52 protein-coding genes (2 of these 52 cut by a window edge) are annotated in these 57,671 nt (G+C 34.4%); 20 read left to right on the forward strand and 32 right to left on the reverse strand.

The genetic code is table 11. The annotated features are described in order from the left end of the window. From KORDIASMS9_RS10610 to KORDIASMS9_RS10630, 4 genes are all read left to right on the forward strand, one after another. Window positions 1–155, forward strand: the 3' portion of a protein-coding gene (locus tag KORDIASMS9_RS10610) for a phosphatase PAP2 family protein (protein WP_114902820.1). The gene continues 409 nt to the left of window position 1, outside the view; only the last 155 of its 564 coding nucleotides appear in the window; its start codon lies beyond the left edge, outside the window; the stop codon is at window positions 153–155. Between the two features lie 37 nt (window positions 156–192). Continuing rightward, on the forward strand, window positions 193–1,707 hold the full coding sequence (locus KORDIASMS9_RS10615; protein WP_114902821.1) for a S8 family serine peptidase: 1,515 nt from the start codon (window positions 193–195) through the stop codon (window positions 1,705–1,707). A gap of 454 nt (window positions 1,708–2,161) precedes the next feature. Continuing rightward, the gene (locus KORDIASMS9_RS10620) at window positions 2,162–2,401 is read left to right on the forward strand and encodes a hypothetical protein (RefSeq protein ID WP_114902822.1); all 240 of its coding nucleotides are present in this window, start codon (window positions 2,162–2,164) and stop codon (window positions 2,399–2,401) included. Between the two features lie 325 nt (window positions 2,402–2,726). Continuing rightward, a complete protein-coding gene (locus tag KORDIASMS9_RS10630) occupies window positions 2,727–3,557 on the forward strand; it encodes a universal stress protein (RefSeq protein WP_114902823.1) in 831 nt (276 codons plus the stop codon). A gap of 70 nt (window positions 3,558–3,627) precedes the next feature. On the opposite strand, the gene KORDIASMS9_RS10635 is transcribed toward KORDIASMS9_RS10630, so the two are convergent. After that, window positions 3,628–4,053, reverse strand: coding sequence for a TerB family tellurite resistance protein (locus KORDIASMS9_RS10635; protein ID WP_114902824.1), 426 nt, complete (start codon window positions 4,051–4,053; stop codon window positions 3,628–3,630). A gap of 164 nt (window positions 4,054–4,217) precedes the next feature. Here KORDIASMS9_RS10635 and KORDIASMS9_RS10640 point away from each other — a divergent pair, with 164 nt between their 5' ends. Then, window positions 4,218–5,279: an adenylate/guanylate cyclase domain-containing protein gene (locus KORDIASMS9_RS10640; protein WP_114902825.1), complete on the forward strand. Its 1,062-nt coding sequence runs from the start codon at window positions 4,218–4,220 to the stop codon at window positions 5,277–5,279. A gap of 15 nt (window positions 5,280–5,294) precedes the next feature. Here KORDIASMS9_RS10640 and KORDIASMS9_RS10645 read toward each other — a convergent pair whose 3' ends face one another. From KORDIASMS9_RS10645 to KORDIASMS9_RS10675, 7 genes are all read right to left on the reverse strand, one after another. Further along, complete coding sequence (locus KORDIASMS9_RS10645; protein WP_114902826.1) at window positions 5,295–5,786, reverse strand: phosphate-starvation-inducible PsiE family protein; 492 nt, start codon at window positions 5,784–5,786, stop codon at window positions 5,295–5,297. Then, window positions 5,773–6,444 (reverse strand): ion channel, encoded by a 672-nt coding sequence (locus KORDIASMS9_RS10650; RefSeq protein WP_114902827.1) that lies wholly within the window; start codon window positions 6,442–6,444, stop codon window positions 5,773–5,775. Before KORDIASMS9_RS10650 ends, KORDIASMS9_RS10645 begins: the two co-directional genes overlap by 14 nt. 27 nt (window positions 6,445–6,471) lie before the next feature. After that, window positions 6,472–7,863, reverse strand: a complete 1,392-nt coding sequence (locus KORDIASMS9_RS10655; RefSeq protein ID WP_114902828.1) for a hypothetical protein — start codon at window positions 7,861–7,863, stop codon at window positions 6,472–6,474. Window positions 7,864–7,887: 24 nt separating this feature from the next. Beyond that, window positions 7,888–11,001: an efflux RND transporter permease subunit gene (locus KORDIASMS9_RS10660; RefSeq protein WP_114902829.1), complete on the reverse strand. Its 3,114-nt coding sequence runs from the start codon at window positions 10,999–11,001 to the stop codon at window positions 7,888–7,890. A gap of 25 nt (window positions 11,002–11,026) precedes the next feature. Further along, a complete protein-coding gene (locus tag KORDIASMS9_RS10665) occupies window positions 11,027–12,121 on the reverse strand; it encodes an efflux RND transporter periplasmic adaptor subunit (RefSeq protein WP_114902830.1) in 1,095 nt (364 codons plus the stop codon). Window positions 12,122–12,130: 9 nt separating this feature from the next. Continuing rightward, window positions 12,131–14,464: a TolC family protein gene (locus tag KORDIASMS9_RS10670; RefSeq protein WP_114902831.1), complete on the reverse strand. Its 2,334-nt coding sequence runs from the start codon at window positions 14,462–14,464 to the stop codon at window positions 12,131–12,133. A gap of 155 nt (window positions 14,465–14,619) precedes the next feature. Then, the gene (locus KORDIASMS9_RS10675) at window positions 14,620–14,811 is read right to left on the reverse strand and encodes a hypothetical protein (RefSeq protein ID WP_205318052.1); all 192 of its coding nucleotides are present in this window, start codon (window positions 14,809–14,811) and stop codon (window positions 14,620–14,622) included. Between the two features lie 126 nt (window positions 14,812–14,937). Between KORDIASMS9_RS10675 and KORDIASMS9_RS23230 the strand changes: the two genes are divergently transcribed. Further along, window positions 14,938–15,327, forward strand: coding sequence for a hypothetical protein (locus KORDIASMS9_RS23230; RefSeq protein WP_162819683.1), 390 nt, complete (start codon window positions 14,938–14,940; stop codon window positions 15,325–15,327). A 286-nt stretch (window positions 15,328–15,613) separates the two neighbouring features. Here KORDIASMS9_RS23230 and KORDIASMS9_RS10680 read toward each other — a convergent pair whose 3' ends face one another. After that, on the reverse strand, window positions 15,614–16,255 hold the full coding sequence (locus tag KORDIASMS9_RS10680) for an O-methyltransferase (protein ID WP_114902832.1): 642 nt from the start codon (window positions 16,253–16,255) through the stop codon (window positions 15,614–15,616). Between the two features lie 194 nt (window positions 16,256–16,449). Here KORDIASMS9_RS10680 and kynU point away from each other — a divergent pair, with 194 nt between their 5' ends. Together kynU and KORDIASMS9_RS10690 are read left to right on the forward strand one after the other, a co-directional pair. After that, complete coding sequence (kynU, locus tag KORDIASMS9_RS10685; protein ID WP_114902833.1) at window positions 16,450–17,709, forward strand: kynureninase; 1,260 nt, start codon at window positions 16,450–16,452, stop codon at window positions 17,707–17,709. A 1-nt stretch (window position 17,710) separates the two neighbouring features. Continuing rightward, complete coding sequence (locus tag KORDIASMS9_RS10690; RefSeq protein ID WP_114902834.1) at window positions 17,711–19,114, forward strand: NAD(P)/FAD-dependent oxidoreductase; 1,404 nt, start codon at window positions 17,711–17,713, stop codon at window positions 19,112–19,114. Between the two features lie 3 nt (window positions 19,115–19,117). On the opposite strand, the gene KORDIASMS9_RS10695 is transcribed toward KORDIASMS9_RS10690, so the two are convergent. From KORDIASMS9_RS10695 to KORDIASMS9_RS10760, 14 genes are all read right to left on the reverse strand, one after another. After that, window positions 19,118–20,059, reverse strand: a complete 942-nt coding sequence (locus KORDIASMS9_RS10695) for a hypothetical protein (protein WP_162819878.1) — start codon at window positions 20,057–20,059, stop codon at window positions 19,118–19,120. A gap of 3 nt (window positions 20,060–20,062) precedes the next feature. After that, window positions 20,063–20,947, reverse strand: coding sequence for a DUF6175 family protein (locus tag KORDIASMS9_RS10700; protein WP_114902836.1), 885 nt, complete (start codon window positions 20,945–20,947; stop codon window positions 20,063–20,065). A 13-nt stretch (window positions 20,948–20,960) separates the two neighbouring features. After that, window positions 20,961–21,422: a hypothetical protein gene (locus KORDIASMS9_RS10705; protein WP_162819879.1), complete on the reverse strand. Its 462-nt coding sequence runs from the start codon at window positions 21,420–21,422 to the stop codon at window positions 20,961–20,963. A gap of 4 nt (window positions 21,423–21,426) precedes the next feature. Further along, entirely contained in the window at window positions 21,427–22,281 is an 855-nt protein-coding gene (locus KORDIASMS9_RS10710) for a CsgG/HfaB family protein (RefSeq protein WP_114902838.1), read from the reverse strand. Window positions 22,282–22,494: 213 nt separating this feature from the next. Further along, window positions 22,495–22,965 carry a carboxypeptidase-like regulatory domain-containing protein gene (locus KORDIASMS9_RS10715; RefSeq protein WP_114902839.1) on the reverse strand — a complete coding sequence of 157 codons (471 nt, stop codon included), beginning with the start codon at window positions 22,963–22,965 and terminating at the stop codon, window positions 22,495–22,497. Window positions 22,966–23,000: 35 nt separating this feature from the next. Further along, window positions 23,001–23,528 (reverse strand): YgcG family protein, encoded by a 528-nt coding sequence (locus KORDIASMS9_RS10720; RefSeq protein WP_114902840.1) that lies wholly within the window; start codon window positions 23,526–23,528, stop codon window positions 23,001–23,003. A gap of 128 nt (window positions 23,529–23,656) precedes the next feature. Continuing rightward, window positions 23,657–24,187 (reverse strand): YgcG family protein, encoded by a 531-nt coding sequence (locus KORDIASMS9_RS10725; protein ID WP_162819880.1) that lies wholly within the window; start codon window positions 24,185–24,187, stop codon window positions 23,657–23,659. Window positions 24,188–24,223: 36 nt separating this feature from the next. Further along, on the reverse strand, window positions 24,224–24,706 hold the full coding sequence (locus KORDIASMS9_RS10730) for a thioredoxin family protein (RefSeq protein WP_114902842.1): 483 nt from the start codon (window positions 24,704–24,706) through the stop codon (window positions 24,224–24,226). A gap of 38 nt (window positions 24,707–24,744) precedes the next feature. Beyond that, on the reverse strand, window positions 24,745–25,266 hold the full coding sequence (locus KORDIASMS9_RS10735; protein ID WP_114902843.1) for a hypothetical protein: 522 nt from the start codon (window positions 25,264–25,266) through the stop codon (window positions 24,745–24,747). A 262-nt stretch (window positions 25,267–25,528) separates the two neighbouring features. Next, window positions 25,529–26,416, reverse strand: a complete 888-nt coding sequence (locus tag KORDIASMS9_RS10740) for a dienelactone hydrolase family protein (RefSeq protein WP_114902844.1) — start codon at window positions 26,414–26,416, stop codon at window positions 25,529–25,531. Window positions 26,417–27,057: 641 nt separating this feature from the next. Continuing rightward, window positions 27,058–30,285: a C2 family cysteine protease gene (locus tag KORDIASMS9_RS10745; RefSeq protein ID WP_114902845.1), complete on the reverse strand. Its 3,228-nt coding sequence runs from the start codon at window positions 30,283–30,285 to the stop codon at window positions 27,058–27,060. Between the two features lie 17 nt (window positions 30,286–30,302). Continuing rightward, a complete protein-coding gene (locus KORDIASMS9_RS10750; RefSeq protein WP_114902846.1) occupies window positions 30,303–33,326 on the reverse strand; it encodes a tubulin-like doman-containing protein in 3,024 nt (1,007 codons plus the stop codon). Between the two features lie 16 nt (window positions 33,327–33,342). Further along, window positions 33,343–34,149: a hypothetical protein gene (locus tag KORDIASMS9_RS10755; RefSeq protein WP_114902847.1), complete on the reverse strand. Its 807-nt coding sequence runs from the start codon at window positions 34,147–34,149 to the stop codon at window positions 33,343–33,345. A 10-nt stretch (window positions 34,150–34,159) separates the two neighbouring features. Further along, entirely contained in the window at window positions 34,160–35,209 is a 1,050-nt protein-coding gene (locus tag KORDIASMS9_RS10760; protein WP_114902848.1) for a vWA domain-containing protein, read from the reverse strand. Window positions 35,210–35,387: 178 nt separating this feature from the next. On the opposite strand from KORDIASMS9_RS10760, the gene KORDIASMS9_RS10765 reads away from it, so the two are divergent. From KORDIASMS9_RS10765 to KORDIASMS9_RS10805, 9 genes are all read left to right on the forward strand, one after another. Beyond that, window positions 35,388–35,909, forward strand: coding sequence for a DUF1697 domain-containing protein (locus KORDIASMS9_RS10765; RefSeq protein ID WP_114902849.1), 522 nt, complete (start codon window positions 35,388–35,390; stop codon window positions 35,907–35,909). Window positions 35,910–36,133: 224 nt separating this feature from the next. Then, a complete protein-coding gene (locus tag KORDIASMS9_RS10770) occupies window positions 36,134–36,535 on the forward strand; it encodes a RidA family protein (RefSeq protein WP_205318053.1) in 402 nt (133 codons plus the stop codon). 15 nt (window positions 36,536–36,550) lie between these two features. Then, on the forward strand, window positions 36,551–37,996 hold the full coding sequence (locus KORDIASMS9_RS10775) for an aldehyde dehydrogenase (RefSeq protein ID WP_114902851.1): 1,446 nt from the start codon (window positions 36,551–36,553) through the stop codon (window positions 37,994–37,996). Between the two features lie 151 nt (window positions 37,997–38,147). Further along, window positions 38,148–38,471, forward strand: a complete 324-nt coding sequence (locus KORDIASMS9_RS10780) for a GIY-YIG nuclease family protein (RefSeq protein WP_114902852.1) — start codon at window positions 38,148–38,150, stop codon at window positions 38,469–38,471. Window positions 38,472–38,546: 75 nt separating this feature from the next. Continuing rightward, the gene (locus tag KORDIASMS9_RS10785) at window positions 38,547–39,335 is read left to right on the forward strand and encodes an SDR family oxidoreductase (protein ID WP_114902853.1); all 789 of its coding nucleotides are present in this window, start codon (window positions 38,547–38,549) and stop codon (window positions 39,333–39,335) included. Between the two features lie 24 nt (window positions 39,336–39,359). Then, a complete protein-coding gene (locus KORDIASMS9_RS10790; RefSeq protein ID WP_162819881.1) occupies window positions 39,360–39,827 on the forward strand; it encodes a hypothetical protein in 468 nt (155 codons plus the stop codon). Window positions 39,828–39,993: 166 nt separating this feature from the next. Continuing rightward, on the forward strand, window positions 39,994–40,578 hold the full coding sequence (locus tag KORDIASMS9_RS10795; RefSeq protein WP_114902855.1) for a hypothetical protein: 585 nt from the start codon (window positions 39,994–39,996) through the stop codon (window positions 40,576–40,578). A 170-nt stretch (window positions 40,579–40,748) separates the two neighbouring features. Then, complete coding sequence (locus KORDIASMS9_RS10800; protein WP_114902856.1) at window positions 40,749–41,834, forward strand: amidohydrolase family protein; 1,086 nt, start codon at window positions 40,749–40,751, stop codon at window positions 41,832–41,834. A 174-nt stretch (window positions 41,835–42,008) separates the two neighbouring features. After that, window positions 42,009–43,415, forward strand: coding sequence for a hypothetical protein (locus KORDIASMS9_RS10805; RefSeq protein ID WP_114902857.1), 1,407 nt, complete (start codon window positions 42,009–42,011; stop codon window positions 43,413–43,415). A gap of 175 nt (window positions 43,416–43,590) precedes the next feature. Here KORDIASMS9_RS10805 and KORDIASMS9_RS10810 read toward each other — a convergent pair whose 3' ends face one another. Beyond that, window positions 43,591–45,531 (reverse strand): T9SS type A sorting domain-containing protein, encoded by a 1,941-nt coding sequence (locus KORDIASMS9_RS10810; protein ID WP_114902858.1) that lies wholly within the window; start codon window positions 45,529–45,531, stop codon window positions 43,591–43,593. Window positions 45,532–45,647: 116 nt separating this feature from the next. On the opposite strand from KORDIASMS9_RS10810, the gene KORDIASMS9_RS10815 reads away from it, so the two are divergent. Next, window positions 45,648–46,454, forward strand: a complete 807-nt coding sequence (locus KORDIASMS9_RS10815; RefSeq protein ID WP_114902859.1) for a bifunctional 2-polyprenyl-6-hydroxyphenol methylase/3-demethylubiquinol 3-O-methyltransferase UbiG — start codon at window positions 45,648–45,650, stop codon at window positions 46,452–46,454. 30 nt (window positions 46,455–46,484) lie between these two features. On the opposite strand, the gene KORDIASMS9_RS10820 is transcribed toward KORDIASMS9_RS10815, so the two are convergent. Then, window positions 46,485–47,264: a zinc ribbon domain-containing protein gene (locus KORDIASMS9_RS10820; RefSeq protein WP_114902860.1), complete on the reverse strand. Its 780-nt coding sequence runs from the start codon at window positions 47,262–47,264 to the stop codon at window positions 46,485–46,487. A 2-nt stretch (window positions 47,265–47,266) separates the two neighbouring features. After that, on the reverse strand, window positions 47,267–48,361 hold the full coding sequence (locus KORDIASMS9_RS10825; RefSeq protein ID WP_114902861.1) for a Nif3-like dinuclear metal center hexameric protein: 1,095 nt from the start codon (window positions 48,359–48,361) through the stop codon (window positions 47,267–47,269). A gap of 172 nt (window positions 48,362–48,533) precedes the next feature. Here KORDIASMS9_RS10825 and KORDIASMS9_RS10830 point away from each other — a divergent pair, with 172 nt between their 5' ends. Next, on the forward strand, window positions 48,534–48,962 hold the full coding sequence (locus KORDIASMS9_RS10830) for a hypothetical protein (RefSeq protein ID WP_114902862.1): 429 nt from the start codon (window positions 48,534–48,536) through the stop codon (window positions 48,960–48,962). A gap of 43 nt (window positions 48,963–49,005) precedes the next feature. On the opposite strand, the gene KORDIASMS9_RS10835 is transcribed toward KORDIASMS9_RS10830, so the two are convergent. The 3 genes from KORDIASMS9_RS10835 to KORDIASMS9_RS10845 are packed head-to-tail and all read right to left on the reverse strand — an operon-like array spanning window position 49,006 to window position 52,259. After that, window positions 49,006–49,464, reverse strand: a complete 459-nt coding sequence (locus tag KORDIASMS9_RS10835; RefSeq protein ID WP_114902863.1) for a hypothetical protein — start codon at window positions 49,462–49,464, stop codon at window positions 49,006–49,008. Window positions 49,465–49,474: 10 nt separating this feature from the next. Next, window positions 49,475–51,088, reverse strand: coding sequence for a glycoside hydrolase family 30 beta sandwich domain-containing protein (locus KORDIASMS9_RS10840; protein ID WP_162819882.1), 1,614 nt, complete (start codon window positions 51,086–51,088; stop codon window positions 49,475–49,477). Window positions 51,089–51,143: 55 nt separating this feature from the next. Further along, on the reverse strand, window positions 51,144–52,259 hold the full coding sequence (locus KORDIASMS9_RS10845) for a hypothetical protein (protein WP_240321174.1): 1,116 nt from the start codon (window positions 52,257–52,259) through the stop codon (window positions 51,144–51,146). A gap of 214 nt (window positions 52,260–52,473) precedes the next feature. On the opposite strand from KORDIASMS9_RS10845, the gene lpxK reads away from it, so the two are divergent. Further along, entirely contained in the window at window positions 52,474–53,487 is a 1,014-nt protein-coding gene (lpxK, locus tag KORDIASMS9_RS10850; protein WP_114902865.1) for a tetraacyldisaccharide 4'-kinase, read from the forward strand. A gap of 123 nt (window positions 53,488–53,610) precedes the next feature. On the opposite strand, the gene KORDIASMS9_RS10855 is transcribed toward lpxK, so the two are convergent. The 3 genes from KORDIASMS9_RS10855 to KORDIASMS9_RS10865 form a co-directional block, all read right to left on the reverse strand. Continuing rightward, window positions 53,611–56,454: a CHAT domain-containing protein gene (locus tag KORDIASMS9_RS10855; RefSeq protein WP_114902866.1), complete on the reverse strand. Its 2,844-nt coding sequence runs from the start codon at window positions 56,452–56,454 to the stop codon at window positions 53,611–53,613. Window positions 56,455–56,497: 43 nt separating this feature from the next. Further along, a complete protein-coding gene (locus tag KORDIASMS9_RS10860; RefSeq protein ID WP_114902867.1) occupies window positions 56,498–57,091 on the reverse strand; it encodes a hypothetical protein in 594 nt (197 codons plus the stop codon). A 63-nt stretch (window positions 57,092–57,154) separates the two neighbouring features. Next, window positions 57,155–57,671 carry the final stretch of a hypothetical protein gene (locus KORDIASMS9_RS10865; protein WP_114902868.1) on the reverse strand. The gene runs 893 nt beyond the window's last position, so the window shows 517 of its 1,410 coding nt (coding positions 894–1,410); the start codon falls outside the window, past its right edge; its stop codon occupies window positions 57,155–57,157.

Genomic DNA, 57,671 nt, shown 5'->3' on the forward strand with positions numbered 1-57,671 from the left:
TGGTCATTTGGCCTTTGCTGTTCATGTACAGCCGCCTCTATTTCGGAGTTCATTATCCGTCCGATATCTTCACAGGAATGCTTATTGGAATTTTGATTGGAATTGCATTTCATCGAATTTGCAATGCACGCATAGTAAAATTACGAATTTATTAATATATTCGTTAAAATTTTAACCAATCAACAATATTACATGAAAAATCTTAACCTAAGACTAGCCGTGTTAGTGGTTGCTTTTGGCGTAATTTCTTGTTCAAATGACACCGCATTTGAAACTGTAGAAGAAGAAAGCAACATTGAAAACTTACAAGCGAAGCCATTAACTCCAGCACAAATCAACACCAAAATCAACGAAACTGTTTCCAACCGAGAACAATTTGAGTGGACAAAAATGGACGCACACACCATATGGAGTGCCACCGTTCACGGTGATCAAATCTTAACCATTGGATATGGAAATGATGACAACGATTTTAACAAAAATGATTCCAATGCAGCAGGTATTAAAAACCAACTCATTCAGCGAATTGCAACCATAGATGGCAATGGACAAAAGAAAACGAGCGATTTTTTAATCGACGATGACGATCAACTCAACATCATTGATGTTAAAATAGAAAATTTAGCAACCGTAGTAGATTTACTCTCACAAAAAGGAATTCGATACATTGAACCTACAGGATATCGCTACTTAGATCATGAAGCAACTGCAAAATCTGGAGCAGGTTGCGGATACGAATCAGCAACACTCAATGCTGCCGATTACACAACCATAGCCCCAGGAGCCAAAGTACCTTGGACGTTTTACGAGCATAACATTCCATCAGCTTGGAATTACAGTACAGGAGCTGGCGTAGGAATCGGAGTTATTGATACAGGATTAACTCCAAACAACTCTTTAATGAACGGAAACTTCAATGATGGATATTCTTCAGGAAGATATGTTCAAAAATTTGGAACGTTTGTAGATTCTTGGTGGCCTTGGTCAAGCAGGACAGATGGTCCAAATGACAAATGTGGACATGGAACAAGTATGACGGCAGTAGCAACTGCGCCTAGAAATAACAATGGAATGCCAGTAGGAGTTGCATATAATTCAAATTTAATTAGTTATCGTGGAACAAAAAATGTACTTTTAGACGGTTATCACGAGCAAAAAGGGGTTGCAAATGCATTAACAGCACTTGGAAACAGAAGCGATGTAAAAGTAATTTCAATGTCTATCGGGCATATCATTTCTGTTGGAAGAATCAAAGATGCCGTGCGATATGCAAACAATAGAGGAAAATTAATCTTTGCTGCTGGTGGTACTTCCACAAGTTTCACTAACTTTGTAGGAGTGATATTTCCAGCATGGATGGATGAAACGGTAGCTGTAACAGGTGTAACAGATGCAAATTACTATGAAGAGTGTGACATTTGCCACAAAGGAAGCAAAATTGATTTCACCGTAGTTATGCAGCGTGATGGCAAAGGAAGTAGAACAACGCCAGTACTAAGTTACTATAATGGACAAACGGATTATGTTGGTGGTTCATCAGTAGCAACGGCAACAACAGCAGGAATTGCAGCGCTTGTATGGTCAAGACATCCTAGCTGGTCAAAAACACAGGTATTAAACAGATTGAAACAGTCTGCAGATCTATATCCAAACAGAAGTTCTCAGTACGGATATGGAAATATAAACGCATTGCAAGCAGTTCAATAGAACAGTTGGCATATTTAGTTTAGTAAATAGGGAGAAACTCTCGTCGTCATGGCGAGAGTTTTTTTATTACAAAAGATTCTTTAAAATCTTTTGGTTTGTTTGGTATTTTAAATTGAAAAAGATTTCTTTTAACAGCTAACAGCTAACAGCTAACAGTTAACAGTTAACAGTTAACAGCTAACAGCTAACAGCTAACAGCTAACAGCTAACAGCTAACAGCTAAACAGCTAACAGCTAAACAGTTAACAGTTGGTTAAATTTTTCGTATTTGATTTTCAGATAGTTACAAAATAAGGAGTCCAAAAAAGGGTCAATTTCTATGCTTTTCGGTACTCGGAAACGGTACTCTTTTGACACCTTAAAATTACTAAATTTTTGACTGATTTTAGCTGTTTATCTATCGCTGAAAAAGTATCAGTTTTCTCATGTAATTACAATAAAAATACACGAAAAAATGGTACGTAAAGAACAAACAAAAAGAAAATCAATTGTAGACAAATTAGATTTGGCTTTGATTCCTAAATCAACCAAACCACTCATTGATACAAAAAAAGTATTAAAGCACACTGTAGCTAAAGTAGCACTATGTGGTGTGGCAATTTATGGAATACTCAAAGTGTCAAAATACTTTGTCAGTGCTTATGCAGAACTTATTCGAGCATCAAAGAACTTGAGTGATGCACATAAATATTGAATAAAACGAAAGCTTTTACTTTTCAGATTGCCTTTTAGCAATTTTAAGTTGTTTTATCATAATATCTATCACTAGGATTTGATTTTCTTGAAAGCGCTCCCAAAGGATATCCAAAGAGCCAATCACGTTTGCTAAATGTGGTTGGCTTTCTTTTGTAAGCGTATTGTATGATGGATTCTCTTTTTTTCTTTCGATGTCCTAATATTTTATAATCAAATTGGTATTATTATAATCACATAGATATTTTAGCAACTGACAATTAATTTATGTAAATTTCGTTCTTAATAGAATTTACTAAACAAAAACTCAAATTACCAACTACATTATGAAGAAGATTATCCTTCCTGTTGATTTCTCAAAGCATTCAGAATATGCTTTAGAAACAGCTGCCGCACTTGCTAAAAAGCACAATTCTCAATTGATTGTTATGAATATGTTAGAGTTGTCAGAATCGATCATTTCTAACTCAAGTTCTGATAGACAAAATGAAATGCTATTCAATTTAGCATTAGCGAATAAAGAATTTGAATCGTTTTTAGATAAAGAGTATTTAGAAGGTTTAGATGTGGTGCCAATGATTAAGCATCATAAAGTACTGAAAGAAGTAGATGCGGTTGCAAAATCTGAAAATGCAGATTTAATCATCATGGGATCCCGTGGACACAGTAATCACGACGGAATTTTTACAGGATCGAATACAGAAAAAGTGGTTCGTTTTAGTGAAACTCCAGTATTAGTAGTTAAAGGAAAAAACACAGACATTAATTTTGATAATGTTGTGCTGGCTACTGATTTTTCAGAAGAAAGCATTCCTGCATTTCAAAAAGCTACTAACTTATTAGGAGAATTGGCAAGCAATGTCTCGTTATTACATGTAAATGTACCTAGCAATAAATTTAAAAGTACAGCCGAACTTGAAGAAAAAGCGGCAGACTTTTTTGCGAAAGCGAACGCAGAAAGCTGGAAAAATAAAGTGAAGTATGTGGCTGATTATACCGTAGAAGATGGAATCTTAAATCATTCTAAAAGGTCAGGAGCAAAAGCAATTGCCATGACAACACACGGACGTAAAGGATTGAGTCATTTCTTTGGTGGAAGTGTGACAGAAGATTTGGCAAATCATGCAAAATTGCCTGTACTGACCGTTAAAATGTAATTTATATATATATCATAAAAAAGACCTAACGAATTTCGTTAGGTCTTTTTTATTTACAATCGTAAGATTGTTAGGAATTCATGTTTTTGATCGCTTCTTTGTAAGATGCTAAATCCGTTCCATCTTTAAATAAAGTTAGCGATTTAGCAACAATATATTGTACATTACTTGGGTTGAATCCCATGGCTTTTGCCATACGCTCTAGCCACATTGATTGGTGTTTTCCTTCAATATCTTTATCCTCGTAGATGACTTGTACAACTTTATAAAAATTCTCTAAACGTTCAGTATACGTATACGGAGCTTCAATAGCTTGTTTCATATAGTTATCACTAATCGTTTTATATTCTGCATCAGAAATTCCAAGTTTAGTGGCTAAGTATTTCAAAAAAACTTTTTCATCTTCAGTAGTATCTCCATCTCTAAAAGTAATCTTCATTATCGCCGAAAAAGCATCATGATATTGACTGCGTGAATGGTCATTTTGTGAACTCATAAACTATAATTTAAGTATTATTCAATAATAATGAATACAAGATAATTAATAAACCGCTACAATCATAATTATTGTAACATAATAATCGTTAATTTGAAACAAAAGAAGTGTACTGATTTAGGTATAAATTACTATCTTATTTTCCTGAAAATGAAAACCATTTTATGAAACTGAATTACAAATATTCAAGTGTTTTAAAAAGTTATATAATCGGATGGTTTGTGGCAAGTATTATTTGGCTTTTGGTGTCTAACACCAATAAAGGAAAAATTACCTTTATAGAAACTACCTACGCTAATGAATTGATTATTTTCGTGGTAACATGGTTGTTACAAGCATTTGTATATGGTTTTTTACAAGTATTAATTAATAAATTTGTAAAGAATAGAGTACCATTTTTCAAACTGCAAATCTACTCTTTGTTACTGCAATTGATCACCGCCATTTTTATCGTTATTAGTGTTTTTGTCATTTTTAAAAGTGCAAACATCCTAGAAGAAGGCACAGATATCCTTACTTTTTTAAATGATTTAGATGGACTTTGGGTTGTTTTTCTATTTGCTTTGATTGTCAATTTTACCATAAATACTGTCGATTATATTGACTTGGTTTTGGGAAAGGGAAATCTTTTAAAAATGATTAAAGGAACGTTTTACGCACCGCGCGAAGATGAAAAAATATTTATGTTCTTAGATTTGAGAAGTTCTACTACCTACGCAGAGAAATTAGGTCATGTATTGTATAGTAAACTGATTCAAGATTGTTTTGATGATTTGGCAGTTGTGAATGAATATGAAGCTGAAATTTACCAATATGTAGGAGATGAATCGGTGTTAACTTGGTCTCCCAAAGATGGTTTGAAAAACAACAATTGCATTCGTGCTTTTTTCGCGTTTAAAGATGGCATACATAAACGAGCATCGTACTATATGAATACGTACGGCGTATTGCCCGAATTTAAAGCAGGACTCAATACAGGCGTTGTCATGGTGGCAGAAGTTGGAAAGTTAAAACGTGAAATTGCGTATCACGGAGATACCATCAATACCGCAGCAAGGTTGGAAGGTGAATGCAATCGGTTGAAAGCCGAAATGGTGATTTCTGAACATCTAAAAAATGCGCTCACATTAGATTCAGATTTTAGCGCGCAGTTTGAAGACGAAATTATTTTGAAAGGAAAAAATGTTGCTTTAAAAGTGTATTCTGTAGAGCGGATTAACTTGTAACTGTAAAAAATTAGTTTAGTCTTTTAAACTCTCCGTACGTTTCTCTAATTGATTCGCTGCATTTTTATCCGTACGCATTACTTTTTTGATCAAGTAATAACCGCCAGCTAATACGATAATTAAAGAACTAATTCCGAAAAGGGTTAGCGGTTTCATGTGTGCGATGTCTAAATCGATTACATGTCTAGAAACTCCAATCAGCGCGACTAACAATACGATTTCGACATGCACTACGTCTTCCTTTAAATACATTTTAATGGTGTGCAGTAATTCAATTCCAATTAAAACAGATAAGAAACCACCAAATACTTGATGCAAATGCGTCATGATGTTGTTGTCTTTTGAGAATGAATTTTGAATACCGTCAATAATACCACCAAATAGCATTCCTAAGAATACAATTGCGGTATAAACAACAACTAACAGTAAAGAGAATAGTAATATAATGATGATCCATTTTTCAATAGATTCAACTACGTTTAATATTTTTCTATCAATTTTTTTCATTTGTTTGTGCTAATTGATTAATATATTTTCCAACAATAATAGAGGTAATAATTACGAGGTAAATTTGTCCCATTAAGCCAATTAAAATCGTTGCTTTTCTTGCAATGGCAGTTACAGGAACAATGTCTCCATATCCAATGGTTAACAAGGTAATATAGCTAAAATACATTAATTGTTCTAGCAATGTGTCGCCATGAGAAGCATCTAAGATTCCTTTGAATGAATTCGGATCAATCATTTGTATGGAAATAAAGATAAAAAAACCTATCAATCCCAAAGAAATATAGCCGCTTATTAATCCTAGAATTACGTTTTTATTAACAATACTCGCTTCCCACACTTGTTTTATAATTTGAATGGTCACAATGGTGTAAAATGAGAAATACGTCCCCATTTTTATATATCTAAAAAAACGTTGTTCAGCCTCTAGGTTGAATATGAAATTTAAAAGCATTATTATAAAGAGTCCAAAAAATATCCAAACGAGTTGTATGTTTTTTGAAATCACTAAAATACCAGCAAGTAAATTAGTAATAAAAAAAAGTGACATGATAATATCTTCCAACGTTCCAGACGGAATTAAAAGCGAGCCAAAAAGTATGGTTATTTGACTGATAAAGAAAATACTAAAACGATGTGGATATAATTTTTCTAACATTACTTTTTATGCATTGAAAGTTACGTATTAGTTGAATAATGGAATTTCTACACCTAAAATAAATCGCCATCGACTTAATTTAAGAGTAGTTATTTCAGAATTAGTTCCAGTATTTATAGGTTCGGTTGGAAAATTTATCGGTTGGTTAAAGTCTGTACTTGTACGTGAATAGGTTGTTCCCAATAAAAAGCGTCCCCATTTTATATTTGCATCTACTCCAAACCCAAAATGCCAATAATCCGATTCGTAATTGATTTCTCCTCCGTTTTGATTGACAACATCAAAAAAGTTCGCACTTTCTACATAAGCGGAATAATCTGATGAGAAACTTAGAAAACCTGTAAATACAGGAGAAATATAAATTTCGGCGCCAGCTCCAAAGTTAATGACTGATTTTAATTTTTCTCTAAAATCTAAGCTTGAACTGCTTGTATTTGAAATGATATTGTCAGGAATAGCGATACGTTTATAAGCGTTTAGTCCGTCATACCATTCTGTATTTATGTGTATTTTACTTTTCCCTATTGGAATTCCTGCACCAACAGAAACGCCTAATGCCGTTCTTCGTTTGTTGTTTACATTTCTAAGTTCAGTAACATTGAAAAAATCATCTGGAGCGCCTAAACCTGCTAAAAATTCTTCTGCTCTGAATTTTGCACTATCATAAATGTTTATGTGTGGTATATGTACGGTTGCACCTAATTCTAATCCTTCTGTTTTGTAGGAAGCTCCAATTTTAAAGAATAGTCCGTATGTTTCCTGTTCGTAGTTAAAATCACTGTTATACGTTACAACTTCATCTGAAGCACTTTCGCCTGCATATAATGATTTTCCTGCTCCATTCATTTCATACACAGATAAAAACATAGAGGCACCAATACTAAATTTGGAAGAAATTTTCCGTGACCACGAAAAGCCAAACCATTCTTCCGAAATAACATCTTCTAAATTTATGCTCCCAATAAAGCGTTCTGCTCCTGGAATATTTATTTGATCACCATCTAAAACACCTGTATTGAATGCTAGTTCGTTATCAACACGATGTCTTGATAAAAAAGAATATGCGAATTTATCTTTAGGCAAAAATTTCAATGTTAAAGTCCCAGCAATCATTGTAGGAACCGCTCCAATACGTTGATTTGACACATTGTTTCCTGCTCCAAATGCATTGGTAAGATTTGTACTGCTAACTTCATAGGCTTTACCACTTACCGAAAACGCTGGTTTTTCAATTAGAGATAATCTTGATGGATTGTAATATACAAGTCCTAAATCATCAACACTACCCGTAACGTTTCCGTTGAGAAGAATAGAACGACTTCCAAAATTTTCAATGCGGTAATTTCCTTGTGAAAACGCTGAATTGGTTATTCCTAAAAAAATACAGATTCCCAAAAAAGTAGTTGCTATTTTGTGCATACAGAACTAATTTAGTTGTAATATTTAGTCTAATAGAGCTTCATTAAACTCATAATCTTTGTAATTTACCTTATACATTACACTGTAAAAGGCAGGAATAAATAGTAACGTAATTACCGTACCGAATAACAATCCAATCATGATGGTTACTGCCATTGGTTCCCACATTTCTCCTCCGCCAAGATATAATGGCACTAAACCTAATACCGTGGTGAATGTAGCTAACAATATAGGTCTGAAACGTTGCAAACACGCTGCAATGATAGCATCTTGCGGTTTTCGCTTGAGTTCGGCTTCTTCTATTTCAATTCGGTCTACCAGTACAATTGCGTTATTTATGACAATTCCCGCTAAGGAAATGACACCTAAAAACGCCATAAACCCGAAAGGAACGCCAAACAATAACAATCCTAAAACCATTCCAATAACTCCAAGTGGAATGGTACAAACAATCATAATCATTTTACGGAACGAGTTGAACTGAATGATTAATAACATAACAATGATAAACGCTGATAATGGTAAGTATTTTGCTACCGCGCCCATATTTTCTGCGGAGTTTTTGGCGTCTCCGCCTAATTCGTATGTATATCCTTTTCCCCAAGTTCCTTTTTGTTCTTCCAACCAAGGTATAATGTTATTTGTGATTTCGGAAGCATTTCCGTCTGCGGATAATTCACTCGAAATTACAATAGTTCTAGTTAGGTTTAAACGCTTAATTTTTGAGTATTGCCATTCAGGAACAATAGAAGCAACTTGTAGTAAAGGCACACTTTTCCCTGAATTTTGAGCATAGATATTGAGTGTCTCTAATGAGGATAGCGATTGTTGCGAACTTTTGGTGCTTTTCATGACAATCGGAATAGATTTGTCACCTTCTCTATATTCTCCCGCTTGAAAACCATCTAAAACCGTTTGTAAAGACGTGGCAATGTCTTGATTGGTTACACCAGCCGTTTGTGCTTTATTTTGATCAATGTCAATGACAAATTTCTTTCCTTTTGGTCCCCAATCATCCTTAATATTTTTGGTTCCAGAAATACTAAATAATTTTGTTTTTAGCGATTCTGCAATGCTTGCCAGTTTATCAGGATTGCCTCCAGAAACTTCAATTTCTATTGGCGTTCCACTTCCTCCAGCACCGAGTAAACCAACTTTGATATCAGCATTTGGGAAATTTTCAAAACTATATGCATCCAACTTTTCTACCATTTCATTATTGACTAAGAAAGAAGACGTATTTATTAAAATATGTGCATAATTTGAGTTGGCTTCATCTGCATTGTAACCAAGATCATACGAAGATGGACCTTCACCAATATACGCTGCCCAATCTACAATTCCGTCAGATTTGGTATTGCTTACTTTTAATTCTTTCGTCATAAAATCTTCCAAAGCCAATACCACTGCGGTTGTACTTTCTATTTTGGTATTTTCTGGTAGATTGATATCTATCGTAATCATATTTCGATCACTATCAGGAAAGAATACAAAACTTAAAAACCCAAATCCATAAATAGACAGGAAGAATAAGAACACAATAATGACTAGTACTGACTTTTTCCATGCCAAGGCAAGTAAAATTAAATCTTTGTACTTTCTTTTTAGTCCGTTGATTAATTTGTCTAAGAAACTTTCTTTATCGCCAACTTCTTTTGGTTTTACTTTTAAGAAGAACACACAAAATAAGGTTATAATACTCAGCGCGATGATCCAAGAAGATAAAAGTGCAATGGTAATTACGACAAATATTGGTCCCATAATGTCTCCCATAACTGATTCTGCCATAAAGAATGCTAAGAAGGCTGCGGAAGTGGTTAGTGTGGATATCAATAGCGGTGTAAACAATTCTCCACAAGAATCAATTGCAGCTTTTTTAACAGGAATGCCCACTTCCATTTTTACCATGATAGACTCGGCGACGACAATGGCATTATCAACCATCATTCCAAGTGCCATGATTAATGCTGCCAATGAAATTTGATTTAATCCTACATCAATCAACCCCATTACCATTATAGTTGTAATGGTTACAATAGGAATTAAACTGGCAATGACCAATCCTGTTCGTATTCCTAAAAAGAATAGCATAACGGCTAGTACAATTCCTATTGCTTGTAAAAGGTTACCAATAAAGTCACTAATTTTCACATCTATATATTGGTCGATAGAGGAGACGCGTGATAATTCTAATCCGATAGGAAGTTTGTCGCGCCATTCGGCTAAAACAACATCCAATTCTTCTCCTAGTTTGATAATATTTGCCCCATCTTTTAACGAAACATGTAATGAAATCGCATCTTTTCCGTTGATACGAACTTTTTGTGTTGAAGGACTTATATAGCCTTTTCTAACGTTTGTAATGTCTTTTAAATTGACAACTTGACCGTTTTCCCCAACTGGAATCAACATTTCTTTGATAGCTTCTAAATCGTTGAAATTTCCAGTAGGTTCTAGGATGATGCTTTCTGCTTCAACATTTATAGTTCCTCCAGAACTTAAAATATTTGTACTTGCAATAATATTTTGCAATCTGTTAGAAGTAAGTCCATACGATTTTAATTTTGTGTTTTCAAATTCTATAAAAATCCGTTCATCTTGCACTCCATTGAGTTCTACTTTTGCGGCATCTTCTAACTTGATGAGGTCGTCTCTTATATCATCTGCATATTCTTTCATTTCTGTATATTCAAAGCCATCAGAACTTAATGCGACTGCAATTCCAAATACTTCTCCAATTCCGTCATCTTTTAGTTGCGGTTGTACATTATTTGGTAATCCTTGTACGGTACTTAATTTACGACGCAATCGGTCCCAAACGGCTTGTAATTCTTCAGGAGCAACTTCCATTTTGAGTTCAACTTGTACTACAGAAAGTCCTGTGCGCGATGTACTTTTTACTTCTTTTAGTTCGGGTAATTCTTGTGCAATTTTTTCTATTTTATCACTCACCAATTCCTCAACACGTTCTGGACTTGCTCCAGGAAATGAGCAAACTATAGAAGCAACTCTAATGGTATATGGAGGCATACTGTCTCTTGAGAGAGAAGCGTAAAAAATAGCACCCATCACCATGATAACAGCTAGGATACTTAAAACTACTCGGTTTCGATTTATTGAAAATTCAGTAAGATTCATCTGTATAGGTTGATTAGGGTTGCTATTATTGTTTTAATCTTACTTCTTGTCCGTCTAATAAGGTTTGTAAACCCGCTGTGGCTATTTTGTCGCCAGCTGTCAATCCATTTTTTATGATAAATCCGTCTGCGGTAAGTTCGCCTAACTCTACATGCTGCTTTTTTATGGTTCCTTTGGTATCATCTTTACTTTGAATTAAGAAAACAAATCGCCCTTTTCCATCTTCACCAACGGCTTTTACAGGAATGATGATTGAATTACTTTTTTGTCTAGAGGAATCTGTAAAATCAAAGGTCACTTTCGCAGCCATACCTGCTTTTATTTCAGCTATAGGCTTGTCAATAAAAACAACAGTATTGTAGGTTGAAGATTCTTCATTTATTGTTGGAGAAAGTTCCGTTACAGTTCCATCAAATATATGCCCTTCGATTGCAGGAAACTCTAATTTTGTTTTCATATCGAGTTTTACACGATTGACGATATTTTCAGGAAGACCTACTTCAATTTTTATTTCTTTTCCAGCATTTAAAACGGCAAACACATGTCCAGATGAAACGCGTTCTCCAACACCTCCGTCAGTATTGGCTATGATACCATCTTTAGGAGCTTTTATAATACCATAACTTAATTGAGTAGCTTGAATGTTTTTACTTTGTTTTGCATTTTCAAATTGATCTAGCGCAGTTTGATATGAGTTTCTAGCTTGCTCATAATCACTTAGTGAGTTGCTTCCTTTTTCATATAAAGACTTCACACGGTTTAGGTTTGATTTCGCTGTATTCATCGAAGATTGTGCGCTTTTCATTGCAGATACACTTTGCTGATATGCTAAATTGGCTTCAACATTGTCAAGCTTTGCAATAATAGCACCTTTTTTAACTTTGGCTCCTTTCCAGTGATTTACTTTGGTAATAACTCCATTACTTCTAAAACTCAAATTAATGGCATCACCAGCTTTAGCCTTCCCACTAAAGGTTCTTATTTTTTGTGTGCTTATATCGCCAACAGTTATATATTTAACGGGTTTTAAAACCACTTTTTTTTCTTCTTTTTTTTCTTCACACGATGTAAAGAAAAATAATGTGATGATTGTAATTAGGGTAAACTTTAAAAACTTCATAATTCCTTGTTAGTTTTTGCTCAATATATATTGATTAATTCTTTGTATAAATTCTTGATTCTCTGATTCTGTGTGTACTAAGAAAAAATATCCAATAGCACGTTCTAATTGCATCGCAGTTAGTAGATAATTATAATTAGCAGTCGCTCTAGCTAGTTTTGCTTGCAGATAATTATTTTGCGCATCAATAAGTTGTATAACTGGAATTGCACCTTCTTTGTACGAATTTTGAAAAAGTGCTAAGCTTTCTTTCGCATTATCTTCAGAAACTTTTGATATTTCAATATTTGCAATTTGACCTACCAAATCAATGACGATGTCCGTTACATTTTTTTCGATATTTAATTCAATGTTTTCCTTTTCAAAGCCCAATTGTTCTTCTTGAATTTTAGCAGTTTGACGATTGATGTTTCGTTGATTCTGATTAAATATAGGCAATGAAACATTTAAACCAACATTATATGTACCATCTGGTGCTGTTGGAAATCCCGTAGGAACTGTAGTGCCTTTTCCTGATTGAGAAATGGCTAAGCTATATTGTCCTTGCAGTGCTACTGTAGGAATAAAACGACCTGTATCATTTAACTTGTACGTACGTTTAGTAACGTTTAAATTATAGTTTATATTTTTTAATTCGGGAGCATTCTTTTTAGCTTCTACTACCAAAAACTCAATCAATGCAGGTTGTAATTTAGGATTGTCCAGCACTTCCAACAAATCTTTATATCGGTAGTTTTCAAAAATGCCAGTAGAAAGTTCAGCATCTTGGATATCAATTTCGGTATTGATGGGAACATTCATCAATTGATTAATTGTATTAAAGCTTTGACGAAGTTGGTTAGAAGCATCAATTAGGTTTTGTGTATTTTGTGCAAGTTGACTTCTGAAGCGTAATACATCAGATTTTCCAGAAGCTCCAGCTTCAAAATTTTGTTCTGCAATTTCTAAATTACGTTTTGTGAGTTGTAAATTTTGATTTTGAACTGCAGCATTTGTTTTTAAAATTAATGCATTAAAGTAGGCAACAGAAGCATTTAATAAAGCATCTAATTCTGTTGCGTTGTATGTAGCTTGCTGTGCTTTTACTAATTCTTTTTGAATATCAATATTAGCGGTAGCACTTTCAGAATATACTAATTGTTCTAATACAACATTTCCAGAGGTTGAAAATTCTGGATTGGTTCCATTGGAAATTTCAGCAACTCTTGGATCTAAATATAGACCATTTACACTAGCAGTTACATTTGGAAGATATCCACTTTTGGCTGTTTTTACGTCTTGTTCGGTAAGTTCTATTCCTTTTTTACTAGAAGAAAGACTTAGATTTTTATCGATAACACCATTCATTATATTTAAAATTGATAATGAGTTTGCATTCTCTCTTTGCATCATATCTCCAATAAAATCAGCAGAAGCTAACATACTATACCGAATAGGGAAATCGATTTGTTTTGCGGTATTATAGTTGATAGATAATTTGTTTTTATATTCTAACAGTAGTGGTAACTCGGAAGCATTTGTGCCATTACTAATTTCTTCAATATTCAATGCAATACGTCTAAAAAATAAATCAATATTTGTTTCAGGTTGATTGGTTGCTAGAATGCCCAATTCAACATCACGAACTCTATTTTCTGAGAAAGAAGGTAGTTTTTTTGCGTTGATTTGATCGGCTAATTTTTTAAATTCGGCATCACTAAATTGAAATCCGCCAGCAATATATACAGCGTCAATTCCTTCTAAATCCGAAGCTTTAAAACCGTTTTTAGATAACGGAATTAAGCGATATTGTTTGTTTTTTGAAGCAAAATAAGGATCAAACAGTTCTTTCAGTGGTAAAATACCGATTAAATATTCGTCAATAGCAATTCCGATATTTTTATAATCATATAAGGTTTCAAACGTATCTAAATCTTTTTTATAAGACAAAGGCGCAATGATATAGGTAATATTGTTAATTCCAGAAGTTTTTTGATTTTCTTTTAAATCGATGAAATCTGAATTTATTGCGCCAAAAACAATAACAGGCTTTGGGTAGCTTTTTTGCTTACTCAATACAATGTTGTCAAATACACCAAAAGATAAGATGATATCTGCATCACTAGCCACCAATTGTTGATAATTTGATGTTGCAGTTTCTAAATTGTAATTGTTTTGAAGTACATCTTTAAAAATTACAGTTTTGCTTTGTCCAAGCACAGCTCTAATTTCTGTTTTCAATTGTTTTAAAAGTGGTTGTACTTCGGGTGAGTCAGTATCAGTTAACAAACCAATTGTAAGTGTTTGACAAAAAATAAGTTGACTGACAAGAAGTAAGAATAATAGAGAGGTTATTTTTTTCATTTACGCAATGATTTATTTATGTAAAGATTAAAATTTATACGCTAAAAAAAAACTTATTCATTAAAAAACAGATATTGTTTAAGCATTTAATAAAAAGATTAAAAAATTTATTGAGTATACAACTACTTTCTCACTATTCAGGTTACTTAGTGAGTTTATATTTCATTTTGTTTTATCGCAATTTGAAGCTGTTTTATCATTATTTCTATCATAGGAATTTGATTTTCTTTAAAACGCTTCCAAAGTATATCCAAAGAGTCAATTACGTTTGCTAATTGTGGTTGACTTTCCTTTGTTGGTGTGTCGTAAAATGGATTCTCTTTTCTCCCTTCGATAGGCAAAACCATTTTTTTCTGCTTTTTGGTGGTATCTTTTGTAAGTATGGAACTATCTAAATTGATAATATCACGAACACGTAACCCTTCGGCAAACTACATATTGTAGATCAATGCCTGTGTTCGTATTTTGGTTTCATGAAAAAGACCAAGACCCAACAGCGTATGTTTGCTTTGGTAGCAAAGCTATATTCAGAAGATATTAATAAGAAAGATTTCTGCGAGCGTGAATCTCTGAATTATCATACATTTTCATATTGGGTAAGACGCTATCGCAGTTTTCATGGGCTTGTTAAAGGCACATCGACTTCCACAGATGATACTGCATCCCAAAATAAGTTCATTCCGATAAATATTGAAAACTTCTTTGGATGGTTTAATGCCGCGACTTCACTACTAGAACCACTATATGATGTGCTGACTAAAGAGCTATTACAAAGTAACTATCTATCATCCACTTTGAAAGGAGATGCAGAACGGGCTATCTTCGCACGCAACAGATACAGTCTTGAAAAAGCACTATATTGACGAGCGAATCGTAGACAAAGCTATCAAAGAATTAGATTTATTTGAAGATTAAAAAAATAGTAAAACGGTACTCTTTGGCGGTACTCTTATAAAAATCAAGAAAATAGAATTTTAAGAAAATAAGTGTAAGCACCTATAAATAGGGCGTTTGAAAATAAATCTATCGAAAATCAATAAACTAACTAACAGCTAATTATAAATGTTGAATTTTAAATTGATAATAACCGACAACTGACAACAATCGAAAATAAAAAATGTAAAATGAAAAGTATTTAAGACCCAACACCTACAAAACCCTACTAATCGTTAGTCCATCTCGTATTGGTAACAACACAGTTTCTACGCGTGCATCTTCTTTTAAAAGTGCATTATAGGCTAATAAAGCTTTTGTAGAAATATCATGGTTCTGTAAAGGCTCAATCACTTTACCGCTCCACAACACATTGTCAGACAAAATCACACCACCTGAATTCATCTTGTCAATAATCGCGTGAAAATAGGCTGGATAATTCGGCTTGTCTGCATCAATAAAAACCAAATCGAACGTAGTTTCTAAGGCTGGAATAATCTCTAAAGCATCTCCTGTATACTGATGAATTCGGTCACCAAAAGCAGAAGCATCAAAATATTTGCGTTGAAAATCGTGCAACTCTTCGTTGATGTCAATTGTGTGCAATTCGCCATCAGCGTTCATACCTTCTGCCAAACACAATGCGGAATATCCTGTATACGTTCCAATCTCCAAAATGGTTTTTGGTGCGATTAATTTAGACAGCATACTCAACACTCTTCCTTGATAATGTCCGCTCAACATACGCGGTTGCAATACTTTTTGATAGGTTTCGCGTGTCAAGGCTTTCAATAAATCAGGTTCGTTTTCAGAATGTGCAACTACATATTCGTCTAAAGCTTCGGAAATAAAATGCATGAGGTTTGATTTTTCACAAAAATATTGATTAAAAAAGAATTCCAACAAAAAGTAAATTACAAAATGCAATAGCTTAATTAAAATTAAATGGATTATTTTCATAGAAGATTTCTGCTATTTAATATTGATTTAGCTATATATATCTTTTTATTACCAAAATGGAATACGTATTTTTGAGGAAAATAGCATCTAACATGTTTCAAAACACACTGGCGTTTGCTCAAGCGCAAGACGCAAAAGATCCTCTAAAAAGCTACCGTACAAAATTTCACATTCCCAAAGATGCTGACGGAAATGAATGGTTGTATTTCTGTGGAAATTCACTTGGATTGCAACCCAAAGTAACACAAGAATACATTCAGCAAGAGCTGAACGATTGGGCAAATTTAGGTGTGGAAGGACATTTTGATGCAAAAAATCCGTGGATGCCCTACCATGAATTTCTCACCGAAAACATGGCGAAAATAGTAGGAGCAAAGCCCATTGAAGTCGTGATCATGAACACGCTTACGACAAATCTACACTTATTGATGGTTTCGTTCTATCAACCGACAAAAACAAAATATAAAATTGTCATCGAAAGTGATGCGTTTCCTTCTGATCGGTATGCGGTAGAATCACAATTAAAATTTCACGGATTCGATCCAAAAGAAGGATTGCTCGAATGGACGCCACGCGAAGGCGAAGAATTGCTCCGTATGGAAGATTTGGAAACGATGCTAGAAGAAGAAGGTGATGAAATTGCATTGTTGATGATTGGCGGTGTGAATTATTACACCGGACAATATTTTGATATTAAAAAAATAGCGGAACTCGGTCATGCCAAAGGCGCGATGGTTGGCATTGATTTGGCGCATGGTGCAGGAAACATTCAACCGAATTTGCACGATTCTAATGTAGATTTTGCCGCTTGGTGTACGTATAAATATTTGAATTCGGGCCCTGGAAGTTTGGCAGGATTGTTTGTGCATGAAAAGCATGCACATGATAAGGAACTCCATCGTTTTGCAGGTTGGTGGGGACACGATAAGGAAACGCGTTTTAATATGCGTTATGACTTTAATCCGATTCCTGGTGCGGAAAGTTGGCAATTGAGCAATCCGCCCATATTGTCAATGGCAGCAGTGAAAGCGTCTCTTGATATGTTCAATGAAGTTGGAATGGACGCTTTGCGCGAAAAATCTAAACAATTAACAGCCTATTTTGAATACTTAATCAATGAGGTTGAAACCGATCGCATCAAAATAATTACACCTTCCAACCCTGAAGAAAGAGGTTGCCAATTGTCGATTCAAGTCAAAAATGCAGACAAATCATTACACCAAAAATTGTTGGACAAACACATCATTTCCGATTGGCGCGAACCCGACGTAATTCGCTGTGCGCCAGTGCCGTTATACAACTCTTATGAAGATGTATTCAAAATGGTGAACGAACTTAAAAAATGCTTGTAAGATGGAAAAGAAAGAAAATATATTGATTGTTGGCGCAGGTTTGTGCGGTTCTTTACTAGCGTTGCGCTTAGGACAACGCGGCTATAAAGTAACGGTCATGGAAAGTCGTCCCGATTTACGAAAAGTAGATATTTCTGCGGGAAGATCGATTAACTTAGCCTTTTCTGATCGTGGAATCAGAGCCATGAATATGGTGGGAATTGCCGATAAAGTGATGCCGTTATGCATTCCAATGCATGGACGATTGGTGCATGATGTGGAAGGAAATACTTTTATGTCAAACTACTCCGGACGCAGCGATGAATACATCAATTCCATTTCACGTGGCGACTTGAACGCGTTGTTACTCACAGAGGCAGAAGAACATGAAGCCGTAGAGATCACCTTCAATAAAAAATGTACGAAAATAGATATTGAGGAAAATAGTGCAAGTTTCTACTGTTACGAAACCGAGAAAGAATTTGAGGTACAAGCCGATGTCATAATCGGAACGGATGGCGCAGGTTCTATTTTGCGCAAAAGTTATTACCTGGAGCGTAAATTTTTATTTAGCTACTCGCAGAATTACCTCAATCACGGTTACAAAGAATTGAGTATTCCACCAACGAAAACAGGCGGATTTCGCACCGAAAAAAATGCGTTGCATATATGGCCACGCGGCGATTATATGATTATTGCCTTGCCGAATTTGGACGGAAGTTTTACGGTCACTTTATTTTTATCGTATGATGAAGGCGAATATAATTTCAACAATTTAACAACAGAAGCACGTGTACAAGAATTCTTTGAAGCGAAATTTCCAGATTTAGTTCCGTTGATTCCGGAGTTGACCAAAGAATACTTTGAAAATCCGACAGCACCATTAGGAACGGTAAAATGTTCGCCGTGGTCGTATAAAAACAACACCTTGTTAATGGGCGATGCAGCACATGCGATTGTTCCGTTTTATGGACAAGGAATGAATGCTTCGTTTGAAGATGTTGTGGTGCTAAATGAAGTGTTAGATCAGCATGAAGGCGATTGGGAAGCGGTTTTCAAAGCATACGAAAAAACACGTAAAAAAGATACGGATGCTATTGCCGATTTAGCGATTGATAATTATTACGAAATGCGCGATCATGTGGCAAATCCGATCTTTATGGAAAAGCGCAAGTTGGAAATGGATTTGGAAAAAAACTTCCCAGAGCAGTATTTCTCTAAATATTCGATGGTTACGTTCAATGAAGACATTCCATATAGCAAAGCCATGGAAATCGGTCGCGCACAAGACAAAGCGTTGTTAAACATGATTGCCGATGATGAAATTGATACCACAGAAGATTTACACGAAATTCTCAAAAAAGTTCAGCAAGAAACCAACGAAATTTTAGAGGAAGATAGTGTAGCGAAGACGATGCGGCATTAAGTACTAAAACAGACTTTTATAAGTCACAGTTTTTGGTCTTGAATTAAAGTATGCTTTTGCAATATCTGAAATTGCTTGAATTCTATATTTCTTTAAATTGTAATTGTCTTGATACATTTTTAACATCAAATTCCATTCTTTTTGCTCTTCTTTATCAACCTTGCTCGCAGCTTTTGTAATTAAATTTTCAGCTTCTTTAGCACAGGGAGAACTAGGATCAACGTAACGAAGTGTGCTCAAAGCTGCACTATAATCGTTATTGGCGAGTTTGGTTTTAGCAATGAGAATATTTTCTTTACACAATTGCTTTTGGTAGGCATTGTATGCTTCCACAGATTTTTGCTGAACACTAGCATAGCATTTTTTAGCCTCTTTGGGAATAGTTGATAAAACCGCGATGGCTTGTCGGTATTGTTTCATTTGAATATACTTGTCGGCATCTTTTACAAGTTGATCACAGTTGTTTTCATAATATGTTAAAATCTTCTCTTTACCAGCGTTTATAAATGCTTTTAGTTTAGGGTCTGATGTTGAGATTTGAGAAATAGCATTGTTTAGTGCTTTTTGTTTGGAAGTGCCACTGCCTTTCAGCGATTTTGAATATGAAGCATACACTTTTTTCGTGCTATATTGTTGTATAAACAGACTAAATTCAACTTCAATGGCTACGAGCGTTCGCATTCCCGTTACGGTAGATTCGTCATAAACTTCAAACTTAGGATAGATTAAAAATTCATTGGAATAGCCGTTCCCTGAAATTCCGTTTTTTGTAACAATATGTTGAATTTTCGTTTCAATTTTAGATACCGTTTTTTGCGATAAATGCTCTGAATTATCGGGTAAGATTACCGATAAAGAAATTGAATTTAAGTCAGCATCTGTATTTTGTGAGAATGCATTGTTATACGTTATAAACAAGATGCATAGTATTATTTTTTTTATCATAACTTATTGAATTATAATGTTAATTTCGGCAGCACTTCTTTTCCCTTGTTTTACTGCCAAACCAAGTTTGTTTTTGATAAACTTTCGCAACTTGCTAGAAACCTTTGTTGCTCTATAATTTCTTCCAGTTTTAGGATCTTTTAGTGGAATTCGAAAATCGTCAACAATCAAAGAGAGTTCTGTCATTCCTTGAATATGAAAGTTATTATTATGAGCATTTTCATCTAACCAGTCTTCTAAAAGATCGGAAAGTAAATCAGCATCGTCACCTATTTCAGAATCCATGTTGTATTCAGAATCTTCATGAAATCCAATATTAATACGAACAGAGCGACCGTTTTCTACAATTTGCCCAAACTTATCATTCATGGTATTTAAAAATTCTTCCACACAACTTTCTACAGCTTTTTGCGATAATTTGGCAATATCATCTGTGTAAAACTTTCCTGACTCTCCTGTTTTAGTGACCAATGATTGTGCGGTGTACGAATCTTTTCCTTCCATGATGAGTTTCACGGAGTTTCCACCTGACGACTTTTGCACAAACACTTCTACTTCCACAATAATATCTGCGGTAGACAGTCGAATCATTCGAGATTTTAAATCATTTTTTTCATCCGATTTTACAGCGGTTTCATTCAACGCTTGTTTTAATTTTTGGGTAAAGTCATACGTAGTAAAACCACGATTGTCAAACGCTTCTTTTACTTTTGCAATGGCAATTCGTTTGTTGAAATCATCTTCTAAAATGGTGCGAATATCTTGTCCTTCTTTTACCCAAGGAATCACCATAATTGACGGTTGTACTTGTGTCACTTTCGTTTGTGCATAGGCTTCTAAATTGATTCCAATGAAAGTTAAGAGCACTATTAAAATATATTTTTTCATAATGGTTGATACGTTAGAGTCCAAATTTTCTAATGATGTTGTTGTCTTCGAGGTCTTTTTTTAGTGACATAAGATTGATTTTAATATCTGTCGTTCCGGTGAAGACTTTCTCTCTCTTTTTGTATGGTGAACTTATATAAGAACTCATCACAAAAGATCGATAACGTCCTTTAAAGAAAGCCTCAAAATACGCTTTGTGTTTTGAGGTAATGGAAGCTTCATTTGAACCAATTAAAGGTTTTTCCACACTTGTGTTTGGAATTCCTCTGAAAAAAATAATTTCAAATACTTTTCGTTCAGAGTCGCCAATGGCTTCATTTTCTGTGTTTCCATAGCCTAAACTTCTTAGTGCTATAGTTTTGTGTTTTTGTTCATTAAGTACAGTCAACTCTGCGGTTAACGGAGTGTATAATTTTTCACCGCAACTCACTGTAAATAGTACAGTAATTGCTACAAGCATGATTCTTTTGTTCATAGGATTAATTTTTTGAGTAGCATTCAATTTTTGCGCCCGCGTTAAATCTTTCTAAAATGACATTGCCACCTTTAATGACTTTTGCCTCTGAAATTTCATCACCTTCCACATTCGTGATTCTCACAGTACCAATCTCTTTTTTTCTGATAATTTCTTTTCCATTCACGTTCATTGAAACGAGTTCAACAACTTTGAATGCTTGCTTTTCTTTAGCACCATTCATATTTCCTGTATTTAGCAATAACGTTTTAGCTTTGCTGGAAGTAGCTTTGGTAATTTCTATAATTTGAGTAGTCACGGGGAAATTTTCCGCAACAAACTTATCAATCGCTTTTTGTGTTCCTTTTAAAGAATTAAAAAAAGCTTTTTCGGGAGTTTTCGTATCATACGTACTTACTACATTTCCAAGAAACGTTTGTTTGGGTTGAATCATTTCACTGGCAATCACTTTTCCTGTTGCGATATCAATAACCTCTAACGAAAAAGAGATATTACATTTATATGAAAAAGATTCTTTGGAGGTTCTTTTTGTAATGCTCACTTGACTGATGTTTCCCGTTACAATTTGCTCTGCTCCTTCAAAAGCACTTTCAGAAGTCACTTTACCATCAATAAATTCTTCTTTCTTCTGAAACTCTCGCTCGTCTAAGAGTTTTCTATAATTAGCTCGATCTACAATTTTAAAGCGATTGGTGTTCTTAATAGCTGCTTTTACTTTATCTTCAATTGCTTTGATATATTTAGCAGAGATTTCTACATCACTAGCAGCTTCAAATGTGGAGATGGCGACTGTCTTTTTTTGTGCCAAAGCCGTAGTTGTGATGAACAATATCAGTAGAAAAAGGGTTTTTTTTTTCATGGAATCGTGTTTTTTCGAGTTGATTATTATAGTTCAACTGCAAACATAAAACGATCTATAAAGCTTTCTTTGTGGGTTTCCGTAAATGAGGTACTTTTTTATTTTTTAATTAGAAATACCGTATAAGTAGTGATGAAGAATACAGTCAGTATTGATAAGGTCAAATAACAACCAACGAAATTTATAGGAGAATAATATGGCGAAGTTGAAGCATTAATTCGTTTTTCGAACGAGTTCTTTTGTGTCTTGATGATTGATAATGATAAACTCTTCCTCATCAATTCCGAGTCCTAGTTGTGCGGATAGGTTTAGGATTTCTCCTGTTCCTAATTGGAGATTCTCTATTGTAACAATATTATAGCCAATAAAACTTATTTGAAATTGATACGTTGCTGTTGGCACTGAAAGGTTGTATGCTCCATCCAAATCGGTGGTTATTCCTAGAACTTCTTTTGTTTCTGTATTAGTTAATGTAATATTAGTAAATGGTAAGATGTCTTCTTGTTGAAACGGTTCATCACTATATATAGATTCTCCATAAATTTTTCCAGAAATGGTTGCGACTGTTGTATCAGCAAAAACTAGGTTTTTACTGATATCAAGGATGCTTTGACTTTTTGTTTGGAGATGTGCAGGGACTGCTGCTAAGGCGCAAGCTATATTCTTGCTTTTGCAATTAATCATTAAAAATAAAATGCTACAGTAAAAAAATAGTTGTCTCACGACTCTTTCAATTCTTTAATAATCTCTTGAATTCCTTTTTCAAAACCTGTGTAGAAATCATTTTTCTTGAATTCAGGCACAATCACTTGGTTGATGATTTCTAACGCTTCTTCATCCGTGAGTTTGTGCATCACACCTATACCGTTTTGAATCCATATACGGCGATCTTTCATGTACAACGCAATTAAAACACCATTATCTTTATCTCCTTGTCCAATGCTCCAATGATTTGCTAAGTCTAACGAATATTCTACCAAGCCTGAATAATCTTGAATTGAGGTTAAGGTCACAATTACAATTTCGTCACCAGTTTTTACTTTATGTTTTTGTATTAAATCGAGTAAATTCGCTTCTTGCGTTTCAGAAAGAATGTTGTCATAATCATTAATAGTTCCTACAAGCATGGGAAAATCAACTTTAGCAGCGTGTTTGCCAATAAATGACTTAGAGTGCATTTTATGCGTGGCTTCGCAGCTAAAACAAAGCACCATCAGCAGGGCAAGCAGTAGGCTTTTGTAGTTCATAGTGGGCTATTATAATCAATTGGGTATCTGCAAGATAAGAAAATCAACAGTACATCGTTAATATTAACATGCTAAAAAAGTAACTTTTCGATGAAATGAACGGTTTGGATTCTTTTTTTTGAAGAAATTTAGTCGTTCTCTACTTTGTTCACTTCCTTAATAATAGCTTCAATACCTCTGTACACACCTTTAAAATAGTCATTTCTTTTAAACTCAGGAATGATTTTCGATTGTATGATATAGCTGGTTTCAGCATCTGTCAGTTTATCAACGAGACCATCACCATTTTGAATCCAAAGTTTTCTTCCTGGTTTGTGAATTGCGATCAAGACCCCATTGTTTTTATCTTTTTGTCCAACGCCCCAATAATTTGCCAAGTCTAACGAATACTTTTCAATATTATCGTATGCTTTCAAATCATTAATCGTTACTACAGCAATTTGATTGGTGGTTGCCGCCTCATGAATTTTGACCAATTTACGCAACTTAGTTTCTTCATCTTCTGAAAAAATACTATCAAAATCATTGATAAAGCCTACAGGTTTTGGGAAAACGGAACTTGTATAGGTTGTATCAGCATATGGAAACGATTCCTTTTGTTGGTTACATGAAATTCCAAGCAATAAGAGACAACAGATAAGAAGATATTTATAGTTCATGAGAAGATATTTACGAGTACATTTAGTCATACAAAATTATAATATTGCTTCTAACGCAGCTTTTATGAGGTTTGTATAAATTCTTTTGGTGTTTTTTCCGCGGTAGCCAGAAACTCGTCCAATAACATTTCCTAAATCGTCTAATAGGATGACTGTGGGAAATCCTTTTGCGTTGTATTTCTTGCGAAGCATCATATAATCATCAATATAGTCTTTTCGAAGGATTTTTTCATTTCGCGGAAAATCCAGTTCTACCAACACAAACTTTTCTGCAAGTTTGATAAAGGCACTTTTAGAAAAATAATTTTTTTCCAATTCAATACATGCGCCACACCAATCAGAACCTGTGAAAAACAGCAACATGGGCTTTTCGAGTTCTGTACTTACTTTTTTTGCTTTTTGATAATCCAAATACCAACGCAAGTTATGGCTATCAGTTTTTACATGTTTTCCTTCTTTTTGCGCATGCAAATTACACAGTAGAAACACAGAAAAAACAAGTGTAGTAAAAAATTTCATGGTGTTGGTTTTAATGTGGATGGTAAGATAAGCATATTTTACACAATATACTTTTCAAAAACAGTAGTTCCTTTAGAGTCATCTGTCGTGTAGGAAATCCATTGAAAATTACAGTTGGTACATTTTAGCAACATAGGATTGTAATATCCATCATACAGCACTTTTATTTTCTGTAGGTGCTTGACAATAGGTTTTTTATCATATCTGTTTCTAAGTTCGCAATCGCAAATAGACGTAGATTTTTTCTGAATTTCTTCAAATTCTAAATCTAAAATAATAGCATACAAACGTGGTCTAATATGCTTGCTGTTGATGATGCTGTGCAAGCTACTTTCAATAGGAAGTTCTTCAAAATGCTTTGAATACATTCGAACTATTGCCGTTGTTATTGCGAAATCGACGCCATTCAATTCATGTTCTTCATTAATCATTTGGTCAAACTCCATAAATAACAAATTCCAATCACTCAATTGTTCTCGAATAGGAAGTGTGTTAAACGTTTCCCAGTTAAAATTGAGTATAACGTTTAAATAGTTTACAAGTTTTTCCTGAAAGTTCATTTGTGTAATTTTTAGTAAAAAATAAAGATTTCAACGCTGGAATTTTCTTCACAACTTGCCGTATGGCAAATACCTGTGTAGATTTTTCTCTTAATGTCAATTCAGCGGAAGTCTTCTCAATACGAGCAATGATAGTGTCAATTTCAGTATCTGAATACATTCGATCTAAAACAGAAAAACCGTTTTGCTGAAATGAATGGATGCAATTTCTATGTAAAGTCAATACAATTAAGTTTTTTTACGCTCATAAAAATAAACAATATCACATCAATTTCTCCTTAAAAAAATCAATAGTACGTTTCCACGCCAAAGTTGCCGCTTTTTTATCATAACGTGGTGTGGTATTATTATGAAAACCATGATTTACATTTGGGTAAAAATGTGCTTCGTAGTCAATATCGTTGGCTTTTAATACGTTTTCAAAAGCTTCCCAACCTGCGTTGACGCGTGTATCTAATTCCGCATATTGCAATAACAAAGGTGCTTTGATTTTTGCAGCATCTTCGTCGCTTGGTTGTCTTCCGTAAAAAGGAACTGCGGCTTTTAAGTTGCTTAATCGTACTGCCATCATGTTGGAAATCCAGCCGCCAAAGCAGAAGCCAACCACGCCGACATTGCCATCACATTGCGGGTGATTTTTTACGTACTCAAATGCAGCAATAAAATCTTCCAGCATTTCGTTGCGATCGCGTTTGCGTTGCATGGTTCTTCCATCATCATCGTTGCCAGGATAACCGCCGAGTGGCGATAATGCGTCGGGTGCCAGACTGATAAAGCCTTCCAATGCTGTTCTTCGTCCAACATCCTCGATATATGGATTCAATCCGCGATTTTCATGCACCACAACCACGCCCGGAATTTTTGTTTTGGTATCTTTTGGTATAGAAAGCAAACCTTTAATATCGCCGCCGCCTTTGGGAGATTTGTACGTAATATACTCCGATTCTAACTTCGGATCGTCTTCTGCAACTTCTGCGGTAGTTCGGTAATTGGGCGACATAAAACTTAGCAACGCACCAACTGTGACGCTTCCTGCGGCATACAAGGAAAGTCGCTCCACAAACTGTCTGCGTCCAATCTTATTATGTGCATAATCGTCGTATAAATCAAATACTTCTTGTTTGATATCTTCCTTTTTAAGCTCGCTCATGAGGTTTATTTTTGGTTGATCTAAAGTTACGGAAACAAAAAGATACTTACAGTACGCGCAAAGGTCTTTTTGAGAAAATCGCAATAAAAATATCAATTTTTCTCATTTTGTTGAAAAATTCGCAATAAAAAGCCGTTGGAAACCTTCCCGCAGCAATGCAACAGGCTTTCCAACGCGTTTGAAACGTCCCTGCAGCGCTGCGAGAAGCTTTCCAACACATTCGAAACGTTCCTGCAGACGTGCAACAAGCTTTCCCCCGTTGGGGATTCGTTCCTGCAGATGTGCGAGAAGCTTTCCCCGTTGGGGATTCGTTCCTGCAGACGTGCGAGAAGCTTTCCCCCGTGGGGAATTTGTTCCTGCAGACCTGCAACAAGCTTTCCCCCGTGGGGATTTGTTCCTGCAGACCTGCAACAAGCTTTCCCCGAATAAGTTTAAGAGTTTATAAGTTGAATCGTTTCGACTTCAATTTGATTTGCGATATCACCCAAGTCACAAAACCCACAAAAAAATGTATCTTTGAAACACACAACCAACCAACATGATTTACATTGCCATTTTACGTGGAATTAACGTTTCTGGAAGTAAAAAAACTACTGAAAGATGAAGTAATTTTGATTGTTACTAGTTTTTTTTAGAACGAGTCAGTTAATTATTAGCTTAATTTTTATAAGAGAAAATATATCATTAGTCGTATCTGTGAATTTCAAGTTCATACCAAATGTATGTTTCAACTCTTTTTCTATCTTTTCCTTAGTTTCTTCAGCCTTACTTTCATTCATTAATATGTGAAATATATCTTTATTTTTCTTGTAATCATTTATAATGCTTTGTGAGATCAATGATTTTGACTTTTTATAAATCTCTTGTGTTTTCTTTTGGTTTGAGTTATCATTACTCCAAAATAAATCAAAGAAATTTAAGTTTTTTATTCTTTTATTTAAATCAGAATTTTCAAAGATGTTTACTAAGTCACTATCAAATAAGCGAATTTTTTTATTAATAGATAATTTTTTTGAAGGTCTTATAGGTGTTGAGTTATTTAGTGTAAAGTAATATAAATAATCAAAGTTACTTTTTAGAAAATTAAAGTTGATGTCATTAAAATGGTTTTGTCCATGTGGGTTATATAATGTGTAGCTTGACTTGGTGGTTTTCTGTAAGGTGTATGCATGTTGTGTTACAATGTTGGTATTACTATCATCTGTTTGCTCTTCTAAAGACCCTAATGTAATTATCGTCTTCTTATCTGAAAATCTAACTTTAGTTAAAAACTCCTGTAAATTTTCTTCTGAATTAAAGTCTCTTAGACTTTTAGCCTGCATATAACTACCAGTAATTGCTAACCCAAAATCTGTTACATTTCTTTCACTAGAGCTACCAATTATATTTTCGTAACCTCCATTTAGTTTTGCCCAAGCTTTTTCAAATAAAGCTACCCATGTTTTCAAAATATCTTTTTGTGATTGATTGAATTTAGCATATATCAAATCAGTTTTACCATCTCGTGAATATAACTTATCATCAATATTAACATACACTTCATTTTTATCATTGTCATAAAAGCGTAATGAATAGAAATTTTCTTCTTTGTTATAAATGATGCTGTTTTTGATTAGGCTTGGCATTGTATCAGCAATACCTGCTAACACAGCTAAGAAATAACAGTCACCGACTTCTCCTTGGTGGATGTCATTACTATTTATTGATTTTGTATTTCCTTTTCTATTGAAAAGAGTAGCATTTGGAACTGAATCATATAAGTATTCAATATCATTATTTTGATGTTCAATTGTCATACAAATTTTTTCATTAGTATTATAATCTATAGTTAATAAGTCGTCTCTATAATCAGGTTCTTCAAATTTATATGATACATCATTGTTATGTTTTTTGAATTCCTCTAGATATTCTACTAATTTTTGGTCATTGAAATAAGAAGAAGGAGTTACATTTAGAATAAGTGATTTTACAAAATTTGAATCAATAACATTTATGATATGATTTGATTTGAAATCAATATCTTTTTGAATTGATAATATAGTATTGTAATAATGATAAATAAAATATTTACGCATTTGTAAAATATTGTATCGCTCTTCTTGTATAATAGTAATAAACCTTTTCAAGAGTCTGTTTTTATATGTGTATTTGATGCTATCACATATAGTTGAAAAAGAATCATTGATAGTAGATTTTACATTGCTAATAATACGTTCACGTTCATAAAAATGATTTTCAAGTATAACTCTTTTTGTTTTTAATTCTTTAATGCTAGAAAGTATTAATGCGATATTAATCAGTACTAAAGGAGCACTCCAGTATAGATAGTGCTTACCAATAAATAATAAACACAGTCCAATAACAAGTATATTTAAAATTAATAAGAAAGTAATATTTGTTATGGGTAGGAAACTCAGTTTTAAATACGAGTATTTATTGACATCTGGCAATTTTCCAAGTTTGAAATGATTTTCCAATAGTAATACATCTCTTGAACTATTAAAGATATTATCATCATTTTTTTTTAGTACGTTTTCTAAATGATTACAAGTATTCTCTACAGTTTTAAGGTTGTTGAAAATAGTTTTTTGTGTTTCAAATTGACTAATAGCTTTGTCAAAATGAGTTGCAAGTATTTTTTCAAGATTTTGACTGTCATTGTTGCTTGTTTTTTCAGCATATTCAGACTTCCCTTCTTTAATGAAATCTAATGTTGCAATTGCATTTTCTAAATTGGTAGTTCTGTATTTTTTTTCATTTTTAAAATTTAATATGGTAGTATTAATTAAAGCTTGGGTGTTTTCTTTAAATATATCTACTCTGGTATTGAAATCATTATTAAAATCCCGTTCAGTTTCCAGAAGTTTATTTCTTTTATACTCACCAGTTATCTTTTGTATAGCAATTCGTGTATTATGGGCGTTTGCTTCTAGATTACTTCTTACTTCAATATCATCTTGGTGCTTCGCTTTTTGACGTAAATTATCCAAACCTAATTTAATTTCAGAATAACTTTCATTATTCAAACAATACTCTTCAAAGTTAGGCTTTTCACTATGAACAGTTATGATTAGTTCTTCATCTTTATTGAGAATATTATTTTCAGTAATAAATTTATTTGCTCTAATTTTAAGTTCTGGAGGATTTGAGTGTTTATTTATGGAGATATGGTTGTTATCCTGAATATCTTCTAAAACTTCATGCGCCAATGTATTATCATTTAAGATATCCAGAATTGATTCATTGACACCAAAGTTTTCTTTGAATATAAATTTTGAAAAATTTTGTGCTTCAATAATTTTTACAGCATTTTTTTGAAGAACTTCTTTTGATAAATAATACTTTATAGCTCCTAAGCTATGAAAGGTATTCTCGAATTCTTTTAAAGGTGAATTTTGTTTAATTTGACTGTAGTTTGAATAGTTTTCAAGTAGATACTCTAAAAAAATCTGAGTAATATGAAATTTGTCTTTATCATTATTTTCATTATATAATCCTCCACTTTCATCCTCATTTCCTAACAAAAAGGTATCTGTAACTTGATTGTTTATTTTAACAGTGGAAGATTCTTTTACCTCGTTTTTAAAAAAGGAGAATAAAAGAATCTTACATTCCTTACTGCGAAGATAAGAGCCAATAATGTCTTCTATGATGGTAATTTCATTATCTTCTAAATTTTCTCTATTAATGATAGCAAGCAATAATTCATTGTCACAAGTAACATAGTTTTGTGAACTGTCATACCACTCAAATACTTTACTCTCAGTTTCTTCTAAGTTATCTGTATCAATGATGTGAATATAATTTGAATTAATATCACAATACTTCTTTACTTGTTTGGTAGTGTCAAAGATTAAAACTGGCTTCATATGTCTAGTTTTGTCAGTTATGATTTACGAAGAATACTATTTATTTGTCTGAGCGTTAAATTATCACATACCAAATTACTTTTATTGATGTCTAAATCATCAACAGCTATAGTGACTACTATTTGTAATTCTTCTTTCAAAAGGCTTATTTCCTCGGGAGTTAATGAGCCTTTTTCCTTTCCAGTGTTCTTTCTGTCATAAATTTTACTTGCATATTCTTTAAAAATTGTTTGAACACGTTGCTTATTCTCATCAACTTCGCGTATGTAATGCTCTTCTACCTCTTCAGCATAACTTTCAGTATTGGAAAAACTATTGTAAGCTTGTCTTCTATCTTTTCTACCTTGAGTAGACTTTACAAGAACTTCAGTGCCTTCGAGAGAGTTAGAATTTACAGTAAGTATCGTATAACCTTTTGTTGACTTATTTACCAATTTCATCACACAAGCAATAGTCCACCATTTTTTCGTATCAGCTTTAGAAGGCATGATAGTGTAATTCAAATTATAAATACGATTATCGGTGTAAAAATGTGAATTTTCATGCGTATTCCTGTTCATAAAGGTAGTATACATATCCTCCATATTATGAAGTTTAAACATTGGAATCTTATCTTCTTGTAAATAGAAAACAATTTTATTTGGATTATCATTATCAACTTCTGTTATATCACTTCGCCCACTAAAAATACCGAATAAATTTGTTTGTAGCTCATTGAATAAGTATTCTTCTTCTTTTAAAGGAATATTTTCAATTTGTTTTTTGATGTCTTTAAAGAAAACAATTAAAGGCGTGTCAGTACTCTGAGTTTCACCAGTATCAGTTGGGAAATCTTTTACACCACTGTATTGCCACAAGAATTGATTGTTTACCTGAACAACACTAAAAATAGATTGAATATCTTGCTCTGATAAAAACTTGATAATAATTCTTTCTATGGAGTATTCATTTTCATTGAATAAAGCATAATAAAGGGAGCCATCGTCTGTGGTGTATTTTTCTTTAAAATGCTCATAAATTGACTTTATAAGAGTATTTATAATAGTAAATATACTTTCATTTGTCAATAAATCATCTTCAATACTAGTAATATTTAATAAAGGAGTTTGCCCTTCAAAAGTTTCTTGTTCAAGTTGAGAGTGTAATAATTTAATAATTCTGTTGTTGATTAAAACTGTGTTGCCAGAGACAATGTTTCCTTGCTCACCTTGTGTTTCTGCCTGTTGGAGAGAAGTTGCAACTGTATCATTAATATCTTTTAATTTACGATCTAGAATAGACAAGTTCCCGTATGTGTAATCATCTTCAACTCTATAAAACTCCCCAATGACTTCAATTAAAAAATTATAGTATTTAATAGCCGCTTCTTTTCTTTTTATTTCTATAATTTCTTTTGATAAACTATAATAGTTATCTGTATTTAAATCACTTGTTTTTTTTATATAAAACTTAATTGCTGCTTCTTGCGCTTTTTTATCAATGCGCCTAACAAGAGTTTTCATATTGGGCATTTTATTTTTAAGTTGATTTAATTCAGACTCGATACGTTCTCTATTATTCTTATGAACCGATATTTCTGTCACTAGTTCTTGCTTCATTAAATTGCATTGAGAAGTGATATTTCTAAAAAAGTTTTTTGCGATCGCTATTCCTCCATGTTGTTGTAAAAAAGTATCTTTTAGTACCCGTAATTTTTTGGCAATTTCATTTCGATCATCATTTTCTTTAATAATATTTCCAGTAGTTTCTATAAGCGTATCAACGAACCTATTTTTTTTGATAATAATTTGCTTATCTACGTCTTTTCCAGTTTCCACGCTTCCAAAACTTATTTCTTTTAGCTCTTTGTGAGCATCTTCATCTAACGGGCATAATTTCTCTATAAGTTGATTGATAGACTTCGACACCTCTCCAATACCTTCATTTAAATTATTTTCATTAATGAAATTTTTAACTTTGTCATTAATATCAATTGTATTTTTTACAGGACTCAAGAAGTAATCGATTTGTCTAGAAAGCTGTTTTTTAACGAAATATTCTATGACCCTATCTCTATTTAGTTGAATGCTAGAAACGCCAAAACTTGATAAAGTTCTTTTTTTTCCTTGCATTGTGTAAGAGAATTGGTTGCTATTTGATTGTGCAGATTGCGTATTTTGATTTATTAATGAAATCGCAGCATCTGAAGCAACGTCAATCATATTATCATAATTTAGAATACCTCTTTTAGTGCTATTTTGCATTATATAAATATGATCATAATATTTTTCAGGAGCCTGCGTATATTCAAATGGTAAAAAATCACTATTTCTATGATGAACTTTCCAATATTCAAGTTCTGATAAAGCTCCAAAAGTATTTGGACGTATATTTTGTGAGAAAGGTACTCCGTTAAAAAAACTATAATCGGCAAAATATCCCCAAATATTAAGATCATTCACAGGTATCCCTGATTTATTTTTTTGTATCAAGAAAGGTAAGTCAATACAAGTGCCGCTTCCTGTTCCACCTGCCAGTGATCCAAATATAAAAATGTTAAATGCAGAACCGCCCAAACTTAAATTTGCATTTTCTTGAGCACTGTTCCTAACAGTTTGTATACTTTTTAAATGCTTTAAAGCTTGATCTATTTTTGATATGATTTCTTTGTATTCTTTTCGTAAATACAATTTTCCAACCATACGTATTTGTCCTGCACCATTTCTAGGAAATGATTCCCCTACATAATTATTATATTCCTTACCATAACTATTACTAAATTCCTTTACATCTGGATTTACTTCTATAAATTCATGCATATTGGTATTACCTGCAGAAATGTTAATAAATTCAGAACTTCTAAAATTGATATTGATTTTTTCTCCACCTTTGTTCTCAACTAGATGTTGTTTAGAAATATTATCTTTATCAGAATCAAAATACAGATATTTAATTTCGTCAAATTGTGTTTGACCATATTCCTCATAAAGTTTTTCTTTAATATTAATTAATACATCGTATCCAGTTCCTCCCAAACCGATGAATAAATTATATCCTTTCATAATTATTGGTATTTAGTTAGTTGTATATAAATTTTATGTAATCGTTATTGTCATTACTTACTTTTATTACATCTTGCATTTGAAGTAAATAACCATTTGGAACAACTTCATTATTGACTTCAATCATTGCATTCTCTTGTGTGGTGTGAATTTTCGGATTACCATTTTGCCCTTTGGTCAAATAGAAGTCAGTCAAGGTATCTGCATCTACTACGTATTTGTAGCTAAATTTTCTATCATATTTTTTTAAATGGATTTCCTGTTCATAAGGATATTTTAAAGAAATAATTCCGCGCTTAAACTTTTGATTTCTGCGGACAAAAAATACTAGCATTAAGAAAGTAGCAATAACGATCAACCCATAAAAACAATACCTGATTAAACTTTCTTTAAAAGATTCGGGTACGACATATGTAAGATGTTTAAAGCCTTGTTTTTTATTCTGCTTATATTCAATATTATTTTCAAGGAGCCTTGAAGCTTCTAAAACTTTTACATTGAAATTATAATTACCACTTTTAACATCTTTTTTAGGTGTAATATGGATTGTTGTTGAGACATGCTTATTAGTTGCCTCAACTTTAAATGTTTTTTTATCCCACTTCTTGCCATTAATAAGTAATATTAAATTCTTAAAATCAAAGTCATCATTTATTTCAAATATTACATATTCATTTTCTTTAACAGCAGTTTCGTTAAAAGAAAGTTTTATTTTTTTGTGAATTGTATCACCTCTTTTGAGATTAATAGCTTCTTCTTGACTAAAGGAGATGTTAGGTGTGAAAAAAATGAATACTAAGAGTGAAAATATGTGTTGTTTCATTCGTTTTTATTTAGTCTATAAATTCAATGGTTACTTTGGGCTTTTCTGCTTTATTGTTGAAAATAATTTTTGACTTATTTGCAAGAATTTCTATATGTAATTTCGCATTATCACTAATAAGCGTATCTTTTGAAAAGCCGTTAGAGAAAGTGTATGTTATTTCCCCAGTGTAGATCTCTTTATCAAAAACTTCTGGCTTATTAGCCGTTAAAAGTTTTACTGTCTGTGGTTTCCTAGATAATGAGATCTTATTGATACTATCATTAGGTCTTACAAGACTAGCTTTTTGCTTGATAGTTTTTTCGTCATAGGATAATTCAAAGTTAGACATTACAACTTCGTAAGAATTATTTTGAAAAAATTTATCTATTCCGGTTCCATTGAAAGTGAATTTTTGTGTACTAGTATGCACTTTTCCATTAAAAACAATTGTCGTATTGTGAGGAGTAGCAAAAACAGTAACTTCAGAAAATGGTTTAATTATATTTTTAATGTTTTCACCATCTATTAAATTAGCTACTTCAGGTTTTAAGTTGTAGATGAATAAATAATCAGAATCTCTTATAATTTCATCAAATTTTTGTTTTAATTTTTCATAACGAATTGAACTACAATTTTTGTTGCAATTTGGAGTTGGGCTTCCATCTGTAAATAGATAAATTCTATTTGTATTTTTTGTATTTGTACTTTTTATTTTTTCTAATACTTTATTAAGAGCGTAATATGTGCACGTACAAGTTTCGAATTCATCTACACCTATTATGTTTGCTGTGATATTATTAACAATTTCTTGTGAGCCATCAATGGTATAAGTTCCTTTATCATAAATATCATTACCGTATAAGAATAAAGTTACCTTATCACCATTATTGAAATACTTTAATTGCTTTTCCAGTAAATCAATAGATTTTTTCCAAATATCTTCATTTGCAATTCCTTGATTATCTGTTCCCCGTCCAATCATAGAACCTGTAATGTCAAATAGAATGTAGTGGTTTACTTGGCTAAAACAGTTTAAAGAAACAAACGAAAGAATGATTATTATATATTTTTTAGTCATATTTTACTGTTATTTAATATATGTGATAAACATACTTTAAAAGTTTAAGGTTTAATTACGGTTTTCCGTAAGTAGGTGAATAAATTTCAGATTGTATTAAAATTTCTAATTTCATAAGTCTATAATCAAGATGCAAGTCTCCCAAAAAATGTATCTTTGAAACACACAACCAACCAATATGATTTACATTGCCATTTTACGTGGAATTAACGTTTCTGGAAGTAAAAAACTGCCCATGGCGGAATTGCGAATATTGCTCTCAAAGCTAGGTTTTGAAAACGTTCAAACCTATATTCAAAGTGGAAATGTAGTATTTAAATCTGAAGAAAAAGATCAAAAAAAACTAGAAAGACAAATTTCTGAAGGCATCAAAAAACAATACGATTACGACGTGCCTGTATTGATCAAAACCATCGCACAATGGAAGACTGCCATGGCAAACAATCCATTCACAAAAGAAGACATTTCCAAACAAGCGATTACCTTTTTAGCGACAACGCCCACAGTAACTGACTTTGATATTGACAGTAAAGGCGATGAATTTAAAATCATCAATACGGAAGTATATCTCTATTGTCCCAACGGTTTTGGGCGAAGCAAATTGACCAACAATCTTTTTGAACGAAAACTCAAAACACAAGCGACGACACGAAACTGGAAAACAATTCACAAGCTGTTGGAAATGGTGGAAGCACTGTGACATTATAAATGCTAAATGCTGAATTTTAAATTTATAAACAAGTCCAATTTGAGTTCATGAAAACTAAAAGGGATAAAAAAAATATGTGAATTCGTGGTAAAAAACATAAGGGTAAGCCAAACAAATAACGCTTCGACAGGCTCAGCGTAAACACAAATTAATAAAACACAAATAAACAAAAACGCAAATTAACAAAAAGACAAATAAACGAATAAACATACATAATGGAAAAAAAAGTAACACCAAGAGGCGCGTATCCACATACCAAACGTGTGGGCGACTTTATATTTGTATCAGGAACCAGTTCGCGACGACCTGATAATAGCATTGCTGGTGTAGATATCATTGACGAAATGGGCACGAAACATCTAAACATTGCCACACAAACTCGAGAAGTCTTGAAAAATATTGACAAAAATTTGCAAAGTGTAGGCGCAAGTCTGGCAGATGTCGTAGATGTCACTTCGTTTCTAGTCAATATGAACGATTTTGCAGGCTACAACGCCGCGTACGGAGAATTCTTCGAAAAAGAAACAGGTCCAACCCGAACGACAGTGGCAGTACATCAATTACCACATCCAGATTTGGTGGTTGAAATCAAAGTAGTAGCCTATAAAAAACAATAATCTATACTCGATTCCATGCAAAAGATTCTAAACTATATCAACGGAAGCTATGTAGCACCCAAAAGCAACGAATGGATTGACAACTATAATCCTTCAAACGGCGAAGTGTACGGACACATTCCGAATTCATCTTCAGAAGATGTTGAAGCAGCCTATCAAGCAGCAAAAGCGGCGTTCCCAAGTTGGTCAAACACCACGATTGAAGAACGGAGTCGCATCCTCAACAACATAGCAGATCTCATTGCAGAAAACTTAGCAGACTTAGCAAAGGCAGAATCGTTAGACAATGGAAAACCGCTCAGTCTTGCCACACAAATTGACATTCCAAGAGCTACGAGCAACTTTAAATTCTTTGCACAAGCCATCACACAATTTTCAAGCGAAGCACATGAAAGTGTCGGACTCAACGCGATGAATTTCACTTTGCGTCAACCCATTGGCGTCGTAGGCTGCATTTCTCCATGGAATTTGCCCTTGTATCTTTTTACATGGAAAATCGCACCAGCATTAGCTACTGGAAATACCGTGGTAGCCAAACCGAGTGAAATCACACCGATGACCGCCTATCTTCTCGGAGAAATTTGTAGCAAAGCAGGTTTGCCCAACGGCGTACTAAACATTGTACACGGATTGGGACATACGACGGGACAAGCCATTACAGAACATCCAAACATAAAAGCCATTTCTTTTACGGGCGGAACAGCAACAGGAGCACACATTGCTCGTACTGCAGCTCCTATGTTTAAAAAGCTTTCGCTAGAATTGGGAGGGAAAAATCCAAACATCATCTTTGCAGATTGTGACTATGACGAAATGTTGAAAATTACCGTACGATCTTCCTTTGCGAATCAAGGGCAAATCTGTTTATGCGGATCGCGTATTTTTGTAGAAAGAAGCATCTATGACAAGTTCAAAACGGACTTTGTAGCACGCGTGAAACAACTCAAAGTAGGAAATCCGTTTGCGGAAACCACCAAAGTAGGCGCGTTGGTTTCGAAACCGCATTTAGAAAAAGTAAAATCATACATAGACATCGCGAAAGAAGAAGGTGGAACCGTTTTATGTGGCGGAAATGAAGTTATAGTTGCAGGTTCCGAAAACGGATACTATCTAGAGCCAACAGTCATTGAAGTACAAACGGATCAATGTCGTGTAAATCAAGAAGAAATATTTGGACCTGTTGTGACTATGATGCCATTTGACACAGAAGAAGAAGTATTACAAATGGCAAATGGAGTTCGTTATGGTTTATCAGCGACACTTTGGACAAACAATCTGAATCGTACCATGCGCATGTCCAAACAAATCGAAGCAGGAATTGTTTGGGTAAACACATGGTTATTGCGTGATTTGCGTACACCTTTCGGCGGAATGAAAAGCTCAGGCGTAGGACGTGAAGGTGGACTAGAAGCTTTGCGTTTCTTCACCGAACCTAAAAATGTGTGCATTAAATACTCGTAGGTTGAAATTTTGAATTTTAAATGCTAAATTAAAAGCATGTCAGTTCGAGCATTATTGTAGATACTGAGCGTAGCTCATGATAACACTTTGAAATAAAAGGCATCTCGACTGCGCTCGATGTGACAACAGAAAATCTAATTGAAAATTTATAATGAAAACATACTATGTATATATTCTAAAATGTAAAGATGATTTACTGTATGTTGGAATGACGAATAATTTAGAACGAAGAGTAAATGAACATAAATCAGGATTCAATAGAAGCTGTTTTACATACCAAAGAAGACCAGTTGAATTAATATTTCATCAAGACTATAATGATGCTGAACAGGCAATATATTTTGAAAAGAAAATTAAAAAATGGAGTCAAAAAAAGAAATTAGCTTTGTCTGAAGGAAACTTTGATATGTTACAGATTCTATCAGAATGTAGAAATGCTACACATTTTAAATACAAAAAAAATAATTTACAATAGTAATTAAAAGTGTCACTTCGAGCGCAGTCGAGAACACTTTAAAACCTTAATGTTTAAAACAAACCAACAACCAACATGAATCTAAACTTACAACATAAAAACGCACTCGTTTGTGGAAGCACACAAGGCATTGGAAAAGCGGCTGCGAAAGAACTAGCAAACCTCGGAGCAAACGTAGTTTTAACTGCGCGAAACGAAGAAAAACTCAAAAACGTACTAGCTGAATTAGATACAACTAAGGGACAACAGCACAATTATATTGTTGCCGATTTTCAAGATCCGAACGGACTGCGTGAAAAAATTGAAGCCTATATTTCAGAAAATCATCCGTTTCATATCTTAATCAATAATACGGGCGGACCAGCAGGCGGACCAGTATTCAACGCAAAAATTGATGAATTTGAACGTGCCTTTACACAACATTTAAAATGCAATCATGTATTGGTACAAACCCTAGTTGGTGGCATGAAAGAAGCAGGATATGGACGTATTATCAATGTAATTTCCACTTCCGTAAAACAACCACTGGATGGATTGGGCGTTTCCAACACCATTCGTGGCGCCGTAGCTAATTGGTCCAAAACATTGGCTAACGAATTGGGGCAATTTGGAATCACCGTGAACAATGTATTGCCAGGAGCTACGGCAACCGAACGTTTATCAGAAATCATCAAAAACAAAGCTGCTAAAACAGGGAAAACCATTGATGAGGTTAGCGAAGCTATGAAAAACAGTGTACCCGCCAAACGTTTTGCGCAACCTAAGGAAATAGCCAACGCGATTGCTTTCTTAGCCAGCGAAGCAGCTTCCTACATCAACGGAATTAATGTGCCTGTAGATGGTGGACGTACGAAGTCACTATAAAATTCTAAGTAAAAAACTTTAAGTATGCACATACATGTTTCTTACGATTTGTTAGGGAATGGTTGGAGTACTTGTTTTATCCGAGTTGATCAAATGATTCATCAAATCAATATTACTCATGTGTTTTCATCTCCCATTGAAGACTGTATGTTTGTATTAAAAAGAATGATAAAAGGTGAAAAAAAGGATTCATTTATTTGGTATGATGAGCCAGGTGGAACAAAATTTAAAATCGTAGAAATACTGAAAAAATCTGGCGAAATTAAAATAACAGCAACACAATTTGAGAATTCTTATGGTGAAGAAATTCAAAATGAAAAATTGCTATTTGAGTTTATAATCTTGAAAAGAATCTTTTTCAAAATGATGTATTATGAGTTTCTCAAAATTGCGAATTTACTTTCTGAGAAGAAATTTGCAGAAAATAAACGTAAAGATTTTCCATTCAATTCATTTAAGACCTTTGAAAAAAGTGTACTTGATTATGTGTAAAGAGTTTTGTTGGCTTAAATTTCTCACAAATACAAAAGCAAAACTACCTGATTTTAACATTTTTCGTTGAATATTTGACATAAGTGTTAAAAAATCCTTAAATTGGAAAACAGAAAAACCACTTTTGCAATGCTAAATACATTGCAGACTAATAAACTAACCATATATGGACAGAAGAAACTTTATTGCATCTAGTATCATGGGAGCTGGTGCGCTCTCAATGTTCCCTAGCACTACATTAGCAAGTAACAAAAGTGTTTCACTCACAAGCATCGGAAAAGGATTCAACCGTTTGTTAAGCAGTGTCACTCACATTTCTATCTCTAATTTATCAGCAAATGTTGCCAATACGCATGGGCGATTGATCAGCGCGTTAGATAAAGAAGGATACGAATACAACGCCTCTGAAGTTGTAAAATTGAACAACAATTGCTTTGCGATTCCGTTGCATAAAAATCCAATCTTAGGATTTAAAAGTAAAGAATTAGCATTGATTGTAAAACAAAATGGTGGAAGTAAGTTCTACATTTTGAATGAAAAACAAGCAACTGAATTTGCAGGAATGATTGAAAGCTTCAGTCAAAATGCAGCAAGTCACAAATTGGATTTGGATGCTGCATCTTTTGCATTTCCTGTAAAAGTGGTTACTCACAAACAAGGAAAAGAAACTATATTTGCCTATAAAAATAAGTTTGACAACACAATTACACTGAGAAGTGCTCGCAAAATAGCAGAAGCAGTGATAAGTTAAACAAATAACCAACCCACCATAATTCTAAAAAGTCTTTCTACTGTTTGAGAAATCGAAGTGTAGTAAAGACTTTTTTTATTTATACTGTTAAATACATTACAATTTCTCTAATAAATAGTATTTTTATACAATGAATCATGCGTTGAGAACACGCCCAAAATAACAAAACCTTGAAACGAAAACTGCGCATAAACGGACACTCACATTTGTTGCCTTATCCAGAACAAATTCCTCAATTTATGAAGGAAAAAAAGATTTTTTGGGTCGATGATGAACGTAAATATATGTTGCAAGACGACTGGAAACGTCCTGTGACAGATTCTAGCTTTTTCTTAAATGAAAAGTTAGAATGGATGGAACATAATAAAATTGACCATGCGGTTATTTTAAATCTTTCACAATTGTACGGAAATGGCCTGCGGTTGGAAGCCATGAAACATGCCTTGCGTTTTCAAAATGATTTTAATGCCGAAGTACAACGCAATCATCCTTCAAAGTTTACGTGTGGTTTTGTAGTACATCCAGGATTTATTCATGGTGCTTTGTGGGAAATAGAACGTTGTGTAGAAGAATTGGGCTTGCGTGTATTGTGTTTGCCAACGCATTTTATGGACTCAATAGGGCAGTGGCGCTCCGTTTTTGACGAAGAGAATGACCCTATTTTCGCTTTGGCGGATAAGTACAAACTTGCGATAGAAATTCATCCGTATGATGGTGATAAAATGATCAAACTAGAAAACGTAAATTGGCGCTTTCACCTAATTTGGATGTTGGCACAATGTGGCGATGCATATCATTTTTATACCTTGAATGGCATGCAAGAACGGTTTCCAAATATTAGAACCTGTTTTGCACATGGCGGACAGTTGGCACAAATGAACTTAGGACGCCGCATACAAGGATTTGACGGACGACCAGATTTGTTTGAAGGCAAAGTACATCCGCGAAAAGCTGTAGGACATCCCAATATTTACTTTGATACCTTGGTGCATGATACCGATTCTTTCAAATTAATGGTAGATCGTCAAGGAAGTCAGCAAATTATTATGGGATTGGACGATCCGTATCCGTTAGGAGAAATGGAAAGCGATGCACAATCTTCGTATCCAGGAAAACTGTTAGATTTGGCTATGGAACGTAATATCATTAATCAAGAACAATATGATGATATTTGGGAAGACAATGTACTACGTTGGTTATTTGGTACTGATGAAGCCACTAAAAAAGACTTGGTTCAAAAAATACTAAGCGACTAAGTTTCGGTGAAAATATCTCCGTATTTCACCACTTCTAAAAATAGCGTGCTTTACTGTATTGAGACGAATACAAAAGCTGGAAATTGGAAAAATGCTTGTAAAAGGTTACTTTTATAAGTAGCTGATATTCAGAATTATAATTTTCTCTAAAACACGAGAAGAAAATGCGCTCAAATGAAGAATATGTCCATCATTTTACTTGCTTTTTTGGTCATCTCTTGCGATACGACTACCCAAACCATTGCCGAAGAAATAGCACCTACGTTTTCTAAAATAACACAATATACCTATCCAAAGAACACTAAAGATGCACCATTCAAGTACAGACTTGACTATTACTTTGATAACAAAAAACCGCATCGTTGGATTGAATTAGATTCAAACCATAATGTGATTACAGAATACATATATGAATATGATAGCCTGTGGAATCACATTGGAGCTAAATACAGAGAAGATGGTGAATTGAACTATAATTTGGAAAGAGTTCATTTTAAAAATGATACTACCAAAGTAACGCAATGGTTAGATTCGTTGGGAAAGCCGTATTATACCATGACCGATTATCTCAATCCTAAAGGGAAAACATACAGAGCGGAATTTAAAGGGAATGAAATTCACGGATATGATTCCACGTTTTATACAAAAGAAGGTTTTCCGAAGCGTATCTTTTTTACGAATACCAAAGGAAAAGTTTTTAATGATCGAACGTTTGTCTATGACTCCATAAGTGATCAAAAAGATTGGATTACACGCAAAAAGGTTATGAACGATACTGTTAGAGAACTTCATGTAAAAGAAACGTATTATAATGATAGATATACTGACGCGAATGGTATTTTTTACGAAGGCATCATTTCTACAGGAATGTGGTCAGAGAACACGTTTAGTTTTACAGACGATGCACAAACGATGTTTGTGATGCGCACCGCAGATTGGGACAATCAATTTGGAAGTATACACGCAAAATCACATGGAATTTTTACAACTTCAACTCGTATTCCTGTTTTAGATACCATTTATAACGGAGCTATTTCGCCAAGCGGGAATAAAATTATTTATAGCAAAAAAGCGGAAGGAGACGAATTTATATACTTACTAAAAAAGGTGGAAAATGGTTGGTCTGAACCTGTAAACTTGACACTAACATCTCAAATAAAAGGTGGCTACTTTTACTGGCTTACTGAAAAAGACTTATTTTTTTATTCAGATGTGCAACATGGAAATATAGTTCAAGGTACATTGATAAATGATCAACTAAAAATTACAGACTCGTTGCCAATTTTAAATACAGAGTTAGGAACGGAATTTAGTCCGTATGTTAACCGAGAAAAGCGGTTTATTATTTTCACAAGATATCTTGAATCAGATGGTGCACAACAAGGTTTTTTTGTCAGTTACAATTTGGGGAGTTATGAAGTTCCTAAATGGTCACATCCTAAAAAAATAAAAACATTGCCTTATGGTTGGAATGCTTATTTTATAAATGATGGAAGACAATTTCTTTATACAAATGGCGATAATATCATGAGCGTTTCTACTAAATCACTTAATCTTACTTATGAAAAGCAGTCGTACTAAAATCATTTGTTTCTTATGTATTTTGAGTATTCAAAATATGTTGCATGCGCAAGAATAGAGAAGCGAAAAATAATACCAATTTACATATAAAAAGTAATTCAGTGTAAGACTAAAAAAACCTCACATTTGTTTGTGAGGCTTTCAATTTAGCACTATTACCTTGATCCGAAGTATATTACTTCTTCACAATAAGTTTTGTATATGTGTTTCCAGAAGTATCTTGTACATTCACAAAATAACTTCCTGTTTTCAATTCACTAATATCAATCATTTTTTGATGGGTTTGCAAAGTAATAACTTTTACCTGTTGTCCTACCAAGTTGTATACACGAACTGTTTCTATTTCTTTAGTCGATTCAATATGCAATTGTCCGGTTGTAGGATTTGGATACATCGAAAAAGAAGTTTCCTCAAAATTTGGGGTACTCAACGTATTGGTAATTGTCATACTTGTAGAAGTCGAATACAAATCACACGCTCCAACGGTATGTGTAATGGTATATACACCATCTGTAGACATAGACAAATCAATTTCTCCCGTAGTCGCATTAATTGATAATCCAGCAGGTTCGGCTGTAAACACACCTGTAACACCTGTGGTACGTGTTGGCGTTGGATCAGCATCATCAGTAGCATACGTATTGAATGTGTATGCAAAGTCTGCAAAATCATTATAATGCAAGTCAATATAATTTTTAATCACTGTTGCATAATCGTCTGCAAACGGCACTAAAGTTTGCGGTCGGCTATCATAAAAGTTTCCGTTGTAGGTTCCTAAATCGCGCACACGTCGGTTTACTTCTGTCATAATTCCGTCAATCGTTCCGCCGCCGCCTTGTCCATCGCTTGCTGTTGGTCCAGAACCGTGACGTCTGTTATTGTAAAAATCGCCATCAAAGTAGTCGTTATTAAACGGGCGTGTATCATCACAACTGTTAGAAGCGCCACTATCAAAATCACTTGGAACGGTTCTATACCCAGAAGTTACGCCGCAACCAGAATAGCCTTGCGCATTGTAGAAAACTCCGCCAGTATCTTTAAAAAGTCCACCCAAACTATTTGGTCCACGAACCAATTCTTCTTGGGTTAAGTTTCCTAAGTTATCACTCACTAAGTTTGTAATGGTTGAATTAGAAACTGTGTTTAAATAATTAGCTGTTGTGTTGTTTAAATCGGAAGCTGAAATATTATAACCAGCTTCAATTCGTGGAACAGTATGACTTTGTCCATGTAAATCAATAAACAACCCTTTTCCCCATTTGCTCATGACATCTGTACTTGCTTGATCAATAAAGTTATGAAACGTATTCCAATAGAAAAGCGCATCTGAATCGCCACAAGTCGCTTCATTTTGTTCTCTATTAGGATCCAATTTGCTTCGGTGTAAGTTGTTGATAATCACATACGGATAACAACCCGTTTGATCGTACACTGATTGCTGAATTTCACGAATTAAAATATCAGTATTGTCATCTCTTTCATTCGTACCGCAACCTCTATCTGGCAATGCACTATCATTGTCTGGATAAGAAGTTCCGCCAATGGTTTGCCCAGATTGTTTTACACCACCGTGCGGCGCAGCAATAATGATGGGCATATTTCCAGGAATGTATTCAATATATTCGTTTCCGCTGGTATCAAATTGAGAAACTCCAGGAAAAGGTGGCGGTGGCGGTGCTGGTTCTTCTAATGCAAAATAGAAGGTCGCTGAAATTTGTGTGTTTGCTGGGTTGTTCGGGTTGAAATCTCCATCAAATGTAAAAGCGGTTTGTCCGTCAGCAGTAATTGTCAAACTTCCGCTTCCATTCCAATCGTCACCATAAGTGTCATACACAATTACATAATAACCAGTTCCAGCAGGTATATTATCATCTACTGGATAACTAACGGCAGTTGTGGTTTCATTATAAGCATTGTTGGTGCTTCCCGTAAAACCATTGTCAATAGTTTGTAAAAGTGTTCCTGAAGGACTGTACAATTCTACTCTATTTTCGGTTGACCACTCCGGCCAATCCACCGTAAGGACTACATCTACATTTTGAGCATTGCTTAGAAGGCTCATCAATAAACATAATAGGAAGACACTTTTTAAGGGTGAAAAAGTAGTTTTTTTCATGTACATAGGTTTAAGTAAAATGATTTTGGATGCGATTTAGATTTTTTTTCTTACAATTGTAATGCAAGATAAAATCCAAAACAATAATACGATAAAAGGCATAAAAATACGACAAAATGAGTGATAAATATTTTGAAACCAATCGGGAGACTTGGAATAAAAAAGTAGCAATTCATGCTAAAAGCGATATGTACAACATGGAAGCTTTTAAAAATGGCAATTCGTCTCTTATGAAATATGAACGGCATAGTTTGTCTGCCGTAGCGGGGAAGTCCTTGCTGCATTTGCAATGTCACTTCGGACAAGACACCTTGAGTTTTGCTCGAATGGGCGCAACATGTACAGGAATTGATTTGTCCGATGAAGCGATAAAACTAGCAAAATCACTAAATGACGAATTGAATTTAGACGCTACGTTTCATTGTTGCAATGTGTTTGATGTAAACGATCATGTAACGGATACGTTTGACATTGTATTTACAAGTTATGGCGTCATTGGTTGGTTGCCCGATTTAACAAAATGGGCCACAATTATTGCATCAAGATTAAAGGACGGCGGTACTTTTTACATGGTAGAATTTCACCCAATTGTGTGGATGTTTGATTATTTGCAAGAACCACCTGTACTGAAGTATGCCTATAATCAAGACGAAGTAATTTATGAAGAATACGAAGGCACGTATGCTGAAGATGGAGAAACCAAAATGATTAGCAAGGAATACGCTTGGAATCACGGTTTGGGCGATGTTATTAATGCGCTCATCAATGCAGGATTGACGATTGAAATGCTTACAGAACACGATGCTTCGCCGTACGATGTGCTGCCCGATTTGGTAAAAAATGACGAAGGTTTGTACGAAACAAAAGATAAACTCTATCCGCTGATATACGAATTAAAAGCCACAAAAAAACCTCGCGAGTAGCGAGGTTTCTTATATGTATTTGTGTTGGAATTAAAACTTAGCGAACAGTTTTTCCATTTTTACTTTTTCTTCGTCTGCTAATGCAGGATCTACTAAAATACGACCACTGTGCTCGTCAGTGATGATTTTCTTTCTAGAAGCGATTTCAACCTGTACTTGTGGTGGAATTGTAAAATACGAACCTCCAGAAGCGCCTCTTTCAATTTTAACAACTGCCAAACCGTTACGTACATTATTACGAATACGTTTGTAAGCTGCTAACAATCTGTCTTCGATTAATTTTTCAAACTCTTCAGACTTTCCTAAAAGGAATTCTTCTTCTCTTTTCGTTTCTTCAAGAATATCGTTCAATTCAGCTTTTTTGTGCTTTAAGTGCGATTCTCTTTCGTCTACGCGTTCTTTAGTTTGTGCAATCACGGCTTTTTTCTGCTCAATAGAAACTTTAAATTCTTTGATGTGCTTTTCTGCCAATTGCATTTCTAACTCTTGGAATTCAACTTCTTTCGATAAAGCGTTGTATTCTCTATTGTTTCGAACATTTTTTTGTTGCTCTGTATATTTCTTGATTAAGCTTTTTGCTTCTTCAATAATATTCTTTTTGCTCTTTATATCTTCATCAATTTGATCAAGGTCACCGTGAAGTTTTTCAAGTCTAGTATTTAAGCCAGCTACTTCGTCTTCTAAATCTTCTACTTCTAAAGGAAGCTCTCCGCGAACATTCTTAATCTCGTCTACGCGAGAATCAATTAATTGTAAATCAAAAAGCGCGCGTAATTTTTCTTCGACCGTAACTTCTTTCTTCTTTGCCATATCTATGAATACTTGATTGGATTTGTATTTTCTGCTGATAAAATGATCGCAAAATTAGGAATTTTTTTCGTAAGATGCTCAAATAAAAGATTTTTTGTGTATTGTTCACTTTCATAATGCCCAATATCTGCCAAAATTAATTGTCCTTCTGCCTGATAAAAATCGTGATATTTCAAGTCTGCCGTCACATACGCATCCACGCCAGCACGTTTGGCAGCACTAATAGCAAAACTTCCGCTTCCGCCCAAAACCGCTACTTTTTGAATCATTTTTCCTGACAAAGCAGAATGTCGCACCACTGGAACGTTCATTTTTGTTTTTAAAAGTGTCATGAAATGCACTTCGTTGATTGGATTTGTAAATTCGCCAATCATGCCCATACCAATATGCTGATTCGTATTTTCCAAGGTTGTAATCTCATAGGCAACTTCTTCATACGGATGTGTTTCATGCAAAGTTTTGATCACTTTTCCTTCCAAATGTCGTGCAAACGTAATTCCGAGTTGTACTTCTTCTTCAAAATGGGTTTCCCCTTTGTTGCCAATCGTAGGATTTGAAGCTTCATTTCCTTGAAAACTTCCCAAACCTTCGATGTTGAAACTGCAATTTTCATAATTCCCAATACTTCCTGCACCAATCGCAAACAAGGCATTGCGGACTTTTTCAGCGGCTGTCTTGGGTACAAACGTGATGAGTTTTTTGATCGTTGCTTTCTGCGGAATTAAAATAGATTTGTTTGTCAAACCTAATTCATCACAAATCCGATCGCTCACGCCATTCCACGAATTATCCAGTGCAGTGTGCATGGCGTAAATAGCAATATCGTTCTTAATCGCTTTTAAAACCACGCGTTCCACATAGGTTTTTCCAGTAATTTTTTTTAAGCCTGAAAAAATAATAGGATGAAAACTCACAATCATATTGCAATTTTTTTCAATAGCTTCATCCACCACATTTTCAAGGGTATCTAACGAAATCAATACGCCAGAAACTTCTTGTTGGCTATTTCCAACGAGCAAACCGACATTGTCAAAATCTTCCGCATAGGCAAGCGGGCAGAATTCTTCAATGTGCGACATGATATCTTGAACTTTCATCTTTCTTCCTTTTTATCAAATATAGAAATTAGCCTTAAAAAATGACAATAAAAAATAAAAAGCATGCCTATTTAGAACGCTTACGAATTCGTTGCTACGCTTACAAACTAATTTTCGGGTGGAATGGGCAAAATAATTAACTTAAAAAAGAAATCAAAAAATAGCATTCGCCATGAAACAAAATGTAATCATACTCATTCTTTTTTTTATCAGTTTTAGTGCTTTTTCTCAGTTGCGAAGTGGAATTATTCCTATTGAAGACGATCGCTTGTTTAAAGTCGTGCTAGAAATTAACGAAAACAATGTGCTTTCCAGAAGCAACGAACATTTTAGAATGCAAGCTATTAAAGTAAAAAGTGACGAACGCGCTACGGATGATGAAGATATTCAGGCGTTTAAAAGTTTTTATTACATCGTTATTGCCAATTTTGAACAATCGCCACAAGGGAAATTATACAAAACCGCCAATTTGATTTCGCCACAAATTTCGGTGTATCCCGATAGTTATCGTTTTTTCAAAATTTTAATCACGCATGGCGAACAACAGGAAAAGCAGTTAGTATTGTTTGCTTCTAATGAGAAGATTTATGTGAAGAAGTAGAGAGGGAGTCGGATTGTATAGTTCAGAATTTTCATTCTCTTAGTTAATGATTTTCACTGCTATTATTTTCTTTGTAGTCTCCAAATGACGCTATGTCAATTATTTCAAGAAAACTATTCGCATTATTAATTGCACGTTCATAAACATCAAGAGTCATCAATTTATTATGATATATATGAAACATTTTTTCTTTTTTTAATAGGATTTCCTTTTTCAACTCTTCAAGCTTGTAGACTTTTCCAGTAGGGACAATGGCAAGTTCTACATTATACTTTGGAGCCGAAAGAAATGATAGCAAACTATTAACTTTTTCCTTTTTGATAATTTTCACCTTCAAAAGCTTGCCATCAGCATCAATGTATTTCCATTTGGGGATTTTTTTGATGTATTTTTCTTTGAATGTGAATTTCGATTCCCAAGTCAAATCTGAAAAAAACACTCTTTCACTTTCAAAGAGGAATTCGGTCATATCCATGATGGGGAATTTGATTTCGTTGAGCATTTTCGGTTTTTTAATGATGATTCAAGTGCTTCTCGTCAGAAGAATTATTCTTAAAATGAATGGTTTGCAATGCTCTTGGCGCAATTTCTATGTTGTGAGTTTCGTTTTGTAAAGTGAATTCGATACCTACAGGCTTCTCGGTTTTATTAAAAACAACAACAGCGATAGATTTGTCAGGATTCTTAGCCGCAGTATACACAATACCTTCCGCTTTTTTACCTTCAATAGCAATTCTGCGCGCTCCAGGTCGTATAAATTTGCTAAAATGGCTGAGTAAATAGTAGAGCGGCGTATATATGACTTCGTCCGTTATCGGATTGATCAAGACTGGTGCACTATTAAAATTATCATACGGATTGGGTTGTCCTTTGTTGCTGAGAATCATACACCATTCCACATAGCCTTGCGTACCGTGATTGAGATCGGTGATGATATCGTAAATGTATGTGTCAAAAGGCACAAAAGTACCTGCGTAATCTGTACTTTCTCTCCAATATTGCCCTACAGGATCGTTCGCGTCAATATCAATGCTAGATTCTGTATGAATCATTCCTTTTCCTTGCCAATTTGTTCTTAGGCTATCTAATGCTTCTGCATGATAGTTATTCTTTTCAAGTTCTGAGCTCGCGTACCAATGAAAAGCTGTTCCCCAAGCATATTTAGCTGCTTCTGGATCATTGTAGGTAGCGTTTACATAATTATTCATTGTAGATTTATTGTGGTCATATATCAACACGCGTACACCAGAATTTAAATTATCAAGAGTAAGATGTCCGTCTTTGACAAGTTGCGGACCAAAATGATTTTTTAAAAAATCGCGTCCTTGTTCTGGAGAGAATCCATTGCTATCCCAACGTGCATCGTGTGCATGTAATGGTTCGTTCTGAGGTGTTATTCCCCAAATATTGATGCCTTTTTCAGCGTAAGCACTTATATATTTTGAAAGATAGGTAGCCCAAACACCATAAAATTCTGGTTTTAAAGAACCGTTTGTCATTTCAGCAGTTTCTCCTTGTTTCATCCAAGAAGGCGGACTCCAAGGAGAAGCAATAATTTTAAAGTCTGCATTTTTAATATTAGAAGCTTCCAATATCATTGGAATCATATCATAACTAGGCGTTACCAATTCAATACCTTTTACTTGATCATTTTCGTTACCTGAAAATCCTTTGATGTCTTCATTGATCGTAAATGTAGAAAGGTCTGTATCATTCTCTTCAACATAACTGTAATGATTATTAGCGTAGTCACTACTGTTGATGTGTGTTCGCGTAAGTGAAAATCCAGCACCTTTTGTGGGACTGAAAAGTTTTGTTAGGACTTCTTTGCGAAGTGTTTCTGGAATGGTTGCCAAATTCCACGCGGACGATTCTGTGAAAGAAGCTCCAAAACCAATATATTCTTGAAATTTTTGATTCGGTTTTATAAGCAAACTAATTTTTTCACCATTGTCAGTGGATGATTGCATAGCGTTTTGTGGAATTAATTTAAGATTATCGCCAGACGCCGAGGTTTGATAAACTTCTACAGATGAGAATTCACTTTTTTTAGAAGTACAGGCTGTAATTAAAATAGCTGCAATGAGTGTTTTTAAAAATGTTGTATTCGGTTTTGTGAGTTTCACTATTGATGGTGTATTCAGGACATTCACTACATTGCGTTTTAAATTAAACAAAAGACTACTCAATTTCTGTGATGCTAAAATCAGCAAATAGCACTTCTTCGTCTCTTAGGTCTTGGGCATTCAGCAAACTTCGATAAATTCCCCATTTTGGTCTTACAAAAGAAGCTTCTGGTCTCCAGTTTACAATAGATGAGTTTGCATAAGAAAACAGAACACTCCCGTCACTAACTTTTTTTATTTCAATTTCATACGTGCCAGAAACGCCATATTCAATGGTTTCTGTAACTTCCAGCCACGTATTTACAAGTGGCGCTAAGTCTGTTTGTGCCAACGTGCTTTGACTGTCGGTTTCTGCATAGCGCAATTCAAGTCTGTCAGGACTTCCCTTTCTTGTGGTTAAGGTATACATTGGCATACTTTCTAGCGATCCTCCAACGGATTTTAGTTGGTGTAAATGTGTGAAATTTGGCGAAGATTGAAATCCTGCATTCAACTTAAATTTCCAGTTGTACACTACTTTTTCATTTTCAATGCCTATTAAATTATCGGGTGATTGATTATAGGTTTTTATCTCATTGCGTTGTCTGTCAAAATTTAAACAGCGATCATCGTCTGGCGTTGTATGAATGTAAAACCGAAAAACATTTGTGTTTAGTTCGGCATCAAATAGTTCATCAATATGTTCGCCAAAAGCATTGTGACTACAATCTGGCGTTTCAATAGGATTATGGCCTGGCGCCAATACAGAAGTAATGAGTTCGTATGTATTTCCTGGACCATTTGCTTTTAGTTGCACACCTACATTTTTTTCCAAATTGATTGTCACTGAATTGTTTGATGGATTTGAATCGTTATAGACATTCTGAAATGCAGTTTTAAAATTTAGTGTCGCAGTTACTTGCGTTGTATCAACATTAAAAATTTGTTCTTTTTCAGTTTCACTCACATTTGCACTTCCATACGTATAACTTAGTGCATTTTCTACTTTTTGCAATAAGTCATTCTCGTCATTCCAAGAAATTGAAGTTTCAGACGATGTTACAGAAATATCTGTTAGTATTGGTGTTGTTCCGTTATTTCCATCATTTTCAGGAGTATTTTCATCGTTGCTACAACTGTTTAGACTGATATGTGAAATGAGTAGTAAGACTAGAAATGAAAGCTTTTTCATATTTTAAATAACAATGATAATTTATACGTGGGTTTCTTTTTATTGTTGTGTGTTCAACTTTTTATAAAAATACGACATTCTGTTTAGAATTAAAGTTACCTATCTAGGTTTTCATGTTAGTTAGTTTGCCATTGCATGCATCTTTGTGTTGAATACTGCCGAATATTCAGCATTACATTTTCATTTCTAGCTTAAAAAATGATATTTTCGCTTTATGCGACGACTTCGACTGCTTTTATTCCCTTTTTCTGTGCTGTATGGCGCCATTGTATTTGTGCGCAATTGGCTGTTTGATAAAGGCTATTTGAAATCGACTTCATATAGTTTTCCTGTAATTTGTGTTGGAAACCTTAGTGTTGGCGGCACGGGAAAATCTCCCATGATTGAATATTTGATTCGTTTGCTGAAAGATGAATATAAAGTTGCGACACTAAGCAGAGGTTACAAACGAAAAACAACGGGTTTTTTGTTGGCGGATGAACACACTACAGCGTCTGATATTGGTGATGAACCGTTGCAGTTTTACCATAAATTTAAAAATGACATTCAGGTTGCGGTAGAAGCAAAGCGCACTGTCGGAATTGAAACCTTACGGAACCTGTCAATTTCACTAGAAGTAATTTTGTTGGATGATGCGTTTCAACATCGAAAAGTCAATGCGGGATTCAATATTTTACTCACGCCTTTTTACGATTTGTATGCGAATGATTTTATGTTGCCCGCAGGAAATTTACGCGAACCCATTTCCGGAGCCAAACGCGCCGATGTGATTATTGTGACGAAATGTCCAACCGAAGTTTCTGCAGCAGAACGCACGCGAATTGTAAAGAAATTACGCCCAAAAGCACAGCAAAAAGTGTTTTTTACGACGATTGCCTATTCTGAAAGCATTTACAGCGAAAGCGAAGAACTATTATTGTCTTCTTTGAAAGCTTCCGAATTTGTACTCATCACAGGAATTGCGAATCCGAAACCGTTGCTGCAACACTTAAACGATCAACAATTGCAGTATACGCACCTTGAATATGCTGATCATTATCATTTCAGCGAAAGCGATATTCAAACGATTAAACAGAAAGTAGGAGACAAACGCATGTTAACCACCGAAAAGGATTTTATGCGTTTGAAAGGTCGTTTGGACAAGTTGTATTATTTGCCAATTGAAGTTGCGTTTTTGGCAGGCGAAGCGGAGTTTCAAGGGAAAGTTAAGCTGTTTTTGGAATCGTAACTTGTTTAGGTTTCAAAGTACTTCTCGATACAGTTTTCTGCATTTCGACAAGCTCAATGACAGAAAACCACTCGAAGTGACGTTTTGGGAGTTTACATGTAAATAGGTATAACATATAAACTTTCAAGCTTTTCTCATACGATTTTTTCTAAAGATTGAAATAAATAACATCAATAAACCAATTCCTAAAACATACCAAACAAGATTAGAAGTCGGCGGAATGTCAACTACACTTTCATCACCGTACAATATAAAACCTGTCCAGTAATACGGTTGCGCTAATTTGGTGCCTTTGTGCGAATTGAGATAGTTGAGTTTGGCTTTTTGCAAGGCTTCCGATTTGGTATTTCCCGCTTTTAAGTTGGTGTAAAAACTACCCATGATTTCACTGGTCGATTGATCGGGAACTTCCCATAAACTCACGACGGTTGCAGGAACGCCAGCAAAGGTAAATGCGCGTTGAAAAGATTCTAAGTTTCTGCCCGCACTTTCTTTTCCCAACCCTGTGTTGCACGCGCTCAACACTGCCAAATCGGCTTTGAGCTGCAATGCGTAGAGTTCTTCCAAATACAAATCGTCATCACTTTCCTTGTTTTTGTTGAAGAGTAATTTGCTCAGTCCAGGTTCGTCATTGTTGATTTCGGCATGCATTGCCAAGTGCAAAATACCAGCTTTTGGCGCAGTTTTTAAGAAATAGTTTTTAGAAATGTTGTCTCCGATATAGATTTTTGACGGGAATAATTTGCTAATAACTTCCGCTTCTTTTTTGGCACCTTTTAAAAAGGAATTGCTATTGTTTCGCGTGGCAAGTGCGTTTTCTGTTTTTGGATACTTGGGCGCGTAAATCGCTAAAAGACCTTTTTGAGATGTTGGTGGCTGATTTTTTAAGTGAATGAATCCTAAATTAGAGGTGTATCGAATTTCATGATTTTTGGTGAAAAATTGATCGTTCTTTTGAAGAATTTCAAACGGAATACGATACAGTTCGCCATCCGGATTGATGATGATTTTAGTGAATTTTTGATCAATCTCTGGCAACAGTTTTTCGGCTAAAAGTGTGGCAGATTGTACATCGTACGTTCTGTTGCGAATGCTGTTGAGTAAGGTTTCTTCTAAGGCGATTTCAGTTGCTGTCCACGGACGAAGTTCCCAATTGATCGTTTTGGCAGTAATAGAAAAGATGGCAATTTCGGAATCGAGCAGCATATATTTTAGCACTAATTCATCTCCACGTAAGTGTTTTTGTAAAGCGTCTATTTCAAATTTTTGATTGCTTACCAATTCTAAATTTGGAAAGGTTTTATTGGTAAAGCGTGTATGGTCGTTGATGCGTTCTTGAATGGAATCTATGTTGCGAATGTTTTTTGCTCGTTTTGCCGCTGTAAGTTGTGTGCGTAAGTAGAGATGTCTAAATTTTAACGAATCGAGCTGTGGCAATGTATTTGTAAATCGGTTTTGATAAAATTGCTGCCAAGTTAGTTGATTCATGATGGTTTCGGTACGACTTAATACATCGCGTACTGAAATAATTTCTGAATTTGGATATTCCTTTTTAGCGAGCAATGATCCGTGAAGAATTTTTCGTAAAACCTCGTTTTGACCAGGATTGAATTTCGTACGCGCATAACTGTTTTCAAATTGTAAAAAGGCAATGCGATAGAGTGCTGGAAGTATTTTTTGAACTACAGGATCGTCTCTGTAAAACTTTTCTAATTTCTCGGCAACTCTTCGGATCAATCGTGTTTCTCCGTAGGTTTTACTCGGTTTGAAATTGCTGTAATCTTTGGCTAAAACCGTAGTGTCCGAATGAATTTTTTCAATAACCGTATGGAAAATTTGCAATGCGCTCTCTTTTTGTTTCCTTTTCGCTTTGATGAGTGCTTTTTGGGCAAGAAAAAAAGATCTTCGATAATCGTTTTCAGACATGGAATCCAACAGTGCTACAATCAATTTTTCTGCTTTGGGCAATTCGTTTCCATACGTGAGCGCTTTGCATTTGTTGTATTTAAACGTAATCAAATCGCCTTTAAAGTCTTCGTTTTCCACCAAATCAATGGACTTGTCCAAGTAATACGAACCTGTTTGCAAATCTTTGGGAGAAAGCAATGAATCGTGAATGTGACTGATATACCAATCGCCCACGTGATTCATGGAAGTAGTGTAATAAATTTGCTCGTGTTTGTTGAACTTAGGAGAGTTGCGCAATTGGTCTAACTCTTTTACGACATTCATCAGCGCCAAACTATCTTCTTGGCTTTTTCCTTGTTTATACAACAAATACGCTTCTCGATACGCCAATACTATTTCATAGCGGTCTTTTCTTACTTTGTCGAGAAATTCACGGTGTTTGTCATAAGTTGTATGTGCCAAACGAATATACCGTTTCGCAGCTTCTAAATTTCCATGATAGGAAGCTTGACTGGAGAGAAATACGTATGCATCTACCAAATAATCTAAATTTTTATCATTGGTATCCGTTAAATATTTCAGCGCAGTTTTCATGCTCAGTTTTGCGCGTTTGGCAAAGTTTAATCCTGATTCTCCATAAGCTCTTTTGTAGTATAAAACGCCTGTAGTATGCCTGCCGCGTTGGCTGTTGTTGTTTTTGCAAAAGGTAAGTCCAACATTTGCACTTTTTACACTTTCTAAATAGTTTTTTTGGTTATAATGTGCTTGGTGTTGATTGTAATACAAATCTGCCATGTTCAAACTATCCGCTTCCGTTTTGGGTTGGACATTTTTGAGATGTTTGTCTAAATACGCTAATAAGGTATCGTATTGTTTGGTGTTGACCAAGGCATTCGATTTCCCCCACAAGAAAGTAATTGTCGGTTTTACAAGGGTATCTTGTTGTTGCACTTTTTGAAATGTGAAACTTTTAGCTTTCAAACCTGTACAAAAGAATAGTACGCATAGTATACAACTGATGCGTACTTTTGAAAAAAGATATGGTTTGGGTTGTTGCATTTTTATGAAATCAGGCTACTAGTTTGCTTAAAAATACAACTTTTTAAAAAAGTCCTGTGCTTTTGGCAATTTCAATAGCAATGTTTTTATAATCTCTCTTTTTGGCTAATTCTTCTTTGTTAAATGGTGATCCAGGAATGGTAATCGTAATTATATATCCTTCCATTTTTATGGAGAGTTCTCGTTTTTTACCCACCCAAATGGCTGCCTGTCCCAAACCTGAAACATACGCGGACGATTTGGACATTTTCTTTTTCAATTCCCAAGTTTGTTTCCAATCTTCACCTTCTGCTATTACATTTTCAGCTGCGAAGATGGTTCCGCTTAAAAAATCAAATTTTTCATCGCTCATATACACTAAGAATCGACAATTTTTTGAAGCAAATGTTTTGCCTTCATCAAATAGAATTTTTTTTGAGTCAGGATAAAACTCTTTTAGTTTTGATTCGTTGATGTACGAACACATGTTTTTTGGAAGTGCGGAGAATGCTACTTTATTTCCCGAAAAGTTAGTGTTTATAAAATTAGTGTCTCCTAAATCTTGTCCGATGATTGTATTTTTATCGCCAAAACAAGAAATTAGTAAAAAGGAAATAGCGATGGTATATGCGATACGGTTGATATTTTTTATTTTCATATATAGTTTGAAATTATTTTTTTGAGTGTAATTGTTTAAGTTTTAATGATTCAAAGTAAAGTCTTAAAACATTTTCTTGTATTCTTTCGGATTGATGGTTCTGTTGATGTTTTCTTTGATAGCAACTGTTTTGCTGGTCATATTTCCTTCGTTAGATTGTACTGAATATTCCATAATATACCCATCGACAACTCCTTTACCTTGAATGAACCAGTTGGACAGTTTTACATTTGGCGCTACCCAAAAATTGATTTTGTTGTTTTGGTCAGACATGGCATACTCGTAACAAGTTGCGCCTAAAATGGTTTTGCTATTTCCTGTTTTTTGAAGCTTTGTATAATCATAGTTTGCCATTTGATCCGTTGGATTTTTCATTTTTCCGCCCATCATGCCTTTCGACATTCGCAATTTCATACCTGCCGATTCTACAAAGATGTGCACACTTCCTTTGTCCATCACCATTACCGATTCGCCGCCCATTTCACCTTCCGAGTATTCGCTCATATCTGCTTTGATACCGATGTAGTCTGAATTTGGATTTAAGAGATAAGACATTTTGTAACTTCTGCCTTGGTTTGGC

Origin of the sequence: Kordia sp. SMS9 (assembly GCF_003352465.1) — a bacterium.
Taxonomy (GTDB): domain Bacteria; phylum Bacteroidota; class Bacteroidia; order Flavobacteriales; family Flavobacteriaceae; genus Kordia.

Bases quoted from the DNA above. Each gene is read 5' to 3' on its own strand.
- KORDIASMS9_RS10710 (WP_114902838.1), bottom strand. From the start codon at position 22,281: ATGAAAAAAAAAACCCTTTTTCTACTGATATTGTTCATCACAACTACG.
- KORDIASMS9_RS10680 (WP_114902832.1), bottom strand. From the start codon at position 16,255: ATGCATTTTATTTCCGAAGCTTTAGACGAATATGTAGTTGCACATTCT.
- KORDIASMS9_RS10770 (WP_205318053.1), top strand. From the start codon at position 36,134: ATGGAAAAAAAAGTAACACCAAGAGGCGCGTATCCACATACCAAACGT.
- KORDIASMS9_RS10795 (WP_114902855.1), top strand. From the start codon at position 39,994: ATGGACAGAAGAAACTTTATTGCATCTAGTATCATGGGAGCTGGTGCG.
- KORDIASMS9_RS10835 (WP_114902863.1), bottom strand. From the start codon at position 49,464: ATGCTCAACGAAATCAAATTCCCCATCATGGATATGACCGAATTCCTC.
- KORDIASMS9_RS10780 (WP_114902852.1), top strand. From the start codon at position 38,148: ATGAAAACATACTATGTATATATTCTAAAATGTAAAGATGATTTACTG.
- KORDIASMS9_RS10670 (WP_114902831.1), bottom strand. From the start codon at position 14,464: ATGAAAAAAATAACCTCTCTATTATTCTTACTTCTTGTCAGTCAACTT.
- KORDIASMS9_RS10830 (WP_114902862.1), top strand. From the start codon at position 48,534: ATGAAACAAAATGTAATCATACTCATTCTTTTTTTTATCAGTTTTAGT.
- KORDIASMS9_RS10760 (WP_114902848.1), bottom strand. From the start codon at position 35,209: ATGACTAAAAAATATATAATAATCATTCTTTCGTTTGTTTCTTTAAAC.
- KORDIASMS9_RS10745 (WP_114902845.1), bottom strand. From the start codon at position 30,285: ATGAAGCCAGTTTTAATCTTTGACACTACCAAACAAGTAAAGAAGTAT.
- KORDIASMS9_RS10655 (WP_114902828.1), bottom strand. From the start codon at position 7,863: ATGCACAAAATAGCAACTACTTTTTTGGGAATCTGTATTTTTTTAGGA.
- KORDIASMS9_RS10615 (WP_114902821.1), top strand. From the start codon at position 193: ATGAAAAATCTTAACCTAAGACTAGCCGTGTTAGTGGTTGCTTTTGGC.
- KORDIASMS9_RS10645 (WP_114902826.1), bottom strand. From the start codon at position 5,786: ATGAAAAAAATTGATAGAAAAATATTAAACGTAGTTGAATCTATTGAA.
- KORDIASMS9_RS10650 (WP_114902827.1), bottom strand. From the start codon at position 6,444: ATGTTAGAAAAATTATATCCACATCGTTTTAGTATTTTCTTTATCAGT.
- kynU (WP_114902833.1), top strand. From the start codon at position 16,450: ATGTTTCAAAACACACTGGCGTTTGCTCAAGCGCAAGACGCAAAAGAT.
- KORDIASMS9_RS10860 (WP_114902867.1), bottom strand. From the start codon at position 57,091: ATGAAAATAAAAAATATCAACCGTATCGCATATACCATCGCTATTTCC.
- KORDIASMS9_RS10765 (WP_114902849.1), top strand. From the start codon at position 35,388: ATGATTTACATTGCCATTTTACGTGGAATTAACGTTTCTGGAAGTAAA.
- KORDIASMS9_RS10805 (WP_114902857.1), top strand. From the start codon at position 42,009: ATGAAGAATATGTCCATCATTTTACTTGCTTTTTTGGTCATCTCTTGC.
- KORDIASMS9_RS10825 (WP_114902861.1), bottom strand. From the start codon at position 48,361: ATGAAAGTTCAAGATATCATGTCGCACATTGAAGAATTCTGCCCGCTT.
- KORDIASMS9_RS10640 (WP_114902825.1), top strand. From the start codon at position 4,218: ATGAAACTGAATTACAAATATTCAAGTGTTTTAAAAAGTTATATAATC.
- KORDIASMS9_RS10705 (WP_162819879.1), bottom strand. From the start codon at position 21,422: ATGAACAAAAGAATCATGCTTGTAGCAATTACTGTACTATTTACAGTG.
- lpxK (WP_114902865.1), top strand. From the start codon at position 52,474: ATGCGACGACTTCGACTGCTTTTATTCCCTTTTTCTGTGCTGTATGGC.
- KORDIASMS9_RS10665 (WP_114902830.1), bottom strand. From the start codon at position 12,121: ATGAAGTTTTTAAAGTTTACCCTAATTACAATCATCACATTATTTTTC.
- KORDIASMS9_RS10775 (WP_114902851.1), top strand. From the start codon at position 36,551: ATGCAAAAGATTCTAAACTATATCAACGGAAGCTATGTAGCACCCAAA.
- KORDIASMS9_RS10660 (WP_114902829.1), bottom strand. From the start codon at position 11,001: ATGAATCTTACTGAATTTTCAATAAATCGAAACCGAGTAGTTTTAAGT.
- KORDIASMS9_RS10785 (WP_114902853.1), top strand. From the start codon at position 38,547: ATGAATCTAAACTTACAACATAAAAACGCACTCGTTTGTGGAAGCACA.
- KORDIASMS9_RS10720 (WP_114902840.1), bottom strand. From the start codon at position 23,528: ATGAACTACAAAAGCCTACTGCTTGCCCTGCTGATGGTGCTTTGTTTT.
- KORDIASMS9_RS10740 (WP_114902844.1), bottom strand. From the start codon at position 26,416: ATGAGCGAGCTTAAAAAGGAAGATATCAAACAAGAAGTATTTGATTTA.
- KORDIASMS9_RS10700 (WP_114902836.1), bottom strand. From the start codon at position 20,947: ATGAAAAAATATATTTTAATAGTGCTCTTAACTTTCATTGGAATCAAT.
- KORDIASMS9_RS10690 (WP_114902834.1), top strand. From the start codon at position 17,711: ATGGAAAAGAAAGAAAATATATTGATTGTTGGCGCAGGTTTGTGCGGT.
- KORDIASMS9_RS10630 (WP_114902823.1), top strand. From the start codon at position 2,727: ATGAAGAAGATTATCCTTCCTGTTGATTTCTCAAAGCATTCAGAATAT.
- KORDIASMS9_RS10855 (WP_114902866.1), bottom strand. From the start codon at position 56,454: ATGCAACAACCCAAACCATATCTTTTTTCAAAAGTACGCATCAGTTGT.
- KORDIASMS9_RS10725 (WP_162819880.1), bottom strand. From the start codon at position 24,187: ATGAACTATAAATATCTTCTTATCTGTTGTCTCTTATTGCTTGGAATT.
- KORDIASMS9_RS10810 (WP_114902858.1), bottom strand. From the start codon at position 45,531: ATGAAAAAAACTACTTTTTCACCCTTAAAAAGTGTCTTCCTATTATGT.
- KORDIASMS9_RS10635 (WP_114902824.1), bottom strand. From the start codon at position 4,053: ATGAGTTCACAAAATGACCATTCACGCAGTCAATATCATGATGCTTTT.
- KORDIASMS9_RS10695 (WP_162819878.1), bottom strand. From the start codon at position 20,059: ATGATAAAAAAAATAATACTATGCATCTTGTTTATAACGTATAACAAT.
- KORDIASMS9_RS10715 (WP_114902839.1), bottom strand. From the start codon at position 22,965: ATGATTAATTGCAAAAGCAAGAATATAGCTTGCGCCTTAGCAGCAGTC.
- KORDIASMS9_RS23230 (WP_162819683.1), top strand. From the start codon at position 14,938: ATGAAAAAGACCAAGACCCAACAGCGTATGTTTGCTTTGGTAGCAAAG.
- KORDIASMS9_RS10735 (WP_114902843.1), bottom strand. From the start codon at position 25,266: ATGAACTTTCAGGAAAAACTTGTAAACTATTTAAACGTTATACTCAAT.
- KORDIASMS9_RS10790 (WP_162819881.1), top strand. From the start codon at position 39,360: ATGCACATACATGTTTCTTACGATTTGTTAGGGAATGGTTGGAGTACT.
- KORDIASMS9_RS10815 (WP_114902859.1), top strand. From the start codon at position 45,648: ATGAGTGATAAATATTTTGAAACCAATCGGGAGACTTGGAATAAAAAA.
- KORDIASMS9_RS10750 (WP_114902846.1), bottom strand. From the start codon at position 33,326: ATGAAAGGATATAATTTATTCATCGGTTTGGGAGGAACTGGATACGAT.
- KORDIASMS9_RS10730 (WP_114902842.1), bottom strand. From the start codon at position 24,706: ATGAAATTTTTTACTACACTTGTTTTTTCTGTGTTTCTACTGTGTAAT.
- KORDIASMS9_RS10845 (WP_240321174.1), bottom strand. From the start codon at position 52,259: ATGAAAAAGCTTTCATTTCTAGTCTTACTACTCATTTCACATATCAGT.
- KORDIASMS9_RS10675 (WP_205318052.1), bottom strand. From the start codon at position 14,811: ATGGTTTTGCCTATCGAAGGGAGAAAAGAGAATCCATTTTACGACACA.
- KORDIASMS9_RS10820 (WP_114902860.1), bottom strand. From the start codon at position 47,264: ATGGCAAAGAAGAAAGAAGTTACGGTCGAAGAAAAATTACGCGCGCTT.
- KORDIASMS9_RS10620 (WP_114902822.1), top strand. From the start codon at position 2,162: ATGGTACGTAAAGAACAAACAAAAAGAAAATCAATTGTAGACAAATTA.
- KORDIASMS9_RS10755 (WP_114902847.1), bottom strand. From the start codon at position 34,149: ATGAAACAACACATATTTTCACTCTTAGTATTCATTTTTTTCACACCT.